50 protein-coding genes are annotated in these 51604 nt (G+C 51.2%); 43 read left to right on the top strand and 7 right to left on the bottom strand.

Going from position 1 to position 51604, the window contains the following annotated elements:
- From E0L13_RS08610 to E0L13_RS08585, 6 genes are all read left to right on the top strand, one after another.
- Positions 1-1063 (top strand): hypothetical protein (locus E0L13_RS08610; protein WP_168061758.1); only part of this gene is annotated, 1063 nt, incomplete at its 5' end.
- A 156-nt stretch (positions 1064-1219) separates the two neighbouring features.
- Positions 1220-1708 (top strand): transcription elongation factor GreA, encoded by a 489-nt coding sequence (gene greA / locus E0L13_RS08605; protein WP_087476802.1) that lies wholly within the window; start codon positions 1220-1222, stop codon positions 1706-1708.
- Between the two features lie 23 nt (positions 1709-1731).
- Positions 1732-3240 (top strand): lysine--tRNA ligase, encoded by a 1509-nt coding sequence (gene lysS, locus E0L13_RS08600; protein ID WP_168061756.1) that lies wholly within the window; start codon positions 1732-1734, stop codon positions 3238-3240.
- 69 nt (positions 3241-3309) lie between these two features.
- Positions 3310-4515, top strand: a complete 1206-nt coding sequence (locus tag E0L13_RS08595) for a hypothetical protein (RefSeq protein ID WP_168061754.1) — start codon at positions 3310-3312, stop codon at positions 4513-4515.
- A 118-nt stretch (positions 4516-4633) separates the two neighbouring features.
- Positions 4634-5098, top strand: coding sequence for a BREX-3 system P-loop-containing protein BrxF (brxF, locus tag E0L13_RS08590; RefSeq protein ID WP_087476805.1), 465 nt, complete (start codon positions 4634-4636; stop codon positions 5096-5098).
- 134 nt (positions 5099-5232) lie between these two features.
- Positions 5233-6063, top strand: coding sequence for an undecaprenyl-diphosphate phosphatase (locus E0L13_RS08585; protein WP_087476806.1), 831 nt, complete (start codon positions 5233-5235; stop codon positions 6061-6063).
- Positions 6064-6093: 30 nt separating this feature from the next.
- Here E0L13_RS08585 and E0L13_RS08580 read toward each other — a convergent pair whose 3' ends face one another.
- Together E0L13_RS08580 and E0L13_RS08575 are read right to left on the bottom strand one after the other, a co-directional pair.
- Positions 6094-6561: a hypothetical protein gene (locus tag E0L13_RS08580; protein WP_087476807.1), complete on the bottom strand. Its 468-nt coding sequence runs from the start codon at positions 6559-6561 to the stop codon at positions 6094-6096.
- 24 nt (positions 6562-6585) lie between these two features.
- Entirely contained in the window at positions 6586-7095 is a 510-nt protein-coding gene (locus tag E0L13_RS08575) for a hypothetical protein (protein WP_168061752.1), read from the bottom strand.
- A gap of 139 nt (positions 7096-7234) precedes the next feature.
- Here E0L13_RS08575 and E0L13_RS08570 point away from each other — a divergent pair, with 139 nt between their 5' ends.
- From E0L13_RS08570 to E0L13_RS08505, 14 genes are all read left to right on the top strand, one after another.
- Entirely contained in the window at positions 7235-7789 is a 555-nt protein-coding gene (locus E0L13_RS08570) for a DUF805 domain-containing protein (RefSeq protein WP_168061750.1), read from the top strand.
- A 12-nt stretch (positions 7790-7801) separates the two neighbouring features.
- Positions 7802-8020: a FeoA family protein gene (locus E0L13_RS08565; protein WP_087476810.1), complete on the top strand. Its 219-nt coding sequence runs from the start codon at positions 7802-7804 to the stop codon at positions 8018-8020.
- A 5-nt stretch (positions 8021-8025) separates the two neighbouring features.
- On the top strand, positions 8026-10128 hold the full coding sequence (feoB, locus tag E0L13_RS08560) for a ferrous iron transport protein B (protein WP_206081596.1): 2103 nt from the start codon (positions 8026-8028) through the stop codon (positions 10126-10128).
- 89 nt (positions 10129-10217) lie between these two features.
- Positions 10218-11057, top strand: a complete 840-nt coding sequence (locus E0L13_RS08555; protein WP_168061748.1) for an energy-coupling factor transporter ATPase — start codon at positions 10218-10220, stop codon at positions 11055-11057.
- Entirely contained in the window at positions 11042-11911 is an 870-nt protein-coding gene (locus E0L13_RS08550) for an energy-coupling factor transporter ATPase (protein ID WP_095629188.1), read from the top strand. The genes E0L13_RS08555 and E0L13_RS08550 overlap by 16 nt, the downstream gene beginning before the upstream one ends.
- Positions 11901-12701 (top strand): energy-coupling factor transporter transmembrane component T, encoded by an 801-nt coding sequence (locus E0L13_RS08545; RefSeq protein ID WP_168061746.1) that lies wholly within the window; start codon positions 11901-11903, stop codon positions 12699-12701. The genes E0L13_RS08550 and E0L13_RS08545 overlap by 11 nt, the downstream gene beginning before the upstream one ends.
- A complete protein-coding gene (gene truA / locus E0L13_RS08540) occupies positions 12698-13486 on the top strand; it encodes a tRNA pseudouridine(38-40) synthase TruA (protein WP_168061744.1) in 789 nt (262 codons plus the stop codon). Before E0L13_RS08545 ends, truA begins: the two co-directional genes overlap by 4 nt.
- Before the next feature lie 69 nt (positions 13487-13555).
- A complete protein-coding gene (locus tag E0L13_RS08535; RefSeq protein ID WP_087476816.1) occupies positions 13556-14563 on the top strand; it encodes a C4-dicarboxylate ABC transporter in 1008 nt (335 codons plus the stop codon).
- A gap of 230 nt (positions 14564-14793) precedes the next feature.
- Complete coding sequence (locus E0L13_RS08530; RefSeq protein ID WP_168061742.1) at positions 14794-15870, top strand: IS30 family transposase; 1077 nt, start codon at positions 14794-14796, stop codon at positions 15868-15870.
- A 202-nt stretch (positions 15871-16072) separates the two neighbouring features.
- A complete protein-coding gene (locus tag E0L13_RS08525; RefSeq protein WP_168061740.1) occupies positions 16073-17464 on the top strand; it encodes an alanine/glycine:cation symporter family protein in 1392 nt (463 codons plus the stop codon).
- Positions 17465-17481: 17 nt separating this feature from the next.
- Complete coding sequence (locus tag E0L13_RS08520; RefSeq protein WP_198643506.1) at positions 17482-18636, top strand: M20 aminoacylase family protein; 1155 nt, start codon at positions 17482-17484, stop codon at positions 18634-18636.
- Positions 18637-18954: 318 nt separating this feature from the next.
- Complete coding sequence (gene trpD / locus E0L13_RS08515) at positions 18955-20040, top strand: anthranilate phosphoribosyltransferase (protein ID WP_168061736.1); 1086 nt, start codon at positions 18955-18957, stop codon at positions 20038-20040.
- A gap of 25 nt (positions 20041-20065) precedes the next feature.
- Positions 20066-20746, top strand: coding sequence for a VTT domain-containing protein (locus E0L13_RS08510; RefSeq protein WP_168061734.1), 681 nt, complete (start codon positions 20066-20068; stop codon positions 20744-20746).
- 203 nt (positions 20747-20949) lie between these two features.
- The gene (locus tag E0L13_RS08505) at positions 20950-22662 is read left to right on the top strand and encodes a cation:proton antiporter (RefSeq protein ID WP_168061732.1); all 1713 of its coding nucleotides are present in this window, start codon (positions 20950-20952) and stop codon (positions 22660-22662) included.
- 82 nt (positions 22663-22744) lie between these two features.
- On the opposite strand, the gene E0L13_RS08500 is transcribed toward E0L13_RS08505, so the two are convergent.
- Positions 22745-23593 (bottom strand): hypothetical protein, encoded by an 849-nt coding sequence (locus E0L13_RS08500; protein WP_168061730.1) that lies wholly within the window; start codon positions 23591-23593, stop codon positions 22745-22747.
- 107 nt (positions 23594-23700) lie between these two features.
- Positions 23701-24249: an NADH peroxidase gene (locus tag E0L13_RS08495; protein ID WP_087476824.1), complete on the bottom strand. Its 549-nt coding sequence runs from the start codon at positions 24247-24249 to the stop codon at positions 23701-23703.
- 318 nt (positions 24250-24567) lie between these two features.
- Here E0L13_RS08495 and E0L13_RS08490 point away from each other — a divergent pair, with 318 nt between their 5' ends.
- From E0L13_RS08490 to E0L13_RS08420, 15 genes are all read left to right on the top strand, one after another.
- Complete coding sequence (locus E0L13_RS08490; protein ID WP_232818803.1) at positions 24568-25713, top strand: hypothetical protein; 1146 nt, start codon at positions 24568-24570, stop codon at positions 25711-25713.
- Positions 25706-27226, top strand: a complete 1521-nt coding sequence (locus tag E0L13_RS08485; RefSeq protein ID WP_168061728.1) for a hypothetical protein — start codon at positions 25706-25708, stop codon at positions 27224-27226. The genes E0L13_RS08490 and E0L13_RS08485 overlap by 8 nt, the downstream gene beginning before the upstream one ends.
- A 145-nt stretch (positions 27227-27371) precedes the next feature.
- Positions 27372-28055, top strand: a complete 684-nt coding sequence (locus E0L13_RS08480; protein ID WP_087476826.1) for a response regulator transcription factor — start codon at positions 27372-27374, stop codon at positions 28053-28055.
- On the top strand, positions 28052-29773 hold the full coding sequence (locus tag E0L13_RS08475) for an ATP-binding protein (RefSeq protein ID WP_168061726.1): 1722 nt from the start codon (positions 28052-28054) through the stop codon (positions 29771-29773). Before E0L13_RS08480 ends, E0L13_RS08475 begins: the two co-directional genes overlap by 4 nt.
- A 10-nt stretch (positions 29774-29783) precedes the next feature.
- Positions 29784-31091 (top strand): nickel-dependent lactate racemase, encoded by a 1308-nt coding sequence (gene larA, locus E0L13_RS08470; RefSeq protein WP_168061724.1) that lies wholly within the window; start codon positions 29784-29786, stop codon positions 31089-31091.
- Between the two features lie 175 nt (positions 31092-31266).
- Positions 31267-32190 (top strand): hypothetical protein, encoded by a 924-nt coding sequence (locus E0L13_RS08465; RefSeq protein ID WP_168061722.1) that lies wholly within the window; start codon positions 31267-31269, stop codon positions 32188-32190.
- Positions 32118-33017, top strand: coding sequence for a phosphoethanolamine transferase (locus E0L13_RS08460; RefSeq protein WP_240924701.1), 900 nt, complete (start codon positions 32118-32120; stop codon positions 33015-33017). Before E0L13_RS08465 ends, E0L13_RS08460 begins: the two co-directional genes overlap by 73 nt.
- Before the next feature lie 193 nt (positions 33018-33210).
- Positions 33211-34092, top strand: a complete 882-nt coding sequence (locus tag E0L13_RS08455; RefSeq protein WP_095629197.1) for a phosphate ABC transporter substrate-binding protein — start codon at positions 33211-33213, stop codon at positions 34090-34092.
- Between the two features lie 18 nt (positions 34093-34110).
- Positions 34111-35031 (top strand): phosphate ABC transporter permease subunit PstC, encoded by a 921-nt coding sequence (gene pstC, locus E0L13_RS08450; RefSeq protein ID WP_168061718.1) that lies wholly within the window; start codon positions 34111-34113, stop codon positions 35029-35031.
- Between the two features lie 3 nt (positions 35032-35034).
- Positions 35035-35913, top strand: coding sequence for a phosphate ABC transporter permease PstA (gene pstA / locus E0L13_RS08445; protein WP_168061716.1), 879 nt, complete (start codon positions 35035-35037; stop codon positions 35911-35913).
- Positions 35913-36773: a phosphate ABC transporter ATP-binding protein PstB gene (gene pstB, locus E0L13_RS08440; RefSeq protein WP_087476832.1), complete on the top strand. Its 861-nt coding sequence runs from the start codon at positions 35913-35915 to the stop codon at positions 36771-36773. The genes pstA and pstB overlap by 1 nt, the downstream gene beginning before the upstream one ends.
- 13 nt (positions 36774-36786) lie before the next feature.
- Positions 36787-37434, top strand: a complete 648-nt coding sequence (gene phoU / locus E0L13_RS08435; protein WP_168061714.1) for a phosphate signaling complex protein PhoU — start codon at positions 36787-36789, stop codon at positions 37432-37434.
- 130 nt (positions 37435-37564) lie between these two features.
- Complete coding sequence (locus E0L13_RS08430) at positions 37565-38167, top strand: hypothetical protein (RefSeq protein WP_168061712.1); 603 nt, start codon at positions 37565-37567, stop codon at positions 38165-38167.
- Between the two features lie 44 nt (positions 38168-38211).
- A complete protein-coding gene (locus E0L13_RS08425) occupies positions 38212-39456 on the top strand; it encodes an HD domain-containing protein (RefSeq protein ID WP_168061710.1) in 1245 nt (414 codons plus the stop codon).
- 95 nt (positions 39457-39551) lie between these two features.
- Complete coding sequence (locus E0L13_RS08420) at positions 39552-39782, top strand: DUF1653 domain-containing protein (RefSeq protein ID WP_087476836.1); 231 nt, start codon at positions 39552-39554, stop codon at positions 39780-39782.
- A 100-nt stretch (positions 39783-39882) separates the two neighbouring features.
- Here E0L13_RS08420 and E0L13_RS08415 read toward each other — a convergent pair whose 3' ends face one another.
- Positions 39883-40089: a DUF1858 domain-containing protein gene (locus tag E0L13_RS08415; RefSeq protein WP_087476837.1), complete on the bottom strand. Its 207-nt coding sequence runs from the start codon at positions 40087-40089 to the stop codon at positions 39883-39885.
- A 551-nt stretch (positions 40090-40640) separates the two neighbouring features.
- On the opposite strand from E0L13_RS08415, the gene E0L13_RS08410 reads away from it, so the two are divergent.
- On the top strand, positions 40641-42248 hold the full coding sequence (locus E0L13_RS08410) for an L-lactate permease (RefSeq protein ID WP_168061761.1): 1608 nt from the start codon (positions 40641-40643) through the stop codon (positions 42246-42248).
- Positions 42249-42674: 426 nt separating this feature from the next.
- Here the strand turns inward: E0L13_RS08410 and E0L13_RS08405 are convergent, their stop codons facing one another.
- A complete protein-coding gene (locus tag E0L13_RS08405) occupies positions 42675-43610 on the bottom strand; it encodes a YitT family protein (protein WP_087476839.1) in 936 nt (311 codons plus the stop codon).
- 201 nt (positions 43611-43811) lie between these two features.
- Here E0L13_RS08405 and ispE point away from each other — a divergent pair, with 201 nt between their 5' ends.
- From ispE to E0L13_RS08370, 7 genes are all read left to right on the top strand, one after another.
- Complete coding sequence (gene ispE / locus E0L13_RS08400) at positions 43812-44702, top strand: 4-(cytidine 5'-diphospho)-2-C-methyl-D-erythritol kinase (RefSeq protein WP_168061708.1); 891 nt, start codon at positions 43812-43814, stop codon at positions 44700-44702.
- On the top strand, positions 44680-45408 hold the full coding sequence (locus E0L13_RS08395) for a GntR family transcriptional regulator (protein WP_087476841.1): 729 nt from the start codon (positions 44680-44682) through the stop codon (positions 45406-45408). The genes ispE and E0L13_RS08395 overlap by 23 nt, the downstream gene beginning before the upstream one ends.
- Before the next feature lie 29 nt (positions 45409-45437).
- Positions 45438-45608 carry a hypothetical protein gene (locus E0L13_RS08390; protein ID WP_168061706.1) on the top strand — a complete coding sequence of 57 codons (171 nt, stop codon included), beginning with the start codon at positions 45438-45440 and terminating at the stop codon, positions 45606-45608.
- 41 nt (positions 45609-45649) lie between these two features.
- A complete protein-coding gene (gene larA, locus E0L13_RS08385) occupies positions 45650-46951 on the top strand; it encodes a nickel-dependent lactate racemase (protein WP_087476842.1) in 1302 nt (433 codons plus the stop codon).
- A 221-nt stretch (positions 46952-47172) separates the two neighbouring features.
- Positions 47173-48573, top strand: coding sequence for an FAD-binding oxidoreductase (locus tag E0L13_RS08380; protein WP_087476843.1), 1401 nt, complete (start codon positions 47173-47175; stop codon positions 48571-48573).
- A 224-nt stretch (positions 48574-48797) separates the two neighbouring features.
- A complete protein-coding gene (locus E0L13_RS08375; RefSeq protein WP_168061702.1) occupies positions 48798-49493 on the top strand; it encodes a hypothetical protein in 696 nt (231 codons plus the stop codon).
- Between the two features lie 92 nt (positions 49494-49585).
- The gene (locus tag E0L13_RS08370) at positions 49586-50836 is read left to right on the top strand and encodes a sigma 54-interacting transcriptional regulator (protein WP_168061700.1); all 1251 of its coding nucleotides are present in this window, start codon (positions 49586-49588) and stop codon (positions 50834-50836) included.
- 323 nt (positions 50837-51159) lie between these two features.
- Here E0L13_RS08370 and E0L13_RS08365 read toward each other — a convergent pair.
- Positions 51160-51604, bottom strand: a 445-nt coding sequence (locus E0L13_RS08365) for a UPF0236 family protein (protein ID WP_206081595.1), incomplete at its 5' end; no start/stop codon positions are given.

The following is a 51604-nucleotide window of genomic DNA, read 5'->3' as shown; positions in this document are numbered from 1 at the left end:
TTTACTTGGCTCAATTAATCTTACCTGTATTTTTCATTATTTAATACCTGCGCTATGGAACGCTAGTTTAGTGCTTTATTTTTGGCAATGCCGTATTACGGGGACGCTTCGATTTTCAGACAATTTAGGAAAAAGAAGTTTTCTCTATATCGTGATTTACTTAGCAATTTTTTCTAATGTTTTGTCGAGCATTATATTAAGCGCTTACGTAGGCGCTTGCTTGGCGAAAAGCTTTATACAGCAGAGGATACGCACTAAGCAGGCCTTTTTTGCATACTTGAATGAAAATAAATTCTTTGTCATCATTTTAGTCGTATGGTTTATTTCATTGATTTTAGAAGCTAATGGAGGTCGCTCTAGGGCGATCGGCGCTAGTATTGCTCATTTGCCGCTATATGAGACAGGAATGGAATTCATCAAAGTTTTTAAACACATTAACAAATATTTTGCAGGAACGTTTATTTTTGTAATAGCGGTAGCAGGGATTTATTATTATAAAAGCAAGAATCTGCTGAAGAAAAAAGTACTTTGCAATGAGATGACTATTTTATTACTTGCTTTATTAGGAACGGGGATGTATTTGCTCCTGGTCTGTGCAAAATCTAGCGCTGGATACATAGGAAGAAGCGATGTCATCATAGGCTTGTTCTTTTGGATACTTTTATTGCTGTTCTCCTGCGGGGCGTATATTGTTGCATATTGGCAGAGAATAATTTTGCTATTGCCTCTTTTATTATTATTTTTTACGGTGCAAACCATTTATAGCAGTGGAGATACTTATTACGCTGAAATTACTATGGGAAGAATCGATCCGGAAATTTGTTACCAAATCGATAAAGATCTGATAAATCAAATTATAACTGCGGAACAAGAGGGGAAAACGGAAATGATATTGGTTGTACCAAAGGGAGACAATCGGGATAATTGGCCTCATCCCATGTATATGGGCGGGAATATTTCTAAAACATTGCACCGTCATGGGATTATTAGATATCCAATTTCTATTAAGATTCAGCCGGATACTTCTATGAATGAAACATATCATATTCCTATTCCTAAATAATTGCATATGCTTTTATACGCGAATAAACTCTCTTTCATTGACATACATAACAGATACGCATATAATTAAAGTTATCGTAAAATAGAAAGGTGGAAATAGTGCCAAGGTGTCTTGACACTATTTCTATTTGCCGTCATAGGGAAAAGGAGTACTAATATGACAAATGAAACGCTGATTACGCAAGAAGGTCTGGAACAATTAAAGGAAGAATTAAACGAGCTGAAATCAGTTCGCCGCATTAAAGTTTCCAAACGTATTCAGGAAGCAATCGCTTTGGGCGACTTGAGCGAAAACTCTGAATATGATGACGCTAAAAATGAACAGGCTTTTGTCGAAGGCCGCATTTCCGAACTGGAAAATAAAATCCGTACGGCAAAAATCATTCAGGAATCTGACGACAGCAGCGCGAAGGTGCGCCTGGGCTCTAAAGTGATTCTGGAAGACGTAGAAACGGGCGACCGTTTTGAATATACCGTCGTCGGCACGGCGGAAGCCGATCCGTTCAACAATAGAATTTCCAATGAATCTCCCGTAGGCAAGGCGATTTTGGGACAGCCGATCAACGAAGCGAATCCCGTCGTCGTCACGGTCAAAGCGCCGGCAGGCGAATTGAAATACCGGATTTTGCCGTTTACGGCGGAATAAAAAAGCCTATAGGAGGAATTGTCATGTCCGATGAAATGCAGAAAGAAAATCTTGTCATAGAAGAAGAAAAATTAAACGACCAAATGAAGGTGCGCCGCGAAAAGATGCAGAGCTTTATCGACGCCGGCGTCTATCCCTTCGGTCAAAAATTTGACTGGGATCACCATGCCCAGGAATTGAAGGACCAGGCGGAAGCCCTGGAAAAAGATGAAACGGTCGTCCGCATTGCCGGCCGCCTCATGGCGATCCGCCGTCACGGCAAGACGGCGTTCTGCGTCCTTCGCGATATCAGCGGCGAAATCCAGCTGTATTTCCGCAAGGATATTTTGGGTGAAGAATCGTATACCTTGTTCAAGCTGCTCGATATCGGCGATATCGTCGGCGTCGAAGGGGTTGTTTTCACGACCCATACGGGCGAAACGACGGTCCGCGTTGAAAAATGGACGCTGCTGTCCAAGTCTCTCCGTCCGCTGCCGGAAAAATTCCACGGCCTGACGGATAAGGAAACGCGCTATCGCCAGCGGTATTTGGATCTCATTGTCAATCCGGAAGTAAAAGACACGTTTATTAAACGGTCCCAGATTATCAAGGGCATTCGTCAGTATTTGGACGAACGGGGCTTTTTGGAAGTAGAAACGCCGATGCTGCACACGATTGCCGGCGGCGCGGCTGCCCGTCCCTTCAAGACCCACCACAACGCCCTCGACATGGATATTTACCTGCGCATTGCGCCGGAACTGCACTTAAAGCGCCTGCTCGTCGGCGGTTTGGAACGAGTCTATGAAATGAACCGCTGCTTCCGCAACGAAGGCATCGACACGCGCCACAACCCGGAATTTACGACGGTAGAATTGTACCAGGCCTACGGCGATTTGGAAGATGTCATCAAGATTACGGAAGAAATGGTATCCCAGCTGGCTATGAAGCTGTACGGCACGATGAAGATTACCTATATCGACAAGGAAATCGACTTGACGCCGCCTTGGGACCGAATGACTATGATCGAAGCTGTTAAAAAATACACCGGCGAAGACTTTACGGACGTCAAGACCGTAGAAGAAGCGCGGGCTATTGCCGACAAGCTGCACGTCGAATACGGCGAATACGACGGCATCGGCAAGATTATCAACGGCTGCTTTGAAGATTACGTAGAAGAAAACCTGATTCAGCCGACGCTCATTACGAACCACCCGCTGGAAATTTCGCCGCTGAGCAAGCAGGACCCGGATAATCCCTTGCTGACCTATCGTTTTGAAGGCTTTATTTACGGCCGCGAGCTGGCCAACGGCTTCGGCGAATTGAACGATCCTATCGACCAGCGCAACCGTTTTGTCGAACAGATGAAGGAACGCGAACGGGGCGACGACGAAGCTCATCAGATGGATGAAGACTACTGCCGCGCTCTGGAATACGGTTTGCCGCCGACAGGAGGCCTGGGTATCGGCATCGACCGCTTGGTCATGTTCCTTACCAACAGCGCGTCCATTCGCGACGTACTGTTGTTCCCGCTTAGCCGTCCGGAACAGAAATAATTAGGAAACACCCTTTGAACCATCGTGTCGAAGGGTGTTTTTTGCAAAAGCCCCATGAGGAGGAAGACGATGAACGGAAAAAAGAACTTGATACTCGCTGTTTTTTGCCTGTTGTGCGCGTCCTGTCTGCCCGTCGGGGCCGTTTCTGCCGACGGCAGTCCCGCCCAGTCTGAACCTGCCCTTCCGACAGTCCAGAGCCATACCGGCGCTGCGGCACAAGCTGCGGCGGCAGGGGAAGGTGAAGAGGCTGATAAAAAAGACAAGAAGAAACCGATTTCCAACGGCAAGGTATTGACCAAAGAGGAAATCGGGGCTATGGATATTGCCGTTCCCAGCGTCCTGCATGCCGGCGATTTTCACGTCGGCGGCATACACTGCGGCGACAGCCTGCGCAAGGTCCGAAGCCTGTACGGCAGCCCGACGAAGTATGCCCGCAGCGCCCATTATACGACGATGCAGTATGACGGCAAGGATATTGCCATGCGGGTTCGCAGCCGCAACGACACGGCCGATATTCTGAAAGAAACGGGAGAAGAACGGGAAGGCGTCCGCATCGGCGTCGAATCGGTGTTCCTGACTAGCGGGAAAGACGCTGTCTTCGGCAGGGGCCTGCGCCTGAAAATGCCTGCGGAGGTACTGGTCCGCCAGATGGGGATTCCCTCCAACGTCTTGCGCGATGCCGACGCCAATATTTATTACTTTGTGTATGAAAATCCTGCGAGGGACGGCGCCATGATTTTTGCCGTCGCCAATCGGAAAATCGAGCGGGTGGCCCTCATGCCGCCGCGTCCGCCCTACAGCCGCGGTGAAGCCCTGCCGGCGCAGAATAAATGGTCGGAACGGGATTTTACGCTCATGGGATTCAGCTTGAACCAGCCCTTCCAGGCCAATAAATACAACATGTGGAATAACCTGGTCAAACGGGACAGCAACAATTTCTGGCTCTATGGCGATTACGGCGTCGAAGTAGACCGCCGGAACATGGTGCAGAAGGTCTTTCTGCTGACCAACAACGCCTATACGAGCCGCGGCGCGACGCTGGGCTACCATATTTCAACGGTATTGTCCCTGTACGGACGGCCCGACCGGGTCGAAGTTGGGCCGGAAGCGGAGAAATCCGTTGACGCCTACTATTATGACAGTCCCTTCCAAAAGGGCATTTCCCTGGTCTTCGTCGTCAACCACGCCAGCCGGTATGTGGAAGATGTGCTGCTGATCAGCGCGCCTATTCAGAATCTGCAGGACCCTATGGCCCGTTACGGCCTGCAGTCCTGACGGCGGCGCGGGACGATTCTTCAAGTATATACAAATAAAATAGCAAAAATGCTTTACTTATATGACTGACATCCAGTATAATAAATATAACTAATACTAGCAGATGAAGGTGATTTTCATGGTTACAGATGCAGATGTTTTAAAACGGTGGAAGTACATTGCTCAGGAAGATGAAAAGCTGCTTATCCTTATCGGCGGTCCCGGCTCCGGCAAGAGCAAGCTCATCCGTGAACTGACGTTCCAGGATGGCTGGAAGATTTGCGAAGCCCGCGAGCTCTTCGACGACGAATTCTTGGAAATTCCTCGGGCCGACCGTCCGGAAAAAGCTATTTCCCTCATTTCGACGGCGATTCACCGCCTCAACGCCCGCGTTGTCATGATCGATAACGTCGAATTCCTGTTCGCCCCGATTTTGAACCTCAATCCGGTTCAGATGCTGAAGGACTTGAGCAAGGAATGCCCGATTATCGTCAGCTGGCGCGGCAGCCTGGAAGGCAACACGTTGTATTTCGAACACAACGGCGATCCCAAGTATGCTAAATTTACAATCGAAGATCCGAAACATGTAATGTCCCTCGACTGATTTCCCCGTACGTGCGTAAAACGCCGCAGAGCCTGTTGATTCTGCGGCGTTTTATTTTGCTCTTTTTTTCTCCTGTACGGCATGGTATAATGACAAAAGCGTTTGTTTGATTTCAATAAAAGGAGCAGATAACGATGGGTGACTATATGATTGCCGTCATCTTGGGGATCGTCGAAGGGGTAACGGAATACCTGCCTATTTCTTCGACGGGCCACATGATTCTCGTCGGCGACTGGCTGGGATTTACGGGGCCGAGGGCCAGCGTATTTGAAGTATTTATTCAGCTCGGCGCTATTTTGTCGGTTCTGGTGATTTATAAAGAAAAATTTATCCGTATGCTGCGGCAGTACCGCTGCTGGGATATGCTGCGCCCGCAGAATTGGCGGCGCAACGATACGGGGCTGACGCTGGCTCACGTGGGAGCGGGCATCGTGCCGGTCATGATCATCGGCTACTTTGCCCATGGAGTGATCAAAACGTATCTCTTTTCCGTCGGCACCGTCATTATCGGCCTGGTCATCGGCGGCGTGTTCATGCTGCTGGCCGAACGGGCGAAAATACGCGTGCTGTGCGACGATGTGGAAAAGATGACCATCTTGCAGGCATTTTTAGTCGGCGCCTTTCAGATGTTCGCCTTGTGGCCCGGCTTTTCCCGCTCCGGCTCGACCATTGCCGGCGGCTTATTTCTGGGGCTGAGCCGGAAGGCGGCAGCAGATTTTTCCTTTATCATTGCCGTGCCGGTCATGATCATCGCCTGCTTTTACGATTTGCTGAAGAGCTGGTCCGTATTGGACAGCGGCGATTTGGTCATGATTGCCATCGGCTTTGTGACGGCCTTTATCGTAGCGTATATTTCCGTATTGTGGTTCCTGAAATTTCTCAATAAATCGACCCTTACGTCCTTTGCCTGCTACCGGTTTTTAGTCGCCGTCGTATCGTTTGTGTATTTCTTCATCTTGAAATAGAAAAAGCGCCGCAAGGCGCTTTTTTTGCAGTTATGCCTGCGGCGATGAAAGGACGGCGAAGCTGCGGGAAATATCGGCGATAAAGGGCTGCGGATCCGTTCCTTCCGGCAGGTCGCGGAGGATGCTTTCCAATATGTTTGGGAAAAAGAGGTTGACGCCCTGCATGTATACGTAATAATAATACTGCAGTCCGTCGTCGCCTTTTAAAATCATCGGCGCCAGCTCGTCGTTTACGGTGAAGGCTAGGTCGTAAAAATCGAGCAGCTCTTGCTTGAAGCGGTCTAAATGGAGCTCGTTTTTCCCGTAGTCCTCCAGAAGATGGGAGCCCATATCGGCCAGAGCCTTCGGAAGGCCCGCCGCTTTTTCCGGCATTTCCGCGCCGTTGTCTTCCAGGACGTGATGGAGCGTATGAAGGGCGCCGACAAGGGATTCACAGAAAAAATTAAAGGTCAGCAAACCGTCCGAACCGGTCAAGCCGGTAAAGGTATATGTTGTCATGATAGATGTTTCCTCCTGGGCAGGTTAATTTAAACGGCTTCCGTGGATGTCCAAAGGAGCGAGTCCGGAGAAGTCTCGTTGTATTTGCTCTATAAATTGCTGTAGTTTTTGACTTTCCGGCAGGTCCATGAGCAGGCTTTGCAGCATGACCGGCAGGAAGTGCTTGAGGCCTTGGACGAATACTTGGCCGTAATAGACGGCTTCGAGGGGCGCGTCGGACAGATCGTCTTCCAGGTCGCTGCAAAGAGAAAAGGCCAGGTCGTAGAAGGCCAGTATGTTTTCTCTGAACCGGCCTAATTGCAGGCAGTCTGCATGATAGTCGTCCCGCAGGTCGGCGCTGATATCTTCCAGCATGTCGAACAGCTCGTCTGCGTCGTCGGCGGGAATGCAGAGATGGTTTTCCTCCATGACGTCCAGGTAATCAGACAGGGTATCGGCCAACGATTTGCTGAAGAATTCGAAGGTCCACAAGGCTTCGTCGCTCAGCATTCCGCTGAATGTATATTTGTCTTTATGGTATACTCCTTTTTTCATGAAGCTCCTCCTTTTTCATTGTATCGGTGCAAGTGTATTATACCATAATTTGCAGAAAATGAATTGAGTCGAGGCCAAGAATATGATACCATTGGTACGTAGTAAAAAATGGAAAAAGGTCTTATCGGAGGGAATACCTATGGCAAAGCATAAAAAGATACAATTAAAGAAGCGCTCCGGCCCGGCAGCCCGCATCCACCGCGGCTTGTCCATGCCCGTCGGCCCGGGCAGCGACAGCAGTACGCTGAGCTTCCGCAGCTTGGCGGAGCTGAAGGCGAAGTATTTCGTCTTCACAGGCCGCCTGCCGCGCCGTTCCTTTATCATGAGGACGCTGGTCCTCATGTTTGCCCAGCTCATGTTTTCGGCTATTTTATACAGCCGCTTCGCCGAAGCCGTGCTGATCAACCGCATGGATTACGCTGCGGTGTTCGGCATCATCTTCGTGCTGCTTTCTATACCGGTCATCTGGTCGCAGCTGTCCTTAGGTGTTCGCCGCTGTCACGATATGAACAAGCAGGGAGCCTTGTTTATCATTCCCTTTGCCTGTTATCTGGCCAGCTACATCCTGCCGATTGCCGGCATGGATACGGCGGCGACGGCGGCCCAGTCGATCATGGCCGTATCCTATTTGGGCTTTTTTACCGTGAAGGGGACGTCCGGCGACAACGCCTACGGACCGGAACGGGCTCGTTAGGGGGATGAGACAATGACTTTGGATCATGGAATCGCAGGCGATACGTATATCGTGGAAGCCCTGCATCTGCCGCAGAACATGGAACGGCGCCTTCAGGCGCTGGGAATGATCAAGGGAACGAAGGTGTCGGTTCTCAACAATAAAAACGCCGGCACGATGATCATCCAGATGCGCAGTACGCGCCTGGCCCTCGGCAAGGGGATTTCATCACATATTGAAGTAAGGAGTTGAATCGTATGAAAGCGGAAGTGCAAGGACAAACGGATCCGCTTCGTACCGTGAGCAGTATGGAACAGAAACCGTCAGAAATGACCGTCGCCTTTATCGGCAATCCGAATTGCGGAAAGACGACGTTATTTAACGCCTATACGGGAGCTAATTTGAAAGTGGCGAACTGGCCGGGCGTTACTGTAGAAAAAGTAGAGGGGGCCATCGATTCCCACGGCGTCCACATCCATCTGGTCGACTTGCCGGGGACGTACAGCCTGACGTCTTATACGATGGAAGAGCAGGTTTCCCGTAATTTTATTTTAAGCGACCAGGTCGACGTCATCGTCGACGTCGTAGACGCGTCGGCGCTGGAGCGGAATCTGTATCTGACGCTGCAGCTTCTGGAGTTAGGCAAGCCCGTCGTCGTCGCCCTGAACATGATGGATATCGTAGAAAAGCGGGGAATGGAAATCGACCTGCACCGCCTGCCGGAAATGCTGGGCGTGCCGGTCATCCCCGTGTCGGCCCTGAAGCGGCGGGGCCTGAGCGTGCTGCTGCACGCAGCGGTCCACCATCGCGGCCACGTGCGGCCGGACAGGCTGATCCACAACCATTCCGATGAGACGAAGCACCGCCACAATCATCACGATGAATTTGCCATGGTGTACAGCGACGCCCTGGAGGACAAAATCGACGCGGTGCGGAGCATGCTGCACGAACGGTATCCTGACATTTACAACCATCGCTGGCATGCCTTGAAGCTGCTGGAAATGGACCCGGAAGTGACGAAGAATTTTCCCGTCGATGATCCGGCCCATGTCATAGACCGCAGCTATGAAACGGACATCATCAACGAAAAATATAATTTTATAGAGGAAATCATACAGGAAGTCGTCGTCAACCGGGCGGCCCGGGCGGCGGCGACGGACTATGCCGACAAGATACTGACGAGCAACTGGCTCAGTATCCCCGTGTTCCTCTGCATCATGGCCGTCGTCTTCTTCCTGACTTTCTTCATCGGCGATATGCTGAAGGAGTATTTTGAAGAAGCGATAGACTTCTTGTCGCAGGGCGCAGGGGCTATTCTGGCTGCGGCCGGAGCGGGCGACATGGTCGTCTCCCTGGTGTGCGACGGCATCATTGCCGGCGTCGGCGGCATCTTGACGTTTTTGCCGAATATTTGTATTTTGTTCTTTGCCCTGGCCCTTTTGGAAGACAGCGGCTACATGTCCCGCGTAGCCTATATTATGAACGATATTATGAATAAGATGGGCCTGTCGGGACGGGCCTTTATTCCGATGATACTGGGCTTTGGCTGCAGCGTGCCGGCTATCATGGCTTCCAGGGCTCTGGAAAATAAGGAAGACCGGTATCGGACAATGCTGGTTACGCCGTTCATGTCGTGCAGCGCCAGACTGCCTATCTATATTTTATTTTCCGGCATGTTTTTTCCGAACCATGCCATGCTGGCGGCCTATTCCATGTACATCATCGGCATCGTCGTCGCCCTGGTATCGCTGTTGGCAATCAATGTGATGCGCAAAGACACGTCGGACAACGCGCTGCTCATCGAGCTGCCTGAATACAAGCGGCCCAGCAGCCGGACCGTGGCGATTTACGTATGGGAAAAGGTAAAGGATTACCTCAGCCGAGCCGGTACGATTATCTTCGCCGCGTCTATTATCATGTGGTTTATTTTAAACTTTGGCCCGAGCGGATACGGCGATATGGCCAACAGCTTCGGCGCGCTGATCGGCCGGGGCCTGACGCCCTTTTTTGCGCCTATCGGGCTGGGATATTGGCAGATTACGGTGGCTCTTATCGCCGGCATTTCGGCGAAGGAAGTCGTCGTATCGAGCTTTGCCGTATTATTTGACGGCCTGAATATCAACTCGACGGCCGCCCTGGCCGCCTTGGCGGCGACGCTGGGACAAAGCGGGTTTACAGCCCTCAATGGCTACTGCATGATGCTGTTTTCCCTGCTGTATGTTCCCTGCGCGGCTACGATCGCCACGATACATGCGGAATCGCAGAGCTGGAAATGGACGGCTTTTTCCGTGGCCTTTCAGATTTTTGTCGCCTGGATTATTACCTTCGCCGTATATCAGATCGGCAGCCTGGTCGGTTAGGTTTACCTTTTGCCGTGCGTTGCAGTTTTACAATTCTGGCGAAACACTGTATAATATTCGGGAATATATTTTTATTGAGGAGATAGGTCATGAGCATACCTATGATAAAGCTGGACCATATGAGCCATGCGTATCAAGATGAAGAAGGCAAGACGGTCTACGCCGTAAAAGATATATCCTTGACGATCGAACCGGGAGAATTTGTCGCCGTCATCGGCACGAACGGCTCAGGCAAGTCGACGCTGGCGAAGCACTTCAACGTGCTGCTGACGCCGACGGACGGCGCGTGCGAAGTATGCGGGCTGCGGACGGACGACCCCGACAATGTGTGGGATATACGGCAGGAGGTAGGCATGGTTTTCCAAAATCCGGACAACCAGATCGTTGCCGCCGTCGTAGAAGAGGACGTAGCTTTCGGCCCGGAAAATCTGGGCGTGCCGTCGGAGGAAATCAAGCAGCGCGTCAGCGACGCTCTGAAACGGGTCAATATGACGATTTACGCTAAACACGGCCCCCATCTTTTGAGCGGCGGACAGAAGCAGCGCATAGCCATCGCCGGTATTTTGGCGATGCAGTCCCACTGCATCGTACTGGACGAACCGACGGCGATGCTGGACCCCGTCGGCCGGCGCGAAGTCATGGAGACGATCCGCCAGCTCAACGCCGAAGGCATTACGGTCATTATTATTACGCACTTCATGGAAGAGGCGGTGCAGGCCGACCGGGTCGTCGTCGTCAATCAGGGCGAGGTTAAAATGGACGACGCGCCGCGCAGCGTTTTCAGCCACGTCGACGATCTGAAAGCCATGGGCCTCGATGTTCCCGTAGCGGCCGAAATTGCCGCGCGTCTGCGGGAAAAAGGAATTGACCTGCCCGGCGATATTATTACCAAAGAAGAACTAGGAGAAGCGTTATGTCGATTAAGTTAGATCAGGTGACCTATACCTACGGCGTAGGCTCGCCTTTTGAACGGACGGCGCTGCATGAAACGTCCGTAGAAATTCACGAAGGCGAATTCGTCGGCATCATCGGCCATACGGGGTCGGGCAAGTCGACCTTCGTCCAGCTGCTGAACGGGCTGATTCATCCGACGAGGGGCGTCGTGACTGTAGACGGTACGGATATTTCGAAAAAGACGAAGGAAGTCATGGCTATCCGCCATAAAGTAGGCATGGTGTTTCAGTATCCGGAATATCAGTTGTTTGAAGAAACGATTGCCAAGGACATCGCCTTCGGGCCGCGGAATTTTGGCCTGAGCGAAGACGAAATCGAAGAGCGGGTACGGGAAGCGATGGAATTCGTCGGCCTCGATTACGACACCTATGCCGACCGCTCTCCCTTCCGGCTGAGCGGGGGACAAATGCGGCGCGTCGCCATTGCCGGCGTTATCGCCATCCATCCGAAGTACCTCATTCTCGACGAACCGTCCGCCGGGCTGGATCCTGTCGGCCGCCGGGAAATCTTTTCTGAAATACAGCGCTGGCATAAGGAAAAAAATATTACTGTCATTTTAGTATCTCATAATATGGAAGATATTTCCCAGATGGCGACGCGGCTGCTCGTCTTGTCGCACGGCAATATCGTCCTCGACGGCGAACCTCTCGATATCTTTTCCCATCGGCAGCAGACCCTTCATGACGCCGGCGTGTCCGTGCCGCCCGTTACGGAAGTACTGCAGTATTTGCAGTCCAAAGGCTTCGATATCAGCGACAGGGTTCACAGCGTCGACGAAGGAGTCGCCGCCGTATACGACTGCATAAGGAGGATGAACCATGCTCACTGATATTACGCTGGGCCAGTATTTTCCCGGCACGTCCTTCCTGCATAAGCTGGACCCGCGGGCTAAAATCCTGGGGACCCTCATTTTTATCGTCGCCATCTTTTTTGCCGACTCCCTGGCGTCGTACGGCGTCGTGACGGCCTTTGTCGTATTGAACTTCGCCATATCCCGCCTGCCGATTAAATTGATTGCCAAGTCGCTGAAGCCGCTGTGGATTATCATCATTTTTACCATGAGCATCCACGTCTTTTCCACGCCGGGGGAAGTGCTCTGGCAGTACGGCATTCTTCATATTACGCGGGAAGGGGTGTATCAGGGCTGCCTGATGACGGCCCGCCTCGTCTATTTAATCGTCTTTTCTTCCCTTCTTACGTACACGACGTCGCCCATCGTCCTGACCGACGGCATCGAGCATTTGCTGAATCCCTTCAAGCGCGTCGGCGTGCCGGCCCATGAGCTGGCCATGATGATGACCATTGCCCTGCGGTTCATTCCGACGCTGCTGGAAGAAACGGACCGCATCATGAAAGCCCAGACGGCCCGCGGCGCCAATTTTACCAGCGGCAGCCTGTGGCAGCGTGGGAAGAACATGATACCCTTGCTGGTGCCGCTGTTCGTCAGCGCCTTTCGCCGCGCCGAGGATCTGGCGACGGCCATGGAAGCGCGCTGTTATCGCGGCGGCGAAGGGCGGACACGGATGAACGAGCTGGCCTATACGTACCGCGACGCCGTGGCGATGGCGGCCGTCCTCGTCGTCACCTTCATACTGGCTGCGATGCGGTGGCTCCTATGAAAAAAAATATTCGTCTGATTATTGCCTACGACGGCACGGATTTTCACGGATTTCAGCGTCAGACCAACGCTGCGTCCATACAATTATGCGTCGAGCAGGCCTTATCGGCGATTTTCCAGTCGCCTATTACGATTTACGGCGCAGCCCGTACCGACGCCGGCGTCCATGCCCGCGGGCAGGTCGTCAACTTCTACGGCGAAGGGACGATTCCGACCGAGAAGATTCCCTATGCCATGAAAGGGTATTTGCCCCGGGAAATTGCCGTGCTGTCGGCAGAGGAAATGCCCGATGCATTCAGCGTGCGTCACGACAATAAAGGAAAGCATTACTGCTATTCTATCGTAAACCGCCGCATGCACGACCCCTTTCAGCTGCGGTACGCCTGGTTTATCCGCAAGCCCCTGGACCGGCAGGCGATGATGGCCGGCGCGGAGATCTTGCTGGGAACCCATGATTTTTCTGCCTTTGAAGGACAGAATACGACGCCTATGAATCCCGTCAAGACGATGTACGCCATCGACCTGGAAGAGCAGGGGCATTTGCTGCGCATCCACGTCGTAGGCGACGGTTTTTTGTATCACATGGTGCGAAACATCGCCGGCGGCCTCGTCGACTTGGGTCTCCAACGGCTGACGCCCGACGAGTTCCGGCGCATCCTGGAAGGAAAGGACCGGACGAAGCTGGGCGCGACGGCGCCGGCTCAAGGCCTTTGCCTGGAAGAAGTATTTTACAGCGAGGAACGGCTGCAGTCCGTGCTGACACAGTTAAAAGCGCAGCGTATATAACCTATGTCCGCAATTAACAGTCGGACATAGGTTTTCAACATATAACAGAGAGGAGAGAGGCTGGCGGATATGGCACAGCATATTGAAATCATTGAACCCGACGCGCGGGGACGGATTCGCAAGATAGGCTTTGTTCACTTCATGTCTATTTCTACCTTTGCCGCGTCAATGGGGTACTGCGGCATGTGCTTCGGTTGGCGCATGGCTCATCAGCTGTGGGGCGCGCCGGCCTGGATCGGAGAATTTTTCGGCGCCTGCGCCTTGGTGCTCTACGTGCTGATTTTCATCCGATATTTTCATAAACTGCGCGTCGATGCGGCGGCAGTCCGGGCGGAATGGAACAGCCCGACGAGGGTAAATTTTTTTGGCACGTTCAACGTTTCAACTGTATTGCTGGCGGCTGTGCTGGCACCGTATCATCATGGACTTGCCAGCTTTTTTTGGTATGCCGGATTGTTCATCATCATGGTGTTCAGCTGGATTTTGCTGAAACACTGGCTGTATGACCGTCAGAGTGTCGATTCGGTTACGCCGGCGTGGCTTTTGGCCGTGCTGGGGCCGATTACGATTCCCATTGCCGGCAACATCCTGCAGAATCCGGGCTATCATGATATTTCTGTATTCTGCGTGGCTATAGGCTTAGTGACAGGAATTCCCGTTATCGCTCTTTTATTTGCCCACAGCGTGTTTGGCAAGACATTGTCTGATGCGGCCCAGCCGAGCCTTATGATACTCATGGCACCCTTTGGCATGGGGTATATTACCTATTCCCAGACTTTTAGCCCCGATAATTTTACTGCTTTGTTCATTAATGCGGGCATTTTCATTTTTTTCCCTGTAGCGGCTAAGGTGCTGCACGTCATGCGGACATCACCCTTTCGCATGGGATGGTGGGCCAGCAGCTTCCCTACGATGGCCTTCGCTAACGGCCTTCTTCACTACAGCGTAGACCATCCGGCTTTATGGACGCAAGCATTGGCAATCTTTCTACTGCTGTTTGGTACAACGTTGATATTATATTTGTCTTTTAAAACGCTGTGGGCGGCAATTCATAAGACCTTGTGGAAATTATATTAACAAATAGATATAGCGTATAAACTCGGCAGGAGCAGCGGTTTCCTGCCGAGTTTTTTGTAGGCTCTTCCGGTTAAATTTGCAACTTCGACTTACTAGGGGGGAATCTGCATATAAAAAATAGCGGTTAATTGTAAAATGAATTTGAACAGGTAATCAAAAAACAAAAATCCATAGTGAAGCTTCATGTTAAAATGGTTTTGCGAGAAATCATCAACAAAGGAGCAATCACTATGGATCACATCCATTCTAACACAATTGAGGACGTACGTACACCCGGCCGCCATCTTTCTTTGGAGGAACGTGGCATGATTCAGGCCCTGCATCGCCAGGGGCTTTCCCTTCGCAACATCGCTGCCGCAGTAGGATGTGCTCATACGACTGTTTTCTATGAACTTCGGCGTGGAACGCCGGATCGGAAAAGCAAGCACGGTCGTGCCCCTCAGTATATGGCAAAGCGCGGTCAGAAGGCTTATGCAGAGAATCGCAAGAACTCCAGGAAGCCTTGTAAAATCGATCATGACGACTGCGAGCTGTTTATCCAATGGATGGTGGAACGAGTCCGCCAGGAACGCTGGTCACTGGATGCCTGCGTTGGCTATGCTAGGCGAAATAAGCTATTTACTCCGGAACAGATTCCCTGTACCAAGACGCTCTACAACATGCTTTGGGCTAACAAACTTCCACTGTCACTCTTCGAGGTACCGCAGGTCTTGAAGCACAAACGCCGCCGCAAATGGGTGCGTAAGAACAAACGTATGAAGGGTCGCTCCATTGAGGAACGTCCTGCCGTCGTCGATGATGGTACCGAGATGGGCCACTGGGAAGTGGATACGGTCGTTGGTCGGCGCGCAGGTCGTGAAGCAGTAGTCTTCACCGCTGTTGAAAAGGTTACGCGCAACTACATCGCTATCCGAATTCCTGGACGTACCTGCGCCGGCGTTGAAGCTGCTCTTGCACAGTTGCAGGAGCGATATGGCGCAGAGTACTTCAGCCAGATCTTTAAGACGATGACGGCCGATAACGGTCCAGAGTTTGAGAACTTATCGCAGTTCGAGAACCTCGGTACCAAGATATACTTTACACATCCGTACAGCTCATGGGAGCAGGCTCAGAACGAACGCCACAATGGCCTGCTGAGGGATTTCATCCCAAAGGGCATGTCCATGGAGCGGTTCTCTGATGAGGATATCCTGAACATGGCAGATACGCTGAACCAGCGCCCACGGCGTGTTTTGGGCTACCATACGCCGTCAGAGCTATTTGATGCATTCCTCGATGAAGTTTATGCTAGTGAGTGTGTTTCCTGATTATGGTTGTTCAAATTCAACTTGCAATTTACCTCCAAAACTCGAAAGCTTCCGGAAAGAATTGGGGCTGGGACAGGATTCCGTCGTGCTGTGCCTCAGCACGGAAGGAGATACCGATAAGGAAAACTATCGGCATATTGTATGGGACGGATGGTATCGTAACGAAAATACAGAACGTAATGTGTAGAAAGGAGGACGCGCCATGTCGTTTATAATTGCATTTAACAATTTTATGTGGGGCGGAGTGCTGGCAGTGATTCTGCTCGGTACAGGTTTGTTGTATACGATCACGTTAAAGGTACCGCAGATTCGGTGCGCAAAGCATATTGCAGCTTCGCTGAAAAGTACGTTGCGGTCTGACGACGGATCTGTTTCTGGTTTTGCCGCCCTCTGCGGCGCAGTCGGCGGCCAGGTAGGAACAGGGAGCCTTGTCGGCGTAGCCAGCGCTTTGGTAGCCGGCGGCCCGGGAGCATTATTCTGGATGTGGATTACGGCAGTCTTTGGCATGGTTTTAAGCTTTAGTGAAGCAACCTTAGGGCAACTGTTCCATGAAAAAGATAAGAACGGCAACTTCTACGGCGGTGCGCCCTACTACATGACCAAAGGCTTAGGGTGCAGGCCACTCGCAATAGCTTACGCGCTTACAACGGTGTTTGCAATCGGTATCTGCATTGCTATGCTCCAAAATAATTCCATCGCTGCTTCCGTGATAGGGGTAGCAGATATTCCTGCGTGGCTTCCCGGCATTATCGTGACGGCTGTGGCGGCTGTCATTATATTAGGCGGGGTAAAGAGAATTACGGATGCCGCTTCGCTAATCGTTCCCTTTATGGCGGTAGGGTATCTGGCAATTACAGTGATTATTGTCGTTACACATATTACCGAAGTACCGGCGATGTTTGAAACTATTTTGCAATCGGCGTTTTCAATGGAAGCAGCAGGCGGCGGGGCCGTTGGATATACTATTAAGGAAGCTGTGAGAAACGGCGTTGCCAGAGGGCTGTTCTCTAACGACGCAGGTAACGGCGCCGCCGCGTTTATGCATGCCTCCGCCAAGGTACTGCATCCGGCGAACCAAGGATTTTCCGCCATGTTTGGTACCTTCTTGACGACGATTGTAATCTGTACATGTACTGGGTTTGCCATTCTTCTGACAGGGGGACTGGGCACAGGGCAGGACGGCGTGAATCTGGTACAGTTCGCATTTGCTGATATACTTGGAGCCTTTGGAAGCTATTTCGTCGTATTAGTTACATTCTTGTTCTGTTTTACTACGTTGCTTGCAGATTTGTTTTACGGGGAAGTGGGCATCCGTTATCTGTTTAAAGGAAAAGGGGATTCCGTTAACGGTGTGGTAAGAGGATACCAGGTGCTTGCCCTAATTTTGGTAATGGTAGGAGCTGTTCTTCCGTTAACGACTCTTTGGAACCTCGTTGATTTCAGCGTAGCGTTTTTGGTATTTTTCAACGTATACACGTTATTAAGAATGAGAAAATATGTCCAGTACGTATTAAAAGACTATACGATGCAGGTTGCAAAGGGAAAACAGCCCGTATGGGACTATGCAGTTGATATTAAAGAACGATGCAGATAAGAAGGGAGCGTTTTAAGGTGAATGAATTAAAAGTACAGTTAATTGAATGGAGACATTATCTTCATGCGCATCCTGAATGTGCCTTTGAAGAAGCTGGTACAGCGGCGTTTGTTGCTGAAACGTTGCGGAGTATGGGAATTGAAGTCGAAACCGGGATAGGAAAAACTGGGGTAGTAGGGACGCTGAAAGTAGGAAACGGGGAACGTGTTGTTGGGCTGCGGGCCGATATGGACTGCATCTGCCTGCAAGAGACATCGAATCTTCCATATGCATCGCAGACGCCGAATCGAATGCATGCTTGCGGCCATGACGGCCATACGGCTACCCTTCTTGGGGCGGCTAAGATTCTTTCCGAGCGCAAAGATTTTTCCGGAACCGTGCGCTTTGTATTCCAACCGGCGGAAGAACCTGGCCGGGGATCAAGAGCGATGATTGAAGACGGCCTTTTTGAAAGATTTCCTATGGACGAAATGTATGGCCTCCACAACATGCCTCAATATCCGGCTGGGACAATAGCCGTGCGAGAAGGCGGCATCCAGGCTAGCGAGGATAATTTTATCATTACGCTCAAAGGAAAAGGCGGTCACGCATCTGCTCCGGAAATCGTAAAGGATCCATTGGTAACTGCCGCAGAAATTATCTGCGCTTTACAGACGATTGTATCTAGAAATGTAACACCTACAGAGACGGCTGTTATATCTTGTACGGAAATAGAGTCGGACGGAGCGCATAACGCTATACCATCTAATGTTATTATCCGCGGAGATACAAGAAGTTTTACACCGGAGATGTCGCAGCTTATTGAAAAACGCATGGAAGCTATTTGTAAACATATCTGTGAAATGAATGGTTTAGAGTGTGAATTTACCTATACCCATGAGTTTGCACCCACATTCAACTGGAAAGATAATGTTCAATATGTAGTAAAGGCGGCTAAAGCTGTAGTCGGAGAAGAACATGTAATAGAAAATTGTCCCCCGACAATGGGCTCCGAGGATTTTGGGCACTTTATACAGAATGTGCCGGGCTGCTTTGTATTTTTGGGAAGCAAAAGAGATGGAGAAGAGGCGATTCCACTTCACAATTCTTGTTTTGATTATAATGATGATATTTTGGTAACAGGGGCAGAGTTTTTTGCAGAACTTGTGAGAGAAAGGCTGGTAAAAGTATAAATAAAAGGGGATAAAACCGTAAAATTTAATATAAATTACTTACCAGAATGCGTTTAAATATACGCTCCTGTTATTTGCTCAATTATATTGCAAGGGCTGCCGTGCGAAGAAAAAAAGTTTTCATGCGGCAGCTCTATTTGTGTTCGCAGGAAAGATAATAATGATTCGACGTTAGATTGGTACAAAATGTATAAAAGTCAGAAATATTTAAAGTATATCGGCCTTTTATCTTATTTTATATGTATTATAGATATAATATGGTATAATATATAATATGAAGAGGAACTCCTTTAGGTTTGTATACAGGGGGTGTCGGATATGTTGACGAACGTATTGAAGAAGATTACGAAACGGCAGCCTTTGACAGCGCGGGAATGCATGTACGTCATGGACAGCATGATGAACGGGACGATTTCTGACGTACAGGTCGGCGCTGTCCTGGCTGCGCTGGCGACAAAGGGCGCGTCGGAGGCGGAATTGACGGCCTTTGCCGAAGCGATGCGGGCTCACAGCCTGCGAGTGGAATGCCGGCCCGATTTATTTGATATCGTCGGCACCGGCGGCGATCGGGCCAAGACGTTCAACATATCGACGACTTCCGCTATCGTCGTCGCTGCCGGCGGCGTCCGGGTGGCCAAGCACGGCAACCGGGCGAAGAAGTCCCGGAGCGGCTCGGCCGATATGCTGGAAGCCTTGGGAGTCAATATTTTTCTTAGCCCGGCCAGCTGTCTGGAAATGCTGAAGCAGATTGGGATTTGTTATTTTTACACGCGGTATTACTACTACATGATGAAGCGCATCGACAGGGTGCGGGAGCTGCTCGGCGTCCCGACTATTTTTGACGTGCTGCGGCCCCTCATCAATCCGGCCCGGGCCAGCCGCGAGATTTTGGGCGTCAATACGCCGGACCTGGTAGAGCCGATGGCCCGCGTATTGTCACGATTGGGCGTGGAACACGGCATGGTCGTCTACGGACGGGACGGATCTGATGAAATTTCCGCCGCCGGCCGCACGCTGATTTGCGAATTTTCCGGCCAGGATTTCCGCACCTATGAAATTTGGCCGGAACAATTTGCCTTGCCGTCGTGCGAACGGTACGAACTGCGCGGCGGGACGCCGAAGGAAAACGCGGCGATTGCCCGGCGCGTCCTGCGGGGCGAAAAGGGCGCCTGCCGGACGGCGGTTCTCCTCAACGCCGGCGCGGGGCTGTACGTAGGCGGCAGCGCCTTGACCTTGGAAGCCGGCGTGAAGCGGGCGGCTCAGCTCATCGACAGCGGACTGGCGATGGAAAAATTGGAAGATTTTATCATGATGAGTCAAAATATGGGAAAAGTGGAAAAAGTCAAGATTACATCGTGCCAAGATGACGAAGATTATGATATAATAAAAGGTACGCTGATTTAAATTTTTATATGAGGATAATATTTGTATGACAGATAAAGCATTAGGATGGACTCTCCGCATCGGCGGGGTGGCAGGAGTCATCCTCATTTTATGGCTTATCCAGGTGATGCTGCCGGACTTTTATTCCACGATGTGGTGGCTGATGATACGCGGCGATCTGGATGGCCTGACGGATTATATCGCGTCGTTTGGCTACGCGGCTATCGGCGTAAGCGTGTTTATGATTGCTTTCGTCAACGCCATCGGTATTCCCTCTATTCCCTTTTTGACGGTCAACGGCATTATATTTGGTCTGGTTCCGGGGATTTTGATTTCCTGGATCGGAGAAGTCATCGGCATCGAAATCAGCTTTCGCCTGACGAGGACGCTGCTGCGCAATCAGGCTAAAAAAGTCATTTGCCGGAGCAATATGCTGGAAAAGCTCGATTCCTACAGCTGTATCCGGACGATTATGGTCGGCCGGGCGATTCCCTATTCGCCTAATGTGGTCGTCACGGCCTTCAGCGCCTTGAGCCATATTTCGTACAGGGATCACTTTATCGCCAATGCCCTCGGCAAAATTCCTGCCGTCGTAGTAGAGGTATGGCTGGGCCATGATTTGCTGCGCATACAGGAGCATTGGGGACGTCTGCTGATTCTTCTCGTAGCCGTAGCGGCCGTATATGGGTTTATCTGGTGGCAGAAAAAGCATCGCCGCGGCAGGTGAGTCCGGAACGTAAGTGAAAAATGAATATGCGATGAAATCGAAAACGGTATGCAGTACGTCGGTGCATACCGTTTTCTGCATATCTGGCTAAATCAGCATATTGTCTTATCAATAGCGCATAGCAAAGGCGTGTACACGGAGCCTTCTTTTTAGTATAATGAGAATAAAAAATCATTATTTATAATTAAAAAGAGGTGATGTCAGTGCATGCATATCATTTGCTGGAAATTTTAGCCATCGGATTTGGATTGGCTTTGCTTTTTGGATATATAGCGCGGAGAGTCGGGTTGTCGCCTATTGTTGGCTATTTAGCGGCGGGCTTTTTAATCGGCCCGAATATGCCGGGATTTGTCGCTGACCAGGATCTTACCAATAATTTAGCCGAAGTCGGTATTATTTTGCTTATGTTCGGCGTGGGACTGCATTTCCATATGGACGATTTGCTGAAGGTGAAAGGCGTGGCCATTCCCGGCGCGATTCTGCAAAGTCTGTCGGCTACCCTGTGCGGCATCGCGGCGGCCATGGCCTTAGGCTACTCCTTTGTGGAAGGATTGTTTCTCGGCCTCGGGTTATCCGTAGCCAGTACGGTCGTCTTGCTGCGTGTTTTGACTGACAGCGGCAAGCTGCCGACGATACACGGTACCGTTGCCGTCGGATGGCTGGTCGTAGAAGATATTTTTACCGTGCTCATGCTGGTGCTGCTGCCGGCAGTCGGCCCGTCGCTGGCGTCGGGCGCAGGCATTTCCCTGACGATGCTGATATGGGCAGTCGCCCTGGCCGTTATCAAACTGGCAATGCTGTGGGGCTTGGTCATCGTCATCGGCGGACGCTGTATGCCGTGGATGCTGAAACAGGTGGTGCAGACTCGTTCGCAGGAGTTGTTTACCCTGACGGTACTGGCCGTAGCCTTTCTCACGGCCGTAGGCGCAGCCTATATTTTTAACGCTTCCTTTGCCTTGGGGGCCTTTTTGGGAGGCATGGTCGTCGGAAAGAGCCATGTGAGCCATCAGGCCGGCGCGGAGCTGATTCCCTTGCGCGACGCTTTTGCCATTTTGTTTTTCCTTTCTGTCGGCATGTTGTTCGATCCGCAGTTTCTTATTGAACGGCCTGTCGTCGTTATCGTTTCCTTGCTCATCGTCGTCCTGATCAAGCCGTTGGTGACCGTCATAGTCGTTGCCGTCTTGGGCTACTCTCCGACGACTGCCTTTACCGTCGCGGCCAGCCTGGCTCAGGTCGGTGAATTTTCTTTCATCTTGGCTCAGACGGGGTATTCGCTGCAGCTGATTTCCCGGGATATTTTCAGCGTCCTCATCGTCTGCGCCATGATTTCTATCGCCGCCAATCCATTTTTTATGGGCCGCATGACCGAGGCCGAGGCATGGGCCAGGAAGCAGCCGAAGCTTTGGCGCTGGCTTACGTTCCGCATGGAATCTAAAGCGGCTTCGCTGGGCAGCGTATATGCAGAGCGAGTTCGCAGCGAAAAGACGGAACGGCCCAGGGCGATTATCGCCGGATATGGTCCTACGGGGCGGCGGGCTGCGGCCTTGTTGGAACGGCGCGGCATGGAGCCCGTCGTCGTCGATATGAATCTTAAAACCGTTTCCCTGTTGAATGAACAGGGAAAGCTGGCTATGTACGGCGACGTGTCACGGGAAGAGGTCTTGAAGGCCGCCGGCGCGGAGCAGGCCGACTGCTTTATCATCACGATTCCCGACGTAGCAGGGGCTGCGGCAGCGGCTATGGCGGCGCGAAACTGCAGCGCGACCATAAAAATCTTTGCCCGTTCGCGCTTTTTAAACGACGAGGCCTTGCTGAAGCAGGCCGGCGCCGACAGCATTTTATTTGAGGAAGATGCCGTGGCTCATGAATTGTCCCATACGATTGAATTGTATTTGAATGATAGAAAAGCGAAATAAAGACCGCTGTACTGGCAGCAAAACAGCGCGCAGGAGAAGGGGAATCCTGCGCGCTGTTTCATACGGTATGTGCGGTTATGGCCTATTCTTTTAAATCCTTTTTCAAATTTTTGTAGAATCTGTCGATGATGCGCTTATACACGCCGTATAGATCCTGCGATGAGCCGCGTGTGCGGTTATCTTCGCTCATCGACACGGCTTTTCCCGTTTTTACGTCGTATACGATAAATTGAACGCCTACCGTTGCCAGGGGGACGTAGGTGTTCGGCACGTATACGGGATAACTGATGCGGCGGGAAAACCAGTGGGGCCGTCCTCGCCTGTCGTAGGCCACGTCGCGGATCATATACGATTCCCATTCCATATGGGCGGGTATCAATCCTGTTCCGACATAATAGGTCGTGACGGTTGCCTTGACGTAGAGGTCGGAATCGGCAGCTTCCAGCGGGATGGCGTCTGTTGGAGCCTGGGGCGGCTCTGCAGGCTCGGCTGCAATTGGCGCGGGAGCTGGCGGCGTCGGTTCGGTTTCAGATACTGCGGCAGGAGGCGAATCGGGAAGACCAGCTGCCGGATCGCTGGAGGAAACATGGTGCAGCTCGGCAGAACTGGCTTCTGTCTGCTTCGGCAGTTCTGCTGGTTCCGGCGGCGCTGCCAGGGGAGACGGCGGCACGGGCGGCGGAAGGGTCGGCATGACCACGGTCCAATCGTCCAGCTCTTTTGCTTGTTCGAAGAAATACTCCTTGAGCCGGCGGGCTTTCATCGTGCTGGAAATGGCGTCCGGCGGCGTTTCCAGTTCGTCGATGTAGATGCGGCGCACGTTGTGAAATTCATAGGCTGCATCGCTCCAATGTTCGTAATCTTCGGCCTGAACGGGGACGCACAGCAGGGCTAAGGCAATGGGGATGCATAGCGATGAGAGTAGTCGTTTCATGAAAACCGCCTCCTTCAGATAGATTTCGTTACAAATATTATACTATGAACCTATATAAAAAACGACCTGCATCAATTGATGCAGGTCGTCCAATTGCAAGGGAAATCTTATTTTGCAAAGTAACGGGCAAGCAAGCCGTCGAATACGCGGCCATGGCGAGCTTCGTCTTTTGCCATTTCATGAACCGTGTCATGGATAGCGTCGAGGTTGAGCTGTTTTGCCAACGTAGCCAATTCTTTTTTGCCAGCGCAAGCGCCCTGTTCTGCGGCAGCGCGGAGTTCGAGGTTGGTCTTCGTGTCGTCTGTTACGACTTCGCCAAGGAGTTCGGCAAATTTAGCTGCGTGTTCAGCTTCTTCAAATGCAATGCGTTTGTAAGCTTCGGCAACTTCCGGATAGCCCTGACGGTCAGCAACGCGGCTCATAGCGAGGTACATACCGACTTCGGAGCATTCGCCCGTGAAGTTGAGCTGCAGGCCTTCGATGATTCTTTCATCTACGCCTTTAGCGACGCCGACTCTGTGTTCGTCAGCGTATTCTTTTACGCCGGCAACCATTTCCGTGAACTTTTCTTTCGGAGCGCCGCACTGAGGACATTTTTCCGGAGCTTCCATACCTTCATATACATAACCGCAGATACCGCAAACAAATTTTTTCATGTTCATAACCTCCTGAAAATAGAATGAATTTAATATTAAATTGAAATTGAATATTAAATGCTATTAACAAATAAGGGTTATTTGTTATGCTGTTATTATAACAGACGGCAGAAGTAAAAGCAAGGTCTATTTTGTATATTTTTTGTTAATTTTTTATGAGAGAGGGAGAATGAGCTTGCGCAGATAAGGGCAAATTGTTGCTTTTTAAGCCTTATTTTTATATAATGATATATAAGTATTCTTATGTATCATATGCCGGGAAGGCTTTTCTACGAACAGTCATTATATGCGGCTAGGTACGACAAGGAGGAATGAAGCATGTGGAAGAAAAAAGTTTCCTGCCTGCTGGCGGTCATGGCTTTATGCGGCGCTATGACGGCCGGCGCAGCTGATTATACAATTTTGGAAAAAGCGGATAAAGTGGAAACGACCGTGTACGGCACGACGCAGACGGGCTCGCTGAACGAACGCGTGGCGGCTCTGGATAAGCTGCTGAACGGACAGTCCACCGTGTCGGGCAGCCTGCAGGAGAAAACCAATGCTTTGTATAAAGACGTATATGGAAATTCCGGATCGGACCTGTCGTTAGTAGCGGCAGTCAATCTCATGCAGTGGCAGTATTCCGGTCAGGTAACGGAGGAACCGATTTTGGTCCGTGTCGACGCCTTGGAAGAAGGCATCGACGGCAAGGTGATTACGGGCGCATTAAAAGGCCGCGTACTGTCCCTGCGCCAGGCCCTGCTGGGAGATACGAAATACGTATCGCAGTCGGTTACGATTCCTGCCGGAACGATTGTCAAAATGAAAAATTTGGAAGCCTTGAACTCCAAAACGGCTCAGGAAGGCGATACGGTGCATTTCGCCGTTAGCGAAGACGTCGTCGTAGGCGATGTCGTCGCCATTCCCCGCGGTATGGAAGCCGAAGGGACGATTACCAACGCCAGAAAATCGGGCATGTTTGGCAAAGACGGAAAGATCGAAATTACGTATCATACCGTGCGGGCCGCTGACAACACGCCGGTTCCGCTGATTATCGGCGAAAAGACAAAAGAAGAATACAAACGGACGGCCGGAGCCGTCGGCGCGTCGGCTGCCGGAGCCATTATCCTGGGACCGGTCGGCCTGGTAGGCGGCTTATTTGTCCATGGCAATGACGTAGATATTCCCGTCGGTACGGAAATGCTTGCAGAAGCGAAGGATAATACCGAAGTGATGGGATTTAGAGCAGTAGGTACTCCCGACGACATGCGGACTGCCGATATGGCGGCCAGCGGCGTCGTCGTGCCGGCATATCCTGACGCAGAAACGACGGAGCCGACCCATGAAACGGGATATTACGGCGACGTGACGCCTGTGGAATTGGGCGGCGACAGCGAAGCAGAGGATCAAAACGATGAATCTGAAGAAGTCGTAGTAACGATTACCCCTTCAGACGAACAGGTGACAGGTGACGTACATGAATAAAACGTGGACAGCCTCTATTTTGGCTGCGCTCCTTCCGTTTTCCATATGGGCAGCAGACGGGAGCGGTGATGTTTCTAAGACGAGGCAGGATACGATAGCAGAAGTGGCCCGCATTGACGGACAGGACGGCGCGGAGGAGATCGTCCCCATTGATCTCGATGCGGCGTCAGAAGTGTATGATATCGTCTTGCCGCAGCAGCCCGTCCATATGACGGCGGATTCTTTGGTAGTGCGAAGTGCAGACGGGTATATTCAGGGCCGCGGCAACGTCGACCTGCGGCAGGGAATGGACGAACTGCATACCAGCTATATTGAAGGCAGTACGAACAATCAGTTGTACCATACGCCGGGACCAGCCGTATACCTTACCAGTGAGAATGCCCTTTCCGGGACGGGCATCATTTATAACAGCAAAGACGGCGATGCCAGCATGGATACGATCGAAGGCTTTATCGGGCCGGGCACGTACATCCGCGGTACGGGGGCGGAAATGGTCGACGGCGTCGGCTACGTCAAGCACGGCTTGATTACGACGCCTCACGCCGTGGCTAAGACGCCGGACTACTATATTACCGGCGACGATATCCGCATTTATCCCGGAGAAAAATTTACGGCTGAAAATACGAAGTTATGGTTTAAGCACGTTTGCTTGCTGACATACGGACACTATGAAGGAAGACTGGACAGTGAAGAAAGTGAAACTTGGATGTTTACTCTTTTGCCCAGACCGACCTTTAATAGTGATGATGGAGTTGGATTGAGGGGGCATGCAGATATCCCGTTAAATCAAAGCGGCGATTTGTCCTTTAATATGCGCTATGCTTTGACGACTAAAAACGGCTTTAAACCAACGGCCAAAATAGAACAGTGTACAAATATCGGTACCTTTGCCTTCGGATACGGTTCGGAAGAAAGTACGGATAACGATGATAATATTTGGGCGACGAAGTGGCCGGAATTGGAATACTTCATGCCTCGTATTGATCTCGGTGATACGGGAATTTATATTACCGGCAGCGCTAACTGGGGCCGCTGGTCGGAAGACGGTCAGGAAACGGGCTCCCATCGGGGGTTCCGCACGGAGATAACCCATCATCCGTTGGGTTTGTGGAAGAATGCTGATATACGATTCTTTTCCGGGTATCGCCGCGATTGGTACTCCGTAGAAGATGCAGAACGCCGCGATCCATATTGGGGTGTCGTATTGAATCAAAATATTACAGACCGGCTTTGGACCAGTGTGTGGTATAGGAAACATAACATCAGCGGGTATACTCCCTATGAATTCGACACCATAGATGATCCCCGGCAAAAAGGTTTTTCTATCGGATATGTATTGACTCCGAGAGATACGATTATTTTTTCTTTAACGCAAAATCTGGATACCGATGATATTTCGGATCGCAATTTTACTTGGGTACGAGATTTACACTCCTTTATTGCGATTATTACCTACGAACAAGTCGATAAAGAGTGGGATATCAAAGTTATACCCAAGGATTTCAGATTCTAGCAGATGTATAAACTGCGGCGGACAGAGCGTGACGCCGCAGTTCTTTTTTACCTATATTTTACAGAAAACCTATGAGGAAAACGATGCTTTGCATGTATAATATAAAGAATAGAATACCATTATATGCAGATTAGGATGTGAGAACATGGCGTTGATTTATTGTGTCGAAGATGATGAAAATATACGTGAACTCGTAGGGTACGCTTTGCGCAGCCAGGATTTTGAAGTAGAAACCTTTGCCGACGGCAAGGAATTCTGGAAGGCTGTGCAGCAGCGCGTACCGGCTCTGGTGCTGCTGGACATCATGCTTCCCGGAGAAAGCGGCACGGAAATATTGGATAAAATTCGAAAAGACACGCAGCTCCGATCTCTTCCGGTCATCATGCTGACGGCAAAGACCAGCGAATACGATATCGTCCGCGGGCTGGACGGCGGCGCCGACGATTACGTCTGCAAGCCCTTCGGCATCGTCGAGCTGATATCCCGCATACGGTCCGTCCTGCGCCGCAGCAAGCCGCAGCGACGGGAAAGCAACATGTATTCTTTCGGCCCCGTATCCCTCGACGGCGAAAAGCACGTCGTCACTGTCAACGGCGAGCCGTGCCATTTGACGGTCAAGGAATTCGAACTGCTGCGGTATCTTTTGGTCAATATAGACATCGTGCTGAAGCGCGAACAGATCATGGAAGCCGTATGGGGATTTACGTATGAAGGCGAAAGCCGCACTATCGACATGCATATCAAGAGCTTGCGGCAAAAACTGGGCGACGGAGGGCACATTATCCGCACTGTACGCGGCGTCGGGTATGTGATTGGCGGAAACGTATGAGAAAGAAAATATACGTCAGCCTTCTCGCCATGGGGTTCGCCTGCATGGCCATTACCGTCCTGATTTCAGGATGGTTCTTTTGGCAGGCTGTGCAGCGCCAGGCCGCGGAAGAAATGCACGTCGTCATGAACGTCATTTCGAATACGATTCAAAAGAACGACGACATGGAAGCTTACCTGCAGGGAATTGCCGATGGATGCGAAGGCAGCCTGCGCATTACGTGGATCAATCCGGACGGAACTATTCGCTTTGAATCGAAGTATGACAAGTGGCAGATGGAAAATCATCTCGACCGGCCGGAAGTACAGGAGGCGCTAAACGAGGCCTACGGCACGGCTGTCCGCAAGTCCCATACCTTGTCGCGGGACTTATATTATATGGCGGAACAAATGCCGGACGGGACGATCCTGCGCCTCAGCATGGAACGGGAATCTATTTATTCCCATTTCTTGTCGCTGCTGCCGGTTGTGGCTCTGCTGCTCCTTTGCGCGGCCGTAGCCTGCATCAAGGCTTCCCGCATGCTGACGGCCAGCCTTTTGAATCCGCTGCGCCGCACCGTATTGCTCATGCGGCAAATTGGAGATCCCAACGGCATTTCCGTTCCCGCTTCGTACCATGTCGATGCTGAGCTGCGGCCGCTGGTAGATAAAATTATCGACCAGAGCCAGGCCCTGAACCAACTGATTCACAGCTTGGAACAGCAGCGCAACATCGTGCGTCTCATGATGGAAAATTTGCAGGAAGGCGTTATCTTGACAGACGATACGTACCGCATCCTGGGAATGAACCGCTGCGCCGGCGATATCCTGCAGAAAAAGGACGTTTCGTCCTTAGTCGGACAGCTGCTGGAGCCGTTTTTTGCAGAGGCGCCGTGGGATGAAATACACGGACATACCAATCTTCCCGACGTATTGGAGCGGAAAATCAGCAGAGACGCGTCGCTGTATTTATTGACGGTACAGTCGGTGTACCAGGATGAAGAATTTTACGGCGTGCTGTTTATCATTGATGATATTACCGAGCAGGAGCATCGGGAACAGCTGCGCCGCGAATTTACGTCCAACGTGTCCCATGAGCTCAAAACGCCGCTGACCTCTATCAGCGGGTTTGCCGAAGTGCTGTCGGCAGGCTTGTTTAAAAGCGACGCCGACGTCGTCCATTTCGGCTCGCTTATCCGCAAGGAGGCGAAGCGGCTGTTGGCCATGATTGAAGAAATCATGCACCTGACCCGCATCGAGGAAAATCGGGAAAAGGTTCATCGCGAACCGGTGTGCCTGCCGGAAATTATAAGGGATATCGTCGAATTTATGGAACCGATGCTGGTGGAAAAGAAAGTGACCGTTCACTGTACGCTGGAGCAGGCGACGGTACTGGGGGATAAGGGACTGCTGCGGGAAATGGCTATGAATCTCATCGACAATGCGGTCAAGTACAATCTTCCCGGCGGCCATGTATACGTGTCGGTGCGGAAGCGCGGAGACCATATCGACTTTGCCGTTAAGGATACGGGGATCGGCATTCCCGAAGACAAGCAGAAGCGCGTGTTCGAGCGCTTTTACCGGGCTGACACGAGCCGTTCCCGGAAGATAAGCGGCAGCGGACTGGGCCTGTCTATTGTCAAGCATATTGCTGAATACCATAACGGCACGATTACGCTCCGCAGCAAGGAAAATCACGGGACTGAAATCATCATTCATTTGCCGTCAGGCAATTCATAAGGAGAAATACATGAAACAATATACGTTTCCATATGGACGTGGAGTTCAAACCGTCGTATTGCCGGAAGACCATGTAGCGTACGAGCTGAAGGGAACTGGGGCGGCGCCTGTAGCGGACGTGACAAAGGCAGTGCAGAAGGCGCTGCGCAGGGTATATCCGAAGGACGCACTATCAGAACGCGTCGCGCCGTATGAAATGGTCGTCATCGTCGTCAGCGACGGAACGAGGATGGTATATACGCCGCAGATGCTGGACGCCGTCATCGGCGAGCTCCATACTATCGGCGTGGCGGACGAGCAGATTACGCTGCTCGTCGCCTTAGGGACGCACCGGCCGGCGACAAAGCGGGAGCTGACGGAAATATGCGGCTCTTGGGCAGGCAGACTGCGCGTCGTGCAGCATGACTGCCGGGACAAGAAGCAGCTGGCTTACGTCGGAACGACGCCGGAGGGGAATGCCGTATATCTGAATCGGCTGGCTGTAGAAGCCGATAAGGTCATCCTTACGGGGGGCATTTCGTTTCACGACATGGCCGGCTTCAGCGGCGGGAGAAAGGCCGTCCTGCCCGGCTTGGCCGGATACGACACGATCATGCGGAACCACGCCCTGGCCTTGAACGCGGAAGATATAGGCGGGCGGAACCGATGCTGCGACGCGGCACGGCTGGAAGGCAATCCCATGCACGAAGACATGGTGGAAGGGACGTCGTTTATAGATCCCGATTTTATGGTCAATACGGTGCTGGGTGCTGACGGCGCAGTCATCGACGTCGTGGCAGGCCATTGGCTGACGGACTGGCAGGATGGATGCCGGCTGTTGCTGGCCGCCGACAGCGTTGCAATTCCTCAAAAGGCGGACGTGACGATTGCTTCGGCCGGAGGCTATCCGAAGGATATCAATTTCTATCAGGCCACGAAGGCCCATATGAACGCCGTCTTTGCGACGAAGCCGGGAGGCATTATGATTTTAGTCATGGAATGCCCCGACATAAGCGAACCGCCGGAATTTGCCAAAGCTTTTGGCCGGCGTGATACATCTGCAGCTGAGCAGGATCTGCGGCAGCACTTCACCATTGGCGCCTTTTCCGCCTATAAGACGCAGGAAATCATCGAGTCCATGCGGGCAGTGTTCGTCGTCACGGAGAGAAAAAACTTTGACATCATGAAACAAAGCGGCCAAATTCCCGTCGAATCGCTGGAAGAAGCCTGGCAGGCGGCAAACGCCATATTGGCGGAAGATGGAAAAGAGGACTACACCATAGCCCTCATGCCCTACGCCGCGTCGACGCTGCCTGTAATAAAGAAAAATGGTCGATAGAGAATTTATAAGAGATTACATGTTATGCATGTAATCTCTTTTTGCAATAGCTACGTTTTTGAAGAAATATGATTTGATGATATAATAGATATGATATAAAAATTGAGAGTGGAGGCTGATACAAGTGAAGTTCTCGTTTAAGAGATATAATGAAAAGTGGAGAGTAAATTGGAGATTGCAAATAGGATATGCTCTTATTTTTATAGCTTTTATTTTGCTGGCGCAATTATTTATTTTTAATATTACTCATGTAGCTTTTTATTTAAGACTAGTGTTAAATAGCATTGTCTTGTCAATATTAACGTCATTGTGGAGTAATAAAAAGTCATACATTGCGTTTTTTTGTATATATACAGGAGTCTTTTTGTCGGCAGCTGGCGTTCCCTTGTTATGCGGGCAACAGGTAGGTCGTGATGAAGTAGTAGATGCTTATTTGATGGGAGCATCAACTTTTTTTCTGCTTACGCTGCTTCTATGGAGTGTTTTGTATATTAAACAGAGGCAGGCTGTAGTTCGGGGATTTATTTACTGTATTTTAGGATTATGCTTGATGATGCCACTGTGTATCTGGGGGTATTATATAGTTAGTGGTCAAGTTTTATCAGCTACTATAATATTGACTTTGTTTCAAACTAATAGTGATGAAGCGATTTCCTATTTACGAGATCAAAATATAATTGCTTGGATAGGATCTGTTTTAGGTATACTCGGTTGCATTGGTGGTTCTATTTGGAGTGTACGGAATTTACGTGCGATAAAGGTTTCACCTTCACCGGTCATTTTAGGGATAATAATTACATATGTTGTGGGAGTTTCTGTACAGACAATAATTAAGGCAACAGAATTTTTGCCAATCCGAATTGCAACGGAAACAAGATCAGCTCTTATAGAATATAAAAGATATGGAGAAGCCAGAACGATGCGGGAAGAGCGATTACGTAAGTTACAAAATTCAAACCTTCTAACGATAGGGGGGGGGGGGGTACCTTTGTATTGGTTATTGGCGAATCAGAAAGCCGAGATCATATGCAGGCCTATGGGTACCCTAAAGAAACAACACCATGGCTATGCCAGGCAATGTCAGATGATAAAAATATAGTATTCAATAATGCTTATTCAAACCATACTCATACAGTTCCTGTACTTACATATGCTCTAAGCGAGAAAAATCAATATAATAATATTAAATTGGAGGATGCCTATTCCCTTATTGAGATAGCTAAAGCGGCGGGCTATGAAACGTATTGGATTAGTAATCAAAGAAAATACGGTGCTTGGGATACGCCTATTTCTGAAATAGCTAGTACTGCAGATAACCAAATATGGATAAATCAGAGAGCAGGCACTAATAATAGCAGATCTGATTATTATGATGAAGCGTTAATAGATGCGTTGCCTACAATGCCAATAAAAAATACTCTTATTATTATTCATCTTATGGGTTGTCATGGCTCATATAGCGATAGATATCCTGTACAATGGAATAAATTTCAGGAAGGGATAAAACGTATTGATGAATATGACAATGCTGTGTTATATAATGATGAGGTATTAAGACTCATTTATGAAAAAGTTAAAGCATATTCGAATTTTAAGGCGATGGTATATTTTTCTGATCATGGAGATGATGCGGAAAATGGTAATGGACATGAAGCAAGTAAGTTTACGAATACAATGAGCCGTATCCCTTTTGTTATATTATGTAGTGATGCATTTATTCAAGAGCGGGCAAAGACATTTGCTGTATTAAAACAACAACGGGATAGCTATTGGACGAATGATTTATTATATGATGTCATGATTGATATATTAGATATTACAGGGGTGCCTAGAGAAAATCGACAAATGGATATCGCGTCACCGCAATATTCAATGAATAGGGATACTGTCAGGACCTTACATGGAACTAGAAAAATTGAAGAGTAGCATTGCCAATGTAGAACTGCCGTACTGCATGTGCGGCAGTTTTATTATAAAGTGCTTTTAGAATAAACTAATATAAATTTTACAAAACTTTACATTGTCTACATTGTAACCTTACATACCTTTGTTAGGATAAGTACGTATCAAGCAAGAAGCACTCATAAACTTGTACTTGACAAAAGGAGAGGATCTTAATATGAAATTGAGAAAGTTAGTTCTTGCTGCATTAGCGGCAATGATGGTTGTCAGCGCAGCCGGCTGCGGCGGCGAACAGAAGAGCGAAAGCAGCTCGAATACGGCGGCTGTATCTGGCAGCATTACCGGCTCTGGTTCTTCTGCATTGCTTCCTTTGGTAAAAGATGCTGCGGAAAAGTTCAAAGCTAATAACAAAGACGTAACGATTACCTTAAACGCCGGCGGTTCCGGCACGGGCCTGAAACAGGTTTCCGACGGCTCCGTAGACATGGGCAACTCCGACGTACCGGCTGAAACGAAACTCGACAAAGCGAAAGCTGAAAAGCTCGTAGACCATAAAGTATGCGTTATGACTGTCGCTACCATCGTCAATAAAGACGTAGGCGTTAAGAACCTGACTCGTCAGCAGCTTCAGGATATCTTCACGGCTAAAGTTACAAACTGGAAAGATGTCGGCGGCCCGGACAAACCGATCGTCCTCGTAACTCGTCCGAAAACTTCCGGTACGCGAGCTCTCTTTAAACAGTACGCGATCAACGGTGCAGAAGAAGCAGACAACAAATCTCTCGAAACGGATAACTCCGGTATTCTTATCCAGAGCGTAGCGCAGAACCCCGGTGCTATTGGCTACGTAGCTCTTCCTTACCTCATTAACGACAAGAGCGTAGATGTTCTGTCCATCGACGGCGTAGAACCGACGCTGGAAAATACATACAGCGGTAAATATGCCGTATGGGGCTACGAACACATCTACACGAGCAAAGAACCGAAAGCTGCCGTTAAAGCCTTCCTTGAATACATTATGGGCGACGAATACGGCAAGCGCATTGAAGAACTTGGCTACGGCGTAAGCTCCAAGATGCAGACAAAAGAAGTTCACTAATCACACGGAGGGAATGTAATGAATGCAATCGAAGCGGCGGTCTCTAGAGCCCACCGAAGCGAGAAAGCAGCCCGGACCTTCATTACAGTATGCGGCATCGGTATGGCACTGGTGCCGTTTCTCATTGGGGCCTTTCTCTTTATAAAGGGTACAGATACCTTTTTCCTGTTTGGACATGGCGTCGGCGAGTTCTTATTCTCCGGCGAATGGAATCCGAGCGATACGGCAGAAGGCGGTGGCCAGGTCGGCGCGGCCAAGTTCCTGGCCGGTTCCCTCGTGACCTGCTTGTTGGCGCTGATTATTACGCTGCCCTTGAGTATTTCGTCGGCGATCTTCATGACGGAAATCGCGTCTCCCCGGACGCGCCGCCTGATTCAGCCGGCTATCGAATTGTTTACGGGGATTCCTTCCGTTGTCTACGGCTTCGTAGGCATGACGGTATTGATTCCCTTCCTGCGCAGCATCTTCCCCATGCCCTTCGGGTTTTCCGTATTGGCGGCGGGCATCGTGCTGGCTATCATGATTTTCCCGACGATTACGACCATGGCGGCCGACGCCATGGCGGCGGTGCCGAAGGCCTGGCGCGAAGCTTCGTACGGCCTCGGCGCTACGCGGTGGGAAACGATCGCTCACGTCGTACTTCCTGCGGCTAAGGGCGGCATTTTTACCGGCATTATCCTCGGCCTGGCCCGCGCCCTCGGCGAAGCCCTGGCAGTAGCCATGGTTATCGGCCAGATGAAGGTCTTCCCGACGTCGCTGTTCCTGCCGGCCAGCACCTTGACGACGGCTATTTCCGCCGACATGGGCGGGGCTATGGAAGGCGGCGAATACAGCGCGGCCTTGTGGACGATGGCCCTCATCCTGTTCCTCTTGTCCTTCCTGTTTATTTTCCTGATTCATCAGCTCAATGCAGCTTCCAGCTTAAAAGGAGGCAAATAATATATGATTAGCGTACAGTCCAAAAAGAGAATGGACAACATCATGACCAGCCTGTTTCTGTGCGGCGCCGGCTTCGCCGTCGTGCTGCTCGTAGCCTTCGTTGGCTTTGTCATCGTCGAAGGCTTCAGCGGCATGACGCCGGAAATGCTGTCCTTTACGGGAAGCGGCATGGGCAACATGTTCTTTAATACATTATATCTGGTATTCCTGGCGCTGATTGCCAGTACCATTACGGGTATTCCCGCTGGTATTTACCTAGCTGAATATGCAAAAAAAGGCCGCATTACCCACTGGGTTCGAATGGCTGTTGAAACACTGGCTTCTCTGCCGTCTATCGTCGTCGGCTTGTTCGGCTACTTGGTGTTCATCGTCATGACCGGTTCTCAATGGAACCTCTTTGCCGGTTCGCTGGCCGTATCTATCTTAACCTTGCCTCTCGTTACGTCCGTAACAGAAGAAGCACTGCGCAATTTGCCTGACAGCTACCGTCAGGGCAGCCTCGGCCTGGGCGCATCCCATTGGCAGACGATTTGGCGCGTGCTTCTGCCGGCTTGCTTCCCCCGCATTATGACCGGCCTCATCATGGCTGCCGGCCGCGGATTCGGCGAAGCCGCCGCCCTGATGTTTACTGCTGGTATGTCGACGGACATTAACTGGTCCAACTGGGATATTACGTCTACGTCTTGTCCCCTGAACCCCTTCCGTCCCGGCGAAACCCTGGCCCTGCACATCTGGGCCCTGCGGACGGAAGCCCTTCATGCCGATGCGGCTCAGCAGGCCGCCGCGTCTTCGGCTATTTTGATGATTCTCGTCGTATCGTTCAGCTTGGCTGCGCGGTATATGAGTTGGCGTATTGATAAGAAAATGGGAGGAAATAAATAATGGCAGAATTGACGACAACCTTATCCGGTTACGGCGCGGCGCAGCAGAAAGAAGCTTCGCAGGATGCTGCAGCTACTCGTGAGTTGGAAAAAGAAAGCGCGAAATTGACGGAAGCAACCTTTGACGTAACGGGACTGGATTTATTCTATGACCAGACGCAGGCGCTGAAGGATATTTCCATGAAGATAAATAAAAACGAAATTACGGCCTTCATCGGGCCGTCGGGCTGCGGAAAATCGACGTTCCTCAAAACGCTGAACCGCATGAACGACTGGGTAGAAGGCTGCCGCATTACGGGCAAGGTCCTCTTTGAAGGCAAGGATATTTTCAAGGAAGTCGATCCCCTGGCCCTGCGGTACCGCGTAGGCATGGTATTCCAGCAGCCGACGCCGTTCCCGAAGAGCGTCTTTGAAAACGTCGCCTATGGGCCGCGTATCCAAGGCATTTCCAATAAAAAAGAATTGGAAGAAATCGTTGAAAAAAGCCTGCGCGCCGCTGCTTGCTGGGACGAAATGAAGGACCGTCTCCATAAGAGCGCCTTAGGCTTGTCCGGCGGCCAGCAGCAGCGTCTGTGCATCGCCCGTACCCTGGCAGCCAATCCGTCGGTTATCCTCATGGACGAACCGACGTCGGCCCTGGACCCGATTTCTACGCAGAAGATCGAAGACCTGGCGCTGGAATTGAAGGAAAAATATACCATCGTCATCGTAACGCACAGCATGCAGCAGGCCCGCCGTATTTCCGACAAGACGGCCTTCTTCCTCCTGGGCGAATTGATCGAATACAACAACACGGTCGACATGTTTACCAATCCGTCGAATCCGAAAACAGAAGAATACATCACGGGCCGCTTCGGCTAATAGGGGGTTAAGCATGTTACAAACATATGAAAATTCTATGAAGGCGCTGAACCAAGAGCTGTCTGCTCTGGGACTCAGCATCGAGGCCGCCATCGATAAGACCTGGAAGGTCTTGGAAACCTTTGACGTCGAATTGGCCGACGAAGTGTATAACGGCGATACGGAAATCGACGAAAAGGTACGGGAATGCATGCGCATGGACTTGACCATTAGCATGACCCAGAGTCCTGTAGCCGCCGATTGGCGCAGTCTCATGGCCACGCTGAAGATTTTGTCCGACTTGGAACGCATTGCCGACCACTGCGCAGATATTTGCCGGTACGTCCATTTGCTGGCCGATACGGGCCATCCCATCGCGCCGCCGCCGGGACTGCGGGAAATGTACGGCGTCATGTCGTCCATGGTCAGCGACGTCCTCGATTTCTACAAGGGCAAGGACAGCGCTCAGGCCGAGCTGATGAAGGATAAGGACGACGTCGTCGACGTAGCCTTTACCCATCTGATGGAAGAAATTTCCGAACAGATGAACAAGGATTCCCAGAATTCCAAGCAGTACGTCACCTACGTGCTGATCGTCAAATATATTGAACGCATGGCCGACCATGCCAACAATATTGCCAACTGGGTTATTTACCGAGAAAAGAACGAAATCAATATTTAATCCATGTGCCCTTTCACCTGCCCGCACGTACGCGCGGCAGGTGATTTTTCATATGGGGCGAGCTCGACAGACGGGGAGAAGCATACTATAATAAACACCATAAGCGGTAATATAGGAGGAATTTATCAGCATGGGATTTTTTGACGCTTTGGTAAAATCAGATATAAACAGGACGCGCAGCGAAAAGATGTACGACGACGCGCTGAAATTGTTTAACTCGGCGCAGCTGCAGAACGAAACGCTGCCGCCGGCATTAAAAGCAGAAGTAGAAGGAGGAGAAGACTGCGACGTCCTTTCCCAGGGCAGCGGCCGGTTTGGCCACGATATGGGCAATCCCATACCCGTCAACGGCCCCTTCGGCGAAATGACCTACTTGTCGCGCCTCCGCCTGCGCAGCACTGGCTCGATGGTGTTTTTTCACAAGGTTGAAACGATCGGCCGCATCGACAAATTTGAGCTGGTCAACGTCAGCGGAAAGGTCGTCGACTACTTGTATCTGGACATGTATCATCCCCGGGCGTCGCGGCGCTATCCCGAAGGCTACACCCTGGAAAAAGAAGCCGTCTTTCCCCGCGGCGTCACGACGACTGTTCCCGATTTTCCCGCCGGCCTGTACAAGCTGATTAAAAAGGAGGCCAAGCAGCGCCTGGGCGTGGACGTAGCCGAAAAGGAAAGCGACCGCATCGATGTTGAACAGGCCCATGCTTCTATCCGGGAATTGCGGAAGCTATAAAGCTTTCTGGAATCCGGCTGCAGCTTCAAGAAAGGAGTGAAACGATGGAAAAGGCCTTTGCTTCTGTACGCATGGATGAGCATCATCCGAACTGGCAGATTGCCATCAGCCGCAAGGGCAGCCTGTATCGGCGGGAAGGAGATTTCCGCACGGAATTTGGCCGTGATTATACGCGCATCCTTCATTCGACGGCCTACAGCCGCCTCAAGCACAAGACCCAGGTGTTTTTTACGACGAAAAACGACCATATCTGCACGCGCATCGAGCACGTCAATCACGTCGCGTCCGTAAGCGGCACCATCGGCCGGTATTTGGGGCTGAATACGGAGCTCATCAGCGCCATTGCCAACGGCCACGACCTGGGCCACGCGCCTTTCGGCCATTTGGGAGAACGGGTATTGAGCCGCATCAGCCAGGCCGAGCTGGGAGAGACGTTTTGGCACGAACGGCAGGGCCTCCGCGTCGTCGACGATATGGAAACGCTGCTGGACCCGGCTGGTAAAATGAAAAACATGATGCTGACCTACGCCGTCCGCGACGGCATTATCAATCACTGCGGCGAAGTGCGGCAGACGGTGCTGCGCCCGCGGGAACACGTCGTCCCTCTGGAGTCGATTACCCGTCCTAACGAATACGAGCCCTATACCTGGGAAGGCTGCGTCGTCAAAATTGCCGATAAAATCGCCTATCTGGGCAGGGACATTGAAGACGCCGTGCGCCTGCGCATCCTGACGGAAGACGGCAAGCCCCTGGCCGAGCTGAAACAGCGGCTGAACGAGCAGCTTCACGCCCCTCTCCAGTCCTTGACCAATACGTCGATCATGTATCCCCTGATTACGGATATTTGCCGGGAAAGCACGCCGGAGAAGGGCCTGGTACTTTCAGAGTCCCATCTGAAGCTCATGGACGACGTCATGAAATTCAACTACGAGTACATCTACCGCAGCAAGCGGCTGGAAGTATATCATGCCTACGCCAGGCTGATTCTGGAATCGATTTACGTCATTTTGAAGGCCTGCTATGCCGGCGGTGATACGCTGCGGGAGCTGGAACGGCTGCGCCAGGACTATCCCACCTTAGGAAAACATTTTTTGGAGCGCATGAAGAAGTATTCCGATATTGGACGGGCCGTAGCCAGCCGGGATAAATACGGCAACGCCTTTGGCAACGCCGTGATATACTGCATCGCCGACGACGAAAAAGATTACCGGCTGGCCTGCATCGATTATATCGCCGGCATGACCGACACGTATGCAGAAAAAATTTTCGACGAGCTTACGACATTTTAATGGAAATATGGTATAATAATACGGCAGATTTAGAGACGATGCCGGACATGAGATTCGGCAGGAACATCAGATATGCGCAGGAGGGGTTCAGACTCATGAGAGATTTACCGCAGGCCCATGAAATATGGCGTCATTTTAAAAATAATATGTACGAAATCATTACGATTGCAGAGCATACGGAAACAGGTGAAAAGTTCGTCATCTATAAAGCGCTGCAGGATACGATGAAGACCTACGCCCGTCCGCTGAAGGACTTCATGAGCGAAGTGGACAAGGCAAAGTATCCGAAGGCAGATCAGGATTTCCGCTTTGTTAAAGTAAAATAAAACGGCGCTTATAACGCCGTTGGGTACGAAATAAGCCGCAGGGCAACGCTTCGACGCGCCGCCTGCGGCTTATTTTTTGCTGTGTATGATGTGAAAGATATTAGCCCTTCGCTGCGATGCATTCGTTGAGATCGGCGATGAGAGCGTCTACATCGATGCCGTGGGCGCCGGCGCCCTGGCCAATCGTTTCAAAATGGGCGGCCATGCAGCCGACGCAGCCCAGACCGTATTGCTGGAATACTTCGAGAATCTGGGGGTATTTCTGAACCGCTTCGATGATGCCTGTATCTTTTGTAATTTCTGCCATGATACATCCTCCTTGGTATAGTCTTTTCCGTATGTTTTGAAAGAACTTCCGGATTGCATCCTATTATACCATACTTTTTCAGTTTTGTATTGCCTGTTTGCAGGAATTTCTGCGGCAGCCTATAGATTACCTTGCTGTGGGAAGGGGAGTCAAGGATATATGTAAAAAAAGCATAGTAAAAATGATACGATTAAATACATAGAAATATAAAAGTGGAATAAATCGGTATGCTTATATCGAATGTGCGATAGATGAAAATGGGGGAAATATTTTGCTTTGCGAAAAGATTCAGAAAATAGTAAGATATTAAATGAAAAAGTTAAAAATATTAAGAGAGCCTGGATAAACAGATGAGCGAAAGGAATAGCAAATTTTTTTGCTTGCAATAATTAAATAGTATGTTGCATTATTCGATACATGCATTATAATAATAACAAAGGTTATTCTTTACACTACTAAAAGGAAAGGAGCGCAAAGTAATATTGTATGCTGAATGCCGTTGGAGTATGCGGCATTCGTAATGTTTTCTGTTTTTATGTATGAAAGGGTGAATTTGGATTATGATGGTATTTTTGGCAGTACTGCCGCTGTTATGGCTTATCGTTGCCTTGTCCATTTTAAAAGTACCGGCATGGAAAGCCTGCGGGGTTGCAGCAATTATTTCATTCATCGTCGCCGTCGTGCCCTTCGGTAAGGAAGCTGGCATCATGGCAACAGGCGCGCTGGAAGGCGTTGCCTTGGCTATCTGGCCTATTTTGTTAGTTATTACGTCGGCTATTTTCACGTATAACCTCGTCGTCCGCACCGGCGCTATGGAAACGATTAAGACGATGCTGACGTCTGTAAGCTCGGATATGCGTATCCTGTCCCTCCTCTTGGCTTGGGGCTTCGGCGCCTTCATGGAAGGCATGGCTGGTTTCGGTACGGCCGTTGCAATTCCGGCGGCTATGATGGTCGGCCTCGGCTTTCATCCGCTGAAATCTATCCTGGCCTGCCTGGTTGCGAACTCCGTTCCGACGACCTTCGGCTCTATCGCTATTCCGACGACGACCTTGGCGACGTTGACGCATCTTGATTCCGTCGGCCTGGGCCAGTTCATTGCAATTCAGCTCTTTATTCTTAATACATTAAGCCCGTTCTTCGTAGTTATGATCATGGGCGGCGGCCCGAAAGCCCTGAAAGGCGTATTCATGCCGACCCTGATTTCCGGCTTGGCCCTGTCCGTTCCGGAATTGCTCATCAACATGGCTATGGGTCCTGAACTGTCCGTTATCGTTCCGTCGGCTATTATCATGGGCTCCATCGTCGTCTGCGCGAAGATCTTCAAGACCGACGATCCGGAATACCGCGTCGAAGCTGAAGTTCGTCAGATTTCTTCCAGCGAAGGTATCAGCGCGACCATGCCGTTTATCTTGATCTTCGTGTTGTTAATCATTACGTCTAAGTTCTTCCCGTTCATCAACGGCCCGCTCAGCGCATTTAAGACGTCTGTTCAGATTTATGCCGGCCCCGGCGCTTCCCCCTATACCTTCGTATGGGTTGCTACGCCTGGCATCATGATCTTCCTCTCGGCATTCCTCGGCGGCGCATATCAAAAAGCTGGCCTTGGCAAAATGCTCGGCGTTTTGGGTGATACGTTCAAAGGCCTGAAATTTACGTACATTACGATTATCTGCGTTGTCATGACGGCTAAATTGATGACGTACAGCGGCATGACCGCTGAAATCGCCGGCGCTCTCGTCGCTGCGACGGGCTCCATGTATCCGGCCTTTGCTCCTCTCGTAGGCGCTCTCGGCGCATTCATCACCGGTTCCGGCACGAACGCCAACGTCCTCTTCGGGCCCTTGCAGACGGCGGCTGCCGCGCAGATGGTTCCCGGCGACACGGGCTTGGCTATGTGGCTCGCAGCTACGAACTCCGCAGGCGCAGGCATCGGCAAGATGTTCTCCCCGCAGAGTATCGCTATCGGCATCGGCGCTGTTGCTCCGGCCTTGGAAGCTTATATTTCTGAAAAGAAAGTGGAAAGCGGCGAAGCGGACAGCCTGCGTCAGAGCATTCAGGCCAACGTCATTATGCAGAGCATTGCGAAGTACTTCGTTATCTATATCGTAGTCGCTGGCCTCTGCGCTTACTTCGGCTTGAGCATGTTCGTTCACTAAACACATACTTGAATAAGCAAAACAGGAATCTGCTTCGGCAGGTTCCTGTTTTTTTGATATCCGCTGCCTGTTTCTATTCCTCCTTATAATGAAGCTCGCTGCTTGCAGTTCCTGGAAGGCGAGAAACATATAATTGGCCAATGCTTTGTCTGTTGAAGACTGGCTGTTTAATTATTTTATGTGCTGCCGCTGCGGGGCGGCGGCGATGTCATAGGTTGTGCGTGTCATTGCGAGGATACGCCAAGACAGGGCTTTGAGGCGGCGCAGCGGCTGCCTTTTCCGTGATTTGCTGTCAAAATAACTTTGCAGAGGCAGGAGCTGTGTCCTGCCTTAGGTATGGGCTTTTCTTTTGCTGCCCGACAGGCGCGGCGAGGGATAAAAAATCGCTGCCTGCCGTAACGGACAGCAGACAGCGCATGTACCGGATTAATATTCCGGCGGCATATTTTTCTTGGTTCGCGGCATTTTCAAGGCGTCGCCCGGCGAATCGTGGTATTTTACGGACGGTCCTGTAAAGCCGCGGCCGACGACTTCCGAGGCGTCGCTGATGATCATGAAGGCTCCAGGGTCGATTTTGTTGACCAGTTCCTTGATCTTGGCGATTTCCGTCAGCTTGATGACGGCGTAGATAATGCGTTTATCCTGCATGGTATAAGCTCCCTGGCCGTACAGGTACGTCGCGCCGTGGCCGATGTAGCGCATGAGCAGGTTGGCGATTTCTTCCGCATGGTTGGAAATGATAAAGACCGATTTCCGCTGCTTCAGGCCGATGACGACCTTGTTGGTAATGAAGGCCGTAATATAGGTGCTGACGAAGGTGAGAACGGCCATTTCCAGGGAAAACATGTAGGCGGCGGCGACGAGGATGAGGGAGTTGATGACCATGACGACGTTGCCCATTTCCAGGGAATAGTATTTCTTTACGATGGCTCCGACGACGTCCAGGCCGCCGCTGTTGCCGTTGTATTTGTATAAAATGCCGAATCCCAGGCCCGATACCAGGCCGCCGGTGATGCTGGAGATCATCGGGTCCTTGACGATGTCCCACGTTGAAAGGAAGGCCGTCGCGTCGGCCAGTACGGAGAAGATAGCCGTGCCGACGATGCTGAGGATGGTATATTGCCGTCCCATGAATTTGTAGCAGGCAATCATAATCGGTATGTTGAGGGCGAAAATACCTACGCCGACAGGCAGGCCCACGGCGAAGTAAAACATGATGGCTACGCCGCCGATGCCGCTGCTGAGCAGGTGATGGGGGATGAAAAAGGCATTCATGCCGACGGTTACGATGAGACAGCCGATGAAGGAGGCAATATAGGGAATTGCCAATTGTTTCAGCGATGTGTCCTGTGTTGTTTTCATGTTCTTTGCTCCTGTAAAAATGCGGAAAGAATTGTAAAATAAAGAAAAAAACGGTATAATTAAAAGTAACGCCGCTGCATCAGTATGTACAGTGGCAATGGATAACAAGGGCCGTTTGCCGTTGTTGTCTCACATTATAACATAGGAATTTTTTAATTCAATACGGATTGCACATTTTGCATTCGAAATGGAGAGCTGGGAATGATAGAAGAGATAGGCTGCGGAAAAATTAATTTGGCCCTGGCGATTACAGGCCGGCGGGACGACGGATACCACGATATCGACACGATATTTCAATCTATCGGCTTGCACGACGTAATCCGCTTGGAAGAGGCAGATGAATTTTTGCTGACCTGTTCGAATCCGGCGCTGGCCTGCGACGAGACGAATTTAGCGTATAAAGCTTATAAAGCGCTGCTTCCGTACCGCCGCGGCCCGAAAGGCGTTCGCATTCATATCGAAAAGAACATTCCCGTTGCGGCGGGGCTGGCCGGCGGCAGCACGGACTGCGCAGCCGTGCTGCGGGGGCTCAATCGCCTGTGGCGACTGGGCCTGACGACGGAAGAGCTGTGCCGCATCGGCGCGTCTATCGGCGCCGACGTCCCCTTTTGCGTCTGCGGCGGGACGATGCGGGGCCGGGGTATTGGCGAGGTATTGACGCCGCTGCCGCCGCTGCCTGCGCGGCCTGTCCTCATCGTGCATCCGCCGGTGCCGGTCTATACGGGGAAGGCCTACTCCTTATTCGACACGATGCCCCGTTTGCAGGGCGTAGCCGTAGACGAGGCGGCGAAGGCCGTAGAAGCCGCCGATTTTGAAGGGCTGGAAGCCCATATGGGCAACACCTTTGAAGAACTGGTCATTCCCGACGTGCCGATGATAGACACGTGCCGTGCCATGCTGCGCCGTCAGGGCCTGCGGCCTCTCATGGCCGGCAGCGGGCCCACCGTATTTGCCCTGGTGCCGCCGTCGGCATCGGCCGGCGACATATACCAGGCCGTTGCGGCAGAGGCGAAAGACCGGGGAATCGATGTATATATAAGTTCGTTAGTGGAAGGAAATGGCGAGCCATATGAAGAAAACGACGGGATATAAATTAGAGCCCATTCAGTTAGACGTATATAGACCGTTGCGCGATGTCGTCAGCGACGTGCTGCGCCAGGCCATTAAGGACGGCGTGCTGAAGCCCGGCGAGCGGCTGATGGAAATCCGCCTGGCCGAGGAGCTGGGCGTGAGCAGGACGCCGATTCGCGAGGCCATCCGGAAATTGGAGCAAGAAGGGTTTGTCGTCATGGTGCCCCGGCGCGGCACCTATGTGGCCGATATTTCGCTGAAGGATATTTCCCAGGTTTTTGAAATCCGCGGCGCCTTGGAAGAGCTGGCCGCCGGCCTGGCCGCCGAGCGCATCACGCCGGACGAGCTGGAGCGTCTGGAACGGATATTGGTGGAAATCAACGAATACATGGCTCACGACGACTTTGATAAGATCGTCGACGCCGACGTCCGCTTTCATGACGTCCTGTACCAGGCCAGCCGGAATCAGCGCCTCGTCGACATCCTGCATAATCTGAGAGAGCAGATGCTCCGCTTCCGCTCCATATCCATGCATTATCCGGGCCGCCTGGCGGCTACGTGGGAAGAACACCGGCAGATGGTGGAAAACATTGCCAACCATAACAGCGCCATGGCCCGCAAGGTAGCAAAGAAGCATATGGAAAATTCGGAAAAGACCCTGCTCAAGGGCATCAGTCAGGACGAAGAGTCGGCTCGTCAGATTCATGAATTGTTTCCCCATTCGTAACGGCTGCGGCCGGTAAAGAGGGCGATCGTATGCTGCATTCGTTTGTGCATTTTGTCAGCTTAGTCAGAAATAAAGAGAAAAATATGGACGAGTACGAACATTTTTTGTGCGTGCTGACCATCGTCTTGTTCGTACTGTTGCTGGTGCGCTCCTTAGTCGCCTTGTACATGGGACGATGGAATTTATTTACAGATATATGAGGAAGGCTTGTTAATTATTGTTATATAAAGGGGATATGTGCATGAAAACTTTTTCGCTTCCCTGCGGCAAAGGGACACAAACCGTTTCGTTGGAAGAAAGCCATATGTTATACGACCTGCACGGCAACGACGTAGCTGTCGCCGCCGATGAACAGGCCGCAGTACGCCAGGCCCTGCGCCAGCCTGTAGGCAGCGCGCCCCTGCGCGACGTCATCCAGGCCGGCGATACCGTGGCCATCATCGTCAGCGATATTACCCGCCTGGTCCATACGGATATCATGCTGCCGGTTATCGTAGAGGAATTGAACTCCATCGGCGTGAAGGACGAGCAGATCACCGTCATTACGGCCCAGGGCACCCATCGGGCCCATACGCCGGAAGAAGACGCCATCGTCTGCGGCCAGGAGATGGCGAAGCGCCTGCGCATCGTCAACCACGACTGCCGCAACGACGAGGCTTTGACCTGCATCGGCACGACGACCTATGGAAACGACGTATATATCAACGCCGAAGCGGTTAAGGCTGATAAGGTCATTTTGACCGGCTCCGTGTCTTTCCATCCCATGGCTGGATTCGGCGGCGGGCGAAAGGCCGTGCTGCCCGGCATTGCCGGATACGACACGATTATGCGCAATCACGCCATGGCCTTGACAGAAGACGTCGGCGGCGGCTGCAATCCCTTATGCGAAACGAGCCTGCTGGAACACAACCCCCTTCATGACGACATGCGTCAGGCGGCGGAAATGCTGAACCCGGCCTACCTGGTCAATACGGTGTTTACGGCCGACGGCGAGTTATACGAAGTCGTAGGCGGCCACTGGTACGAAGCGTGGAAAAAGGGATGCGACGATTTACTGCGCATTGCCAGCGTTCCGATTCAGGAGCTGTCGGACGTCACGATCGGTTCGGCCGGCGGATATCCTAAGGACATGAACCTGTATCAAAGCATGAAGGCCCATATGAACTCCGTCTTTGCGACGAAGCCCGGCGGCATTATGATTTTCACCTTAGATTGCCCGGACATTAAGGAACCGGCTATTTTTACCAATTGGTTTTTCCGCAGCAACATGGAAGAGTTTGAACGGGATTTGCGCGCTGATTTCTCGATTCCCGCCTTCGTGGCCTTTAAATCGCGCTGCATCATCAATTCCATGAAGCAGGTATATGTCGTTACCCGGCCGGAAAACTTTGATATTATCCGCCAGAGCGGCCAGATTCCGGCGGCGACGCTGGAAGAAGCCTGGACTATGGCGCAGGAAGAATTGAAGCGGGAAGGAAAGGACGACTATACGGTGACCGTTATGGGACACGCCTCGGCTACCTTCCCGGTACTGCAGAAATAAGACAGACGGGCTGACCCGAAGCGAACTGCTTCGGGTTATACGTTTTACTCATGATTTATGCATAAAAATCATGGTTAGGAATGATAAAACTGTATAGTCTTTTTCTGGGCAAGGCAAGACAAATGAAATGGCCTGTATTATAATAAGCGTATTCAACTGATTTGTTGCAGCTGCAGAAACGGAAGTTGCAGTATATCGTAAAAAAGGGGATGCAGTTAGTTATGAAACAATATAATCCGGTTACAGAAGAAGTCGTCAAGGCTCTTCAGGACGTCGTCGGGGAAAAATACGTCAAAACGGCGCCCGACGTATTAGATGTGTATAAATCTGACGAAAGCCTGGCGCCGTCGTATTGGCGCACGCCGGAAGTCGTCGTGCTGCCGGCCAATACGGAAGAAGTGGCTGAAATCGTCAAGATCGCTAATAAATACAACGTTCCCGTTACGCCGCGAAGCGCCGGCACCAGCGTCAGCTGCGGCGCCGTGCCGGTATATCATGGCATCGTCCTGCTGATGGAACGGATGAACCGCATTTTGGAAGTCAATGAAGAAGGTATGTACATGGTTGTCGAAGCAGGCGTGCGTACGATCGATATCCAAAATTTGGCTAAGTCCAAAGGCCTGCTGTACGCCGGCGACCCGTGCAGCTCCGACAGCTGCCTCATCGGCGGCAACCTGGCTACCAACGCCGGCGGCAACAAAGCTGTGCGCTACGGCACGACCCGTCATCAGGTATACGCTATTGAAGTCGTCCTGCCGAACGGCAAGATCGCTAACCTCGGCGCGCCTTTGAAGAAATGCTCGACAGGCTTCTGCCTCGACCAGCTGGTCATCGGCTCGGAAGGCACGCTGGGCATTATTACAAAGGCGACGCTGAAGCTCGTGCCCCTGTGCCCGTACCGCCTCGACGTATTGGCCGTCTTTACCGATCTGGGCAAAGCTACGGCCCTGGTACCGAACTTGATTAAGGCCGGACTCAATCCGACGTCCGTCGAATTTATGGATAACAACTTCGTCCGCAGCGCCAGCGATTACAGCGACCTGCGCCTGCCTCATTATGAAGACGGTTACTACGATATCATTTCGATTGAAACGTTCAATGAAGACGAACTGGACGACAAGATGGAAAAATTGGCGGCCATTTGCGAAGCCTGCGGCGCAACGGACGTCGTAGAAGCCGACGACAGAGTGTGGACAGTTCGCCGCAACTGCCTGGAAAGCACGCGGGTGTTCTCCAAGGTCGCCACGTCGGAAGATTTGGTCGTACCGGTCACGAAGATTGCCGACTGCATACAGTCCTTAGTCGAAGAAAGCAAGAAATACGACTTCCGCGTATTCTGCCTGGCTCACGCCGGCGACGGCAACCTCCATTTCCAAATCCTGAAATGCGATATGAGCGATGAAGAATGGGAAAAACAGCTGGAAGAATTCCGCGACGTCGCCTATAAATACGTATACGGCTTAGGCGGCCGCTTGTCCGGCGAACACGGCATCGGCTTTAAGCGCCTCGACTACATGGAAAAATACACCGACCCGGTAGAGCTGGAACTCATGAAGTCCATTAAACGGGCTATCGACCCCAACTGGATTTTAAACCCCGGCAAGGTCATCAGCGCCGACTAATGTTCTGGAATAGATAAGCAAATACGCAGCGCCCCGATAGGAAATCGTGAAGACATGATTTCCTATCGGGGCGTTTTTTGTTATGTGAAAGGTCCTTTCATGAAATTGGACATATATTTGACGGCATGAAGGGCAAAAATACAGTCAATGGCCGAAAGGAATGGTATAATAGTATATATGTGAGATAACGGTAATTTGTCGGATAGAGGAGCGTGACGATACAGTTGACAAAACTAGATATAAAGAATCTATTTAACCCGCAGCATATCCTCCATGTCGGCAACATGCGGGCGAAATTTTTTGCCAGCGGCAGCTTTGACGGCATTACAGACGTGCGGGAGGAAATTTTACATGGCTGGAAAGTATCCTACGACAGAGGCTACCGTACGCCTGATTTCAAAAAGCCCGTCGTGACGGACCTGTACCTGCGCACGCAGAAGGAGGAAGAACTGCTGGCCATCGCCGTGCCGTATATGGAGCGTCTGTATACGTTTTTGCAGAACGACACCTTTTGGATTACCCTATTGGATCGCGACGGCGTCATCTTAAAGCTGGTAGGGTCGGATACGATGCTGAAGGAGCTGGCGGCGACAGGCCTGATCGAAGGCTCCAATCGGGGAAGCGACGCGCCCTACGGCGGGCTGTTTCACTTGGTCTTTACGTATAAAAAGCCCTTTATCCTGGTATCGACGGAGCATGCCTCGTCTATTGACGACAACCTGGCCGGCGGCGCCTGCCCTATCGTCGACCCAGAGACGAAGGAGATTTTAGGCTTTATCGCCGTATCGGGCCATTGGTGGTATTCCCATCTGCATACGCTGGGATTGGCCGTCATCGCGGCGGAAGCCATTTCCAAGCAGTATGCATTGGAAAAAGCGACGAAGCGCTTGTACGCTATGAGTCAATCCCTAAAAAAGTAAACTCCCGGCTATATACGACGCTGGACAGCATTAAGACGGGCATCATTTACTGTAATGAAGAGGGAACCGTCAAAGTCATCAATGAAGGCGCTGTGAAATTGCTGGGAATTAAGAAGGACTTGAAGGATGTGCCGGGAACGAACGTCTGCCCGTATTTTGACTCGAAGCTGTCTATGGATAAAATCGCCGCCAATACGAAGAACGGCGAAACGTACTGCTACGAGCTGGTCAGCTCGGGTTGCCCCGATTTTGTCTACAAACGGAACTACCTGCTGTACTGCTATATCCGCCGCATCAATATCGGCGAAAAAGAGCAGGAATATATTATTACCCTGTCGAAGCAGACCGAAGCCCATCTGAATGCGACCAAGATGATCTATGCCGAGCCGACGTTCAGCTTCGACGACATTATCGGCTCGTCCGACGCGATTCGCCAGGTGAAAACCATCGCCGAACTAGGGGCGGCCCATAATCCGTCGATTTTAATTACCGGCGAGAGTGGAACGGGGAAGGAATTGTTCGCCCAGTCCATTCACAACGCCAGCAGCCGGCGGAATGGCCCCTTTGTGGCGATTAACTGCGGCGCCATCCCGCGGACCCTCATAGAAAGCGAGCTCTTCGGTTATGAAAAGGGCGCCTTTACCGGCGCCGATAAGAAGGGGCATCCGGGCAAGTTTGAGCTGGCGAATGGCGGCACCTTGTTTTTAGACGAAATCGGCGACATGCCCTACGACGTCCAGGTGACGCTGCTGCGCGTGCTGCAGACGCAGACGGTGACGCGCATCGGCGGCACGAAGCCCATACAGATCGACGTCCGCATCGTGTCGGCTACGAACAAGGATCTGCGCAAGTGCATTGAAAACCATACCTTCCGCGAAGATTTGTATTACCGCCTCAACGTGTTTACCATTCCCTTGCCGCCGCTGCGGGAACGGGGCCGGGACATAGAGGAAATTGCCCGGTATTTCTTGACAGTCTATAATAAAATTTACAATAAGCACGTCGCCGACATATCGGAAGACGTCCTTCGGGCCTTTCACGCTTACCGGTGGCCCGGCAATATCCGGGAACTGGAAAACGTGATGGAACGAGCCGTTATCTTGTGTAAACGGGACTATGTCACGCTGATAGATATTCCCGACGCCATTGGGCGGAGGGCTGATGAGGCTGCGCCGCCGCTGGCCGTAGGCTGGCCCCTGCGGCATGAAAGAGAACGGATCGAATCGGCCTTGAAGGAGCATAAGGGAAATATGTCCCATGCGGCGAAGGGGCTTGGGATGAGCCGGCCGACCTTGTACAAGCGCGTCAAGGAGTATGGCATCGATAAACGAAATTTTGAGTGACGAAATGAATAAGCCAGTACTTGCAGCCTACTGCCAGTACTGGTTTTTGTTGTCGCCGAATAGGCATGATAAAACCCCTAGTTACACTAGGGGTAGACATATACTCCTTATAGAAAAAGAAAGAACCTCCTATGATACAATGGAAATGGTCTGGCAACCACATCCCTGTATAGAATAGGAGGTTCTTGTCAATGAATGACGTAAAAAGTTTATCACATAGCAAGTGGAGATGTAAATATCATATTGTATTCGGACAGTGTCAAGTTGTTGTGGGTATATATTTGACAGAAACCTCTTGGCATGTAAATCCAGCCTTTTAGTATCTAATGTATATGGTGATATCCACTGTTTTGGATATCTTTCATCCATCTTCCGTGTAATGCGCCTTCGCTCCCCGGCATATGGAAGCTGTGCTCTGCATCATACACGCAGTACGGCAGCCGCCGGCGTCGGCATTGCCGCGTCAGTTCCTGTGGATTCAGGTCTGGTACTGTATTGATGGTTTTCTTCGTCAGGCAATCCAAGGCATAGCGCCACACGTCGCCGCCGTTTTCTGCCAACGTCCGCAATCGGGCAATCCGTTCCGCCCCATCCTTACTCCAGCCCATTCCACGTGAGCTCAGCCGGGCCGACAGGATATGACTGACATGCCCTTCCGTACTGCTGGCGAATGTCTCCCGGTGCTGCAGCCAGTCCCGAATTCCTTCCCAATGGTTTAGGATATATTGTTGACCTTTGCGAATCGCCTTTCTCCGATACGGACGGTGC

Origin of the sequence: Megasphaera sp. SW808 (assembly GCF_012027795.1) — a bacterium.
GTDB classification, from domain to species: Bacteria; Bacillota; Negativicutes; order Veillonellales; family Megasphaeraceae; genus Megasphaera; species Megasphaera stantonii.
The sequence above is the reverse complement of the archived record's forward strand: the minus strand, read 5'-3'. Positions and strand labels throughout refer to the sequence as shown.

Excerpts from the sequence above, each read along its gene's own strand:
- greA (WP_087476802.1), top strand. The coding sequence starts at position 1,220 with ATGACAAATGAAACGCTGATTACGCAAGAAGGTCTGGAACAATTAAAG.
- lysS (WP_168061756.1), top strand. The coding sequence starts at position 1,732 with ATGTCCGATGAAATGCAGAAAGAAAATCTTGTCATAGAAGAAGAAAAA.
- E0L13_RS08595 (WP_168061754.1), top strand. The coding sequence starts at position 3,310 with ATGAACGGAAAAAAGAACTTGATACTCGCTGTTTTTTGCCTGTTGTGC.
- brxF (WP_087476805.1), top strand. The coding sequence starts at position 4,634 with ATGGTTACAGATGCAGATGTTTTAAAACGGTGGAAGTACATTGCTCAG.
- E0L13_RS08585 (WP_087476806.1), top strand. The coding sequence starts at position 5,233 with ATGGGTGACTATATGATTGCCGTCATCTTGGGGATCGTCGAAGGGGTA.
- E0L13_RS08580 (WP_087476807.1), bottom strand. The coding sequence starts at position 6,561 with ATGACAACATATACCTTTACCGGCTTGACCGGTTCGGACGGTTTGCTG.
- E0L13_RS08575 (WP_168061752.1), bottom strand. The coding sequence starts at position 7,095 with ATGAAAAAAGGAGTATACCATAAAGACAAATATACATTCAGCGGAATG.
- E0L13_RS08570 (WP_168061750.1), top strand. The coding sequence starts at position 7,235 with ATGGCAAAGCATAAAAAGATACAATTAAAGAAGCGCTCCGGCCCGGCA.
- E0L13_RS08565 (WP_087476810.1), top strand. The coding sequence starts at position 7,802 with ATGACTTTGGATCATGGAATCGCAGGCGATACGTATATCGTGGAAGCC.
- feoB (WP_206081596.1), top strand. The coding sequence starts at position 8,026 with ATGAAAGCGGAAGTGCAAGGACAAACGGATCCGCTTCGTACCGTGAGC.
- E0L13_RS08555 (WP_168061748.1), top strand. The coding sequence starts at position 10,218 with ATGAGCATACCTATGATAAAGCTGGACCATATGAGCCATGCGTATCAA.
- E0L13_RS08550 (WP_095629188.1), top strand. The coding sequence starts at position 11,042 with ATGTCGATTAAGTTAGATCAGGTGACCTATACCTACGGCGTAGGCTCG.
- E0L13_RS08545 (WP_168061746.1), top strand. The coding sequence starts at position 11,901 with ATGCTCACTGATATTACGCTGGGCCAGTATTTTCCCGGCACGTCCTTC.
- truA (WP_168061744.1), top strand. The coding sequence starts at position 12,698 with ATGAAAAAAAATATTCGTCTGATTATTGCCTACGACGGCACGGATTTT.
- E0L13_RS08535 (WP_087476816.1), top strand. The coding sequence starts at position 13,556 with ATGGCACAGCATATTGAAATCATTGAACCCGACGCGCGGGGACGGATT.
- E0L13_RS08530 (WP_168061742.1), top strand. The coding sequence starts at position 14,794 with ATGGATCACATCCATTCTAACACAATTGAGGACGTACGTACACCCGGC.
- E0L13_RS08525 (WP_168061740.1), top strand. The coding sequence starts at position 16,073 with ATGTCGTTTATAATTGCATTTAACAATTTTATGTGGGGCGGAGTGCTG.
- trpD (WP_168061736.1), top strand. The coding sequence starts at position 18,955 with ATGTTGACGAACGTATTGAAGAAGATTACGAAACGGCAGCCTTTGACA.
- E0L13_RS08510 (WP_168061734.1), top strand. The coding sequence starts at position 20,066 with ATGACAGATAAAGCATTAGGATGGACTCTCCGCATCGGCGGGGTGGCA.
- E0L13_RS08500 (WP_168061730.1), bottom strand. The coding sequence starts at position 23,593 with ATGAAACGACTACTCTCATCGCTATGCATCCCCATTGCCTTAGCCCTG.
- E0L13_RS08495 (WP_087476824.1), bottom strand. The coding sequence starts at position 24,249 with ATGAAAAAATTTGTTTGCGGTATCTGCGGTTATGTATATGAAGGTATG.
- E0L13_RS08490 (WP_232818803.1), top strand. The coding sequence starts at position 24,568 with ATGTGGAAGAAAAAAGTTTCCTGCCTGCTGGCGGTCATGGCTTTATGC.
- E0L13_RS08485 (WP_168061728.1), top strand. The coding sequence starts at position 25,706 with ATGAATAAAACGTGGACAGCCTCTATTTTGGCTGCGCTCCTTCCGTTT.
- E0L13_RS08480 (WP_087476826.1), top strand. The coding sequence starts at position 27,372 with ATGGCGTTGATTTATTGTGTCGAAGATGATGAAAATATACGTGAACTC.
- E0L13_RS08475 (WP_168061726.1), top strand. The coding sequence starts at position 28,052 with ATGAGAAAGAAAATATACGTCAGCCTTCTCGCCATGGGGTTCGCCTGC.
- larA (WP_168061724.1), top strand. The coding sequence starts at position 29,784 with ATGAAACAATATACGTTTCCATATGGACGTGGAGTTCAAACCGTCGTA.
- E0L13_RS08460 (WP_240924701.1), top strand. The coding sequence starts at position 32,118 with ATGCAGGCCTATGGGTACCCTAAAGAAACAACACCATGGCTATGCCAG.
- E0L13_RS08455 (WP_095629197.1), top strand. The coding sequence starts at position 33,211 with ATGAAATTGAGAAAGTTAGTTCTTGCTGCATTAGCGGCAATGATGGTT.
- pstC (WP_168061718.1), top strand. The coding sequence starts at position 34,111 with ATGAATGCAATCGAAGCGGCGGTCTCTAGAGCCCACCGAAGCGAGAAA.
- pstA (WP_168061716.1), top strand. The coding sequence starts at position 35,035 with ATGATTAGCGTACAGTCCAAAAAGAGAATGGACAACATCATGACCAGC.
- pstB (WP_087476832.1), top strand. The coding sequence starts at position 35,913 with ATGGCAGAATTGACGACAACCTTATCCGGTTACGGCGCGGCGCAGCAG.
- phoU (WP_168061714.1), top strand. The coding sequence starts at position 36,787 with ATGTTACAAACATATGAAAATTCTATGAAGGCGCTGAACCAAGAGCTG.
- E0L13_RS08430 (WP_168061712.1), top strand. The coding sequence starts at position 37,565 with ATGGGATTTTTTGACGCTTTGGTAAAATCAGATATAAACAGGACGCGC.
- E0L13_RS08425 (WP_168061710.1), top strand. The coding sequence starts at position 38,212 with ATGGAAAAGGCCTTTGCTTCTGTACGCATGGATGAGCATCATCCGAAC.
- E0L13_RS08420 (WP_087476836.1), top strand. The coding sequence starts at position 39,552 with ATGAGAGATTTACCGCAGGCCCATGAAATATGGCGTCATTTTAAAAAT.
- E0L13_RS08415 (WP_087476837.1), bottom strand. The coding sequence starts at position 40,089 with ATGGCAGAAATTACAAAAGATACAGGCATCATCGAAGCGGTTCAGAAA.
- E0L13_RS08405 (WP_087476839.1), bottom strand. The coding sequence starts at position 43,610 with ATGAAAACAACACAGGACACATCGCTGAAACAATTGGCAATTCCCTAT.
- ispE (WP_168061708.1), top strand. The coding sequence starts at position 43,812 with ATGATAGAAGAGATAGGCTGCGGAAAAATTAATTTGGCCCTGGCGATT.
- E0L13_RS08395 (WP_087476841.1), top strand. The coding sequence starts at position 44,680 with ATGAAGAAAACGACGGGATATAAATTAGAGCCCATTCAGTTAGACGTA.
- E0L13_RS08390 (WP_168061706.1), top strand. The coding sequence starts at position 45,438 with ATGCTGCATTCGTTTGTGCATTTTGTCAGCTTAGTCAGAAATAAAGAG.
- larA (WP_087476842.1), top strand. The coding sequence starts at position 45,650 with ATGAAAACTTTTTCGCTTCCCTGCGGCAAAGGGACACAAACCGTTTCG.
- E0L13_RS08380 (WP_087476843.1), top strand. The coding sequence starts at position 47,173 with ATGAAACAATATAATCCGGTTACAGAAGAAGTCGTCAAGGCTCTTCAG.